The organism is Bifidobacteriaceae bacterium (assembly GCA_031281585.1).
Classification (GTDB): domain Bacteria; phylum Actinomycetota; class Actinomycetes; order Actinomycetales; family WQXJ01; genus JAIRTF01.
In genome coordinates, this window is record JAITFE010000091.1 from 1 (window position 1) to 56,451 (window position 56,451).

Genomic DNA, 56,451 nt, shown 5'->3' on the forward strand with positions numbered 1-56,451 from the left:
TCTCGGCCAGAGCCACCAGCGATATGGCGCCCGGGTTCGCCCTTGTCAAGGATTCAAACAGTGCGTGCGCCCTTGGCGACTGTTCCGGGTCGTCATCGGTCAAGTGCCGGACGATCACATTCGTGTCGAGCCCGATCACAGCGCGGCGCTCGCAATGGCGCCATCCGCTATGGCACGGTCCATCTCCTCAAGTGAAACCGGACGAGCGGGCTTGGGGAGCGCCCCGGCCAGGTCGGCTGCCCGGACCGTTCTGACGGAGATCAGGTAACCGCCATCCTGTTCGGTGAAATCGACCCTGCTTCCGGCCTCCAAACCCAGCTTCTCCCGCACTGCGGCTGGGACTGTTATCTGGCCTTTCGTGGTCATGGTCGCTGTTGGCACGGCAGCCACCTCCCTCCCTTTCCGATTGTAAGGAGCACGCGGGCGCCGCACAAGCCGGCGCCGGCCCTCGCGCCCGCATTCGACCAATGAACGCGCCCCGAATCAGGCCGGCAAGAGGTCGAAACCCAGCGAAGCGCGGTCGCCGCTGGCCGCTCCGGCCTCCCAACCGGCCTGGGACATGCGAGCGGCCCGGATTTGCTCGGTGGAAGTGTCCATGTTGCCCTCGACCCAGTTGGCCACCCGCTCCTGACGGCCGGTGAGAACCAACGCCTTCCCGGTCCCCGCCTGGGCCTGTTCCACCTCCGTCCGCGCCGCGTCCAGACGGGCGGCGATCCGCGCGATGAACCCCTTGTAGAAGCCCCGCCGGTAGGCGGCGTAGCCGCGACTGGACAACCGCACGTCGGCGTCCAACCCGCGCGCGGCGAGATCCGCCCTCACCTCGGCCTCCGCCTTGGCCAGAAGCCTGCGCCAGTCGCGGCGCAGGTCCGCCGCCATGACCGCTGCGAGCATGGCGAAGAGCTGCTGCACCGCGGCGACCTCCGCCGCGAACCCCGCCAAAGTCGCGCTCCTGGCGATCGCACGGGATCCCCGGCGGGCGTACCCGTCGCGGTGGAAGAAGGCCAGGCACCCGTGGGCCCGCGCCACCGCCTCCAGCAACAGGAACAACTCGAACAGGCCGGCCTTGTCCCCCGGGAGGGCGACCAGCACCGTGGTCGGCTCCTCCGCCTGACCGCCGCCGGCCAGCTCCGCCTCATCCACCACCCATTGGAGCATCAACTTCGTGGCGCGCTCGGCGGCGAGGGCCGCCTCCGCCTCATGCGGCGAGTCGGACAACGCCATGAGGCGGGTGATTCGTTCAATGACGGCGGCACGCGAGGCCTGTTGGCTCATGTCTTTCATGATGTCACCAGGCTCTGACAGCCTGCCTACCCCTGACGGCTGACGACCCGACTTCCCGGGTAGCCAGCGGCCGGACGCCGCCACCGGGGCTGGTGACCCGCCGGGGCCGCCCGAACGGCATCGGCCAACTGCCAAAGCCAACGCTCAGGCGACACGGAAGACCGGGCCGGCCGGAGCGAAAGGCAACGAGGCACCCGCCGGAATCAGGTACGCGTGTTGGCGGGCGACCCGGAGACGGTCGCACGCGCCGTCCGTGATGATCAAGATGGGCCCGTCGGCGGGGAAGTCGGGGGCCTTCTCGAGAAACCGGACCGCCGGCTGGAGGACGGTGCCGCCCCGGCCCCGGATCCGGACCCGGCCGGCGATCTGGTCGACCGGGAGATAACCCGCGTCGTACCAGGTGGCGTCGCAGAACACCACCCGCGCGGCCGGCACGTCCTTGGCGCCCGCGTAGGCCGCGATCGCTCCGAGGGCCTTGCCCAGCAGTTGGCGGGGCATGGATCCCGAGGTGTCCAGCACCACGCCGAAGGTGCATTCCAACTCGGCCGACTCCGGAAAGAACCGGCCGGGCCGGATGATCCCCGGCGACGCGGCCTGCCTGCGGGAAGGACGCGCGTAGCTCCGCCGTGGCTCCGGCGACCGCACGTGGGTCTCGAACCAGCGCGCCAGCGCCACGTCCCAGCTGATGGGCGGCTGGTCGAGCACCCTGATCTCCTCAACCAGGCCGCTCGGCAGCAGGCCCCGTCCGGACGCCTGGTGGTAGGCCAAACCGGTCGTCAGCGCCCGCCGGTAGAACTCGTCCAGGCCGATGCCGCCCAGTTGCTCGCCCGCGTGGGGCAGCGACTCACCCAGGATGTCGCCCACCGGCACGCCCCGCAGCGTGGCCAGCTTCCGGAACCGCCTGGCGTCGGTGGCGATCCGCTCGTAGACGGCCTCTGCCGACAGACCCCTCAACGCCGGGTCGTGCAGCGCCCCGTTCGGCATCTCGCCGATGCCGAGTTCCGCCAACCAGCCGTTGACCACGTAGTCCGCCGCAACGTTCCACAGGTACGGGTCCCGTCCCAGCGCCCGCGCCCCGTGCCGCAGCCCCGCGTGCAGCATCTCATGCCCCAACACGAACACCCATTCGCTGCGCGTTAGCCCGGCCAGCGGGTTGACGTAGATTTCCGCCACAGCCGGGCCCACCGCCGCGATCGAGATCTTCTCGCGGCGGCACAAGTCCGCGTCGGCAACCACGGCGAAGCCGGCCGCCAGGCCGCCCATCAGCGGAAACGATGACGTAAACCATCCCATCGCCACGTCCCACGGCTGTTTGCCCGGTCGGCCGGCCGCGTCTTGCACGATGCCGCCCGCCGCCTCGACCGCGCCGGTGACGGCCCGCGCCAACCCGGCCGCCAGCAGCCCGGAGATGCGCTTGCCTTCATCGCCTTCCGCGGCGATCACCAAACCAGTCACGTCTGGCAGGGTGCCGGCGGTCCCGCCGCCGGTGCACTCGGCGGGCAGACCGTCCGCCCGCCAGCAGGCGGCCAGCCGCGCCTCGTCTCCTGACGGGTCATTCGGCAGGTCGAACGGCGCCCGGCCGATGCCGAGCGCGGCCAACAGGCGGTTGACGGCCAGGCAGGCGGCCGCGTGATGGGCCGGATCGCGGGCGGGGCTGGCGGTCGTGGCCGGATCGCTATGGTTCATGCCCGCGTGCAACAGGAGGTGGGAAAACACCCAGCACCATTCTTCGGGACTGGCCAGACGGGTCGGGTGGTGCCGAATGCAGAATCTCGCGTTGTTTCGGCTCCAACGGGATTCCGACACTTCCAGCTTGGCCCAGAACGGCTGGGGGCCGCCGCGCCTGCTTACCCCTTTGCCACCAGTTGGCGCGGATGGCCCGTCGGCTTCCCACCTTCCGCCGGTCGCCGCCGGATCAGCCGCCGGCTCGAGCAAAGCAGCCACACCGTGGATCACCGCCCCTATGACGGCGTTGCTTCTCGCCAGGTCCAGGCCTTCCATCCGCGCTACCTCGGCGGCGCGTGACCGAGACGTCCTAGCCGCCGCCAACTCGCCGCCCAACGCTCCCCGGCAAGCGCCCTCTGACCGTCACGACCGGGCCTGGGCCAGACGCGGAAGGTCCCGCACCACTTCGACCAGGTACCAGGCCGGCAAGACCGGCTTTCCGTCCGAGTCGTTCGCCACCACCAATTGGGCCATTTCCAACGAGATCTCGGCCAGCGAGGTCAACATCGCCTTAGACCGGTGGGCGAACTGCTTGGCGGCGGCGGAGCCGCCGGCTTTTGTCGCCGGAAGCTGGCGGATCAACCGCTCGCGGAAGTTGTCCGCCAGGAAATAGAGCACGTCGCGGTCTTCAAGGCCGACCGGCCATCCGACCTCGCCCTTGATGATCGGCTCAAGTGAATGGCGGTTGCGGATCACCTTGATCCAGGCTCGGAAGGCCGAACCGTGCTGGGCGGTCAGCAAACCGCCGGTCAGAACCTCCAGGGTGTGGTCGGACCAGTTGTCGTCCGGATAAGAGGCCAGACAGTCGGACAGGATATGCCAGGAGCGGGGAGTCGAAAACGGCTCTTGCGCCTTTGGCGCCGGCGACCACAGATGCCCTGGGCGCTCGGTCAAGTACTGGATGATCAGCGGGTGCAGCCCCTCGCGCGCCGCCCAGGCGAGCCAATCGGCCGGATCCGCCCGCAGGTGAACGTGGACCATCCGGTTGACCAGCGCGGACGCCATCGGGCGCGCTAACGCCGAATCCGTCGCGCGATTGCCCGCCCCGATCACCACAGAATCCTCCGGCAATTGGAGCTCCCCCAGCCGCCTGTCCAAAACCAGAGAGTACATCGCCTTCTGCACGTCCGGGGAGGAGGCGTTGAGTTCGTCGAGGAACAGGCAAAAGGGCTCGGTTTGGGCGATCGCCGTGGGCGGCGCGAAGCGCGAACGCGTCATTCCGTCATCGCCTTCGACCAGTTGCGGAACCCCGATCAAGTCCTCCGGCGCCAACTGGGTGCCGAGCAGAGTCTCACAGGGCAGGCCAAGGTCTGCGGCGAAGCGGCGCACCAGCGCCGACTTGCCAATCCCAGGAGCGCCCCAGATGAACACGGGCCGGACGGTCGCCACATGAAGCAGCAGGTCCGGGAGCTCGGCCGGCGTCACCGTGATCGTTGAATCCACGAGTCCGCAACCCTACCGCCTGTGCTCTGCGGCGTGTCAAGAGCCCAGCCGCCGCCCATCCCAAATCGCGTTCGTCGCGCCCTTTGTGGCCCATTGTTCACGACTCTCGCCCGCCCTGGCCGACGCGGCCGGGCTCCGTGCCCCAGCGCCTTCGCGCCGTCCTTCCCCGGGGCCGTTCACCAGGTCGCCTGCGCCATTGGCGTCTTGCCGCGCCCACATTGGGGCGCCGGGCGCTCGCCAGGTCGCCGAGGCCATCGACATCAAGGCGGTGAGCCAGTTCGCCAACGGGCCTTCGTCCTCGCCGATCCACGGCGGGCGGGTCGAGCCCACCGTGCCGGTCGCCTGCGCGTGAAGCGTGGCCTGCTCTCGCGCGGTCGTGGAATAGGCCGGCCTGGGTCCGCGAGGGCCCTGCGGCCCGGCGCTTCGCCCGGCGTCCGGCAGTTGCGTGGCCTCCACAGCCGGCTGCCGATTCCGTGACGCCAAGACAACCACCCCGGCCGGCCCCAGAGTTAGCGCGACGCTCAAGAGCACAGTCGCCAACTTGCCGCGCCTGGCTGGCGTCTCAGGTCCGCGACCAGCGCCTCCACCGCTCGCGTGCGACCGCCGGTCAGCCCGGAGCCCACGCCGTCGAATGTCGGCCGCCATGTTTGCTGGTGCCACAGCGCACCCCTTTCAGCCGCGCGCAGGCGAGGACGGCCCCTGCTGGGGACAGGTTTCCGCCGCTCCGGCTGCCTAGGCTGGGGCGACATTCCCACCCTACGGACCGGCGGCGCCCCGTTCCAAGGTGCGTTGGGCCCGGTGCCGGGGCGGTGTGACGCGCGAAGCCGGACCGCGCGGCGTGGCTCGGCGGACGGCATCGGGCAACGTTGGCGCTACTGGCGGCCGCAGGGGCTGGGCTCCGGGCGGGGCGCGGGGGCGTGGCGGCGGCTCAGCCGGGCGCCGCTGAACGTGGCAACGCCCATCGCGGCGATGGCGCCGGCGCAAACCACCCAGTACCCAGAGTGCGCCCCGTGGCCGTCCACCACCCGGCCCGCGACCGCTGCACCGGCGGCCATGCCGACCCCCACCGCGGTCCCGATCCAAGTCAGGCCCTCGGTCAGGTTCTCGCGCGGGACCAGCGACTCGATCAGCGCGTTGCCGCCCACGAACGTGGGCCCAATGGCCAGGCCGAAACAGAATGACACGACTGCTATCGACCAGTAGTCCCGCGCCGCCAGGAACAACACGGCCGCGCCGGTCAGGGCGAACAGGCCGATGACGAACCGCCGGTGCAGCGGCGCGCGCCAACGCCGCGAGCCGTACCAGAGGGCTCCGCACAGCGCCGCGAACGAACCCGCGGCACCCACCGGGCCGGCGAGCGCCTTGTTGCCCAGCGACTCGCACATCGCCACCAAGGTGATGTTGTTGGCCCCGAACAGGAGGCCGACCCCGACGAACACAACCGCGACCACCCACACGCCGCGCGACCGGATCGCGCTGCCGCTGTGCTCATGGCGCCGGGTGGGCGGCTCGGACCCCCGTGCGGACAGGAACAGCGGGCCGGCGAACGCCATCAACGCGATCAGCGCGACCACGCCCGCCTCCGGGCGGACACCCATGACCGGCCAAGCCATCGTGGCGCACACCGTGGTGAAAGTAGGAGCGAAAATCCAGGCGACCTCGTCCAACACCGATTCCAGCGCGAAGGCGGTCTGGAGCCGGTCGCGCCTGGCGGGCGTGGCCGCCTTCCCGCCCAAGAGCAGATGGCTCCACCGGGAGCGGGTCAGCGCCCCGACCGGGAAGCTCGTGAAGCCGGTCACGGTGGCGCACGCCACCAGGGCCGGCCAGGGTCCACTGAGGCGGGCCACAATTGTGAGCCCCGCCGCCGCGACCACAAACACCGCGATCAGCGGGTAGCCCACGCTGGCCTGCCCGAACCGGTCGATCAAGCGGCCGACTATAGGCGCGCCCACCGCGAACGCGATCGTGTGCGCGGCCGTGACCACGCCCGCCAGCGCGTACTCGCCATAGAGCCCGCTGATCATCATTGTGATGCCGATCCCGACCATCGCCGCCGGGAAACGCACCATCAACCCCGCGACGACGAACCTCTTGGCGCCTTTGGTTCGCAGCGCGTCCAGGTATGACCGCACGGCCGGCGCCTAGCCTTGGCGCCGCGGCCGCACAGCGCGTGCCGCCTCGTAAAGGGAGGACATGGGGGCTCCTGGTCGGGTTGTGGCGGTCCGGGACGATCGCGCCAGACAGCCTACCGCTTGGCCTGGGGGCGGCGGCCCGGGGTTCGGGCCCAAAGGGCTGCGTGCCGCCGCCGGAGCGGAATGTGCGAGATTTGTTTGCCCAAATCGGAATAGCAGCCCCGGCGGCGGTGTTGGAAAAGGTGTGCGCACACGTTCGCCGGACGGGAAGGGCGGCCCGGAAGGTGAACCAAAAAGGGGCGGTCCCAGTTAATTCTGGGGCCGCCCCGCTTTCATTCTTGCTCCCGCCCGCGGCCAGGGGAAACCTGGCCGCGGGCGGGATCCACCGGCGCCGGGGGTGGCGACTCCCCCGGCGCACCCAACTACCGGATTTCTTCAGGCTCCCGCCCACGCCGTCTTGCCGCGACGAGCAGGAAGAAGCCAGCCAGCAGCAGACCAAGTCCCGCGCCGGTCAAACCGACCAGCCCGTCTGCGCCGGTGAACGGTAGCTGGGGTGGGGTCGGCGGAGGCGGGGGCGCTTTACACGCGGAGGCGTCATAGCCCCCCGCCCAGTCTCCGGAAAGCGGACCCGTCAGGGTCACAACTTGCTCGCCCTCCCCGGTCGCGGTCGACGTCAGCCACTCGACGGTCAGAGCGCCGTCGGCGTTGGCGGTCACCGTGGTCACCGCCTCGCCGTTGACGGCAATGGCGACCTCTTCGTTTGGCTGGAAGTTGGTCGCCGCGAGGACCTGCCTGTCGCCCGCGCAGAGGGTGGCCTTCGCCATCCGCAGCTCGGGAACCCCGGCCCGCCACGGCCGCGACACCTGGTTGTGGGCGGCGTCTTCCTCCACGATGATCAACATGTCGCCCTCTGCTGCCGGCGGCTCCAACTCGCAGGACCAAGTCCGCCCTGGCTCCTCGCCGACGGTGGTGACGCAAAGCACAATCCCATCAGGGTTTTTCACGATGATCGTGTCGCCTTCGCTGTCGCCCCTGCCGGTCAGCTCTGTGCCGTCGGTGGGTTTCGGCACCGGGATTCCCGGAGGCGTGGTGTCCACCACCACCTCCGCCGGATCGGAGTCGTTGCCGGCCGGATCCTCGATCACGACATGCAGCTCTGTTCCGTCCGGCTGCCTTGGGCTGAGCGGACAATCGAAAGTCCCGTCGGCGGCGACCGGACACGTGGCGACCACGTTCCCGTCCTCGTCGGTGATGACCACAACCAGCTCCCCTTCGGCGGCGTCGCCCAGATCCTCCTCCGCGACCTTCCCGTCGACGTGCCCGCCATCCGACGGGTACACCTCCGGCTGGCCGGGACTTGTCGCATCCGTGAATCGGATGTGCGCGGGCGCGGCCACGCCTGGAGCCGATCGCACGCTGTCCGCCAACTCCACAGGCGCCCCGAACACCTTGGCCGTGACGTCGAAGTACCCTTCGACGCCCAAGAAGGTGACGGCCGCCTGGCCGGCGCCGGCGGGTTGGATGGCCGCCCCAAAGTCTGGCAGGCCGGTTTGGGCGGCCACCACGCCGGGACCCTCGGTGCGGGCGCCGCCGGACCCCACCCAGGTGCCCGCCGGGAAGGCGAACTCGATCTCGCACGGGATCTGCTCCCACGCGGGGCTCCAGCAGGACGCCAGGTTGCCGAACTGATCCCGCACGGTGGCGGTCACGGTTTGGCCGGCTGGGTCATCCGCGCGCGCAGGCCTGCTGGGGCTGGTCAGCTCGGTCATCGTGGCCGCGGGCGCCCCGCCCACGAAGACCGCCTGGCGGGTGTAGACCAAGCCGCCGGCTTCCGTCGGAATGCTGGAGGCGCCCAGTTTGGCGCCGACGCTCACCGTGCCGGCCGTTGTCGACACCAACTGGAACGCGACCCGGCCGTTCAGATCGGTCTCATACGACCCTGGGGTCGCGCAGGCGCCCACCGGCGGCCCTGGCGTCTTGACGTTCACCGAGTTTGGCAACTGCGGGACCACGCATTCGCCGGAAACCGGCCGTGACGCCGCTCCGGCCAGGCCGTTCATGACCGTGACCGTGAGCGTGTAAGAGTCCTCGCCATTGGCGCGCACAATGGGCGTCGACGAATCGGTCCTTTCGAGCGTGAACGAAGAGGCGGCGGCCACGCCGGCGCCCGCGTCGAACCTGACCGGCCGCTGGCCCAGCGCGATCGGTGAACCGGCGTCCGCCACCACCGCCGAAACCGGGAACACGCCCTCGTAAAGCGACGTGATCGCCACGTACGCCAAGCCTGGAGTGTAAACGCCGTCGCGCTTGCATTCCTCGGGGACCGTCCCCAGGTTGGCCGCGCAAGTGGTCACAGTCACGCGCTTCGCGCCGCCGGGGCCGCCCGTTTCCACGAACTCCGGCGTGCCGAGCGCCCCGGCCTGGCTGGCCGGAAGCTCAAACGCCACGTCGCGGCCCGGGATGCCGTTGCCGTATTGGTCGGCCACGAACACCCGCGCCCAGGACCGCTCCAGCCCGTCGTTCGCCACCGCGTCCTCAAACGTCTCGAACACGGTGTTCTCCAAGGAGACCGTTGGATGGGCCCGGAACTCCGCGCCCTTCAGCGCTTGCGGATGCGCCGGCGCCGGCTCGGCTTGGCCGACCGGCCTGAAGAGCCCGTCCACCTCGACAAACGCCTGCACCCAGATCCATTGGGCGACGTGCGCCCCGGCCAAAGTGACGTCGGCCGGGAAGGCGACCCGCGCTACCCCGTCCGCGTTGGAGACGGCCTGGGAGGCGGTCGCGTGCGTTGTCCACGCCAGGGAGTTGGGCGCGTAGTCGGCCGCGTGCGGCCCCGCGTTGCTGCCGGGGGTGTACTGGAACTTGACCTGGGCGCCCGGAACCACGTGACCTTGCGTGTCTTTGACCAGGACCTGCGCGGTGTGGGTCGGCCCGCCCACCAACACCTGGTCCCCGGCCGTTGGGATCGACAGCTCCGAGGCCTGGGCGGAGATCGCCGTGTTCGTGAACCTGACAGTCACCTGGCCGGAGGTGTTGACGGTCGCGTCCTCGGACGCGTTCTTGACCAACCAGATCGCCTGCTCGGGGCTCCCCTTCAGCCCCGCGGTGACGGTGAAGCTCCCCACGGCGTTTGCGGCGACCCGGATCGACGCCACTCCGCCGGCCACGTCGACCTCCACATCACACGGACCAGCCACCGAATTGGCCCCCCCGTTGGCCGTCACGCCGGCCGGAATGTGGAACACCACCGTTCCCGAGTCGGCCGGGTTGCCGTTGGCGTCATGGAGTTTCGCCGCCACGGTCAAAGTGGCGACTCCGTCCGCCGGCGCCGGCGTGCCCGGCTCGACCAGCCAGGAGCCATCCGGATCGATCGCGCCCGCCCGGAAGCGGAGTTCGAACGGCCCGCCGATGTCGTGCCACGCGCCTTGGGTGTACACCTGCAGTTTGCCGGTGTAGATCCCGGCTTTGGCGCTGTACAACTGCCAGGCGAACTTGCCGTAGGTCGCCGCGTCGGCCGGAGTCCCGGTCGCCACCAGCGGACCGGACAGGTCCTTGTCCGAGAGGACGTCGGACGGGAGCCCGATCACCCGCACCGCCGCTCCGGGCACCAGCAAGTCGGCACCGTCCCTGACAACGGCGGTGAGGACGTAGGCGTCCGCCGCCAGACCGCTGGCGGTCTGGGACACGTTCGCGTTGCCCGGCCCGGCGGTGTCCGGCGCCAGAGTGTAGGAGGAATGGAGCGCGTCCGGGGCGCCGGTCCCGAACTGGACGTCCTTCGGCGACCCGTTCACGGCCACGCCCGCGACCGCCCCGGACACTTGGAAGGTGCCCGGCTCGTTCGAGGTGATGGCGGCGGCGGCGCGGCCGTCCTTGTCGGTCCGCAGGGACTTGGCCGCCTCGCCCGAGTCCAGCACGGGACCGGCGATTTGCGGGTTCCCGATGCCGACCGTGAAGTCGACCCAAACGTCGGGGACCGGATTGCCGTGGACATCGCGGATGACCGCCCAGGCGCTGTGCGCCTGGATCCCGTCCGCCAGCGGCGTCCCGCCGCTGACGCCGAAGCTCGACGCCCCCGACACGTCCGGGTCGGAGTGGACGAAGAGCAGCCTGACCGAGGAGTCCGCGCCGGCGCCAACGGCGGCGCCGCCGTACTTCGCGGTGCCGAGCCACTCCCCCGCCGCGTTCGTGGCGAAAGCGAAGCTTGCCACCCCGTTTCCGGCGGTCTGCGCGTTCCGCTCCACGGTGGGCTGGCCGGCCAATTCAAACCGGAAGGCCACGTCGTTCCCCGACCGGAGGACCGTGTTGCCGAATTCGTCGCGCAACTCGACCTTGACCAGGTACGACTCGGCCCCGCCAACCCTCTTGGGGCCGACGTCGTCGGTCCAGATCCGCGAATGCGCGGCGGAGACTGGGCCGGCCACGAAGTTGACGGCGGCGGGCGAGTTCCCGGTGATGGGCTCGTAGTTCCCGCCGACGCCCTTCTTCGCCTGCGCGGTCACCTCGTAGGAGGCGGCAACGGTCGAAACCAAACGCAACCGCGCCTCGCCCCGTTCGTCCACTTCCAGTTCGTCCGATGTCCCGGCCGCCAGGGAAGTGCCCTCCGGAACCGCGAACTTGACCCAAGCGCCCAGCACGGGGTTGCCCTGGGCGTCTTGAACGGTCGCCACCACGACCTGTTCGTCGCTCCCATTGGCGATCGCCGAGGACCTGGGCGGAGTCAGGAAGGTCCGGTTCGGGTCGAAGGAGATGTCCCCGGCCACGAACTGGATCTCCTGGTCGATTCTGCGGATCTTGTCCGCGCCGATCAGGGCGTTGACCGTGTAGACGCCCGCCGTCAACGAGGTGAAGTGGACGGTCAACTCGCCGTTCGAGTCGCTCACCCAGTCCGCCGGCGGCTCCGTGATCCGGACGGCCGGGGGCACCTCAAATCCAACCCGCGTGCCGGGCTTGGCCAGGTCGCTTGGGCCCTTCGTCACAACGGTCGCCGTGAAGAACTCGACCCCGTCCGCCACCCGCGTGCCGTCCGGGGTGATGGTCCACCGCGAGTTCTCGGCCAGGGCCGGCTCCGCTGCGAAGACCACGTCGCCTTCGCCCACCAAAGTGGCGTCCAGCAGCCCGCGCACGCGCGTCGTGACTTCGGCCGTGGCGGTCAGATAGGCCCGCGCCTGCCCCGTGGCCGAGGACTTGAGCACGCAAGACTTCGGCTGGCATTCGGGGCCCGCCGCCACGAACTGCGCCGGATCGCCGGCGGGCAAGGTGAAGGTGACCGGCTCGTCCTCGATCAGATTGCCGTAGGCGTCCTTCACCACAACCTGCCCGTAGTGCGTCGCCTTGCCGTCCGGCAAGACCTCGCCCTGGGACGTGGTGAACGCCGACGCGCCCGCGTCGGCCGGACCGTGTTTGAACTCGGCCAGCCGCACGGCGTCCGGCTCGGGGACCTGCCCAGAGGGGGCGTTCGCCCGAACCTCGTAGACTCCCGCCTGCCGGACGGTGAAGCCGGTCCAGACGGCGGTCCCGCCCACCGTGTCAATGGTCGGGCCGGGCGTCCACACGCCGCTGCCCTGAAGGCGGTAGGAGAACGCGATCGGAACTTGCGGCGTGTAAAGATTGCCGGACACGTCGTAGAGCGTCACCGTCGGATGGTGGTATTCCCGCAAAACTTCCTTCTTGACGGTGTTGCCCTGCGCGTCGGTCGCGGTCGGAATGGTGAACAGCGAGCCAGCCAGCGACAGGTCCGCGTTGACGAACCGCGCCACAGCCGGCCGGCCGCCCTCCGGAATACTGAGCCCGTTCTGCGTCGCCGTCACCGGGTATTCGCCCACCTTGGTGGACACCAGAGTCAACGTGGCGACGCCCGCCGCGTCGCCGGCCGAGGCGGTGGTCAGTGTCACGGTGGGGCCGGACAGCAACAAGCCGCCCACCACCGCCTGCACGTCCGCCGGGATGGCGAACACGACCGGCTTGCCCAGCAAGGGGTTGCCGTTCGCGTCCCGCACGGTCGCAGTGATCACCTGGGTCTGCACGCCGTCCGCCTGCGCGGGCGCCAACGGCCCGGTCAGGAAGGACGTGCCCGCGAAGGCGGGACCGGCCTGGAAGGCCACCTGGACCCGGATGATCTGGCCGTCCGGCTCGGTCGCCAAAGACTCGTCGCCGACTTTGACCGCCACCCAATAGTCGCCCGCGGCCAGCGTCGAGACGTCGACCGAGGCGGTCCCCACGGGTGCCCCGTCGGCACCCGCGGTGAACGGGTAGATAGCGGGCGTCCCGCCCGCGACGGGAGTCAGATGCACCTCGCCGCCCAAGTTCACCGGCGTGTTGGACGGGTTCCGGACTTGGACCGACACCCGGTAGGCATCCGCCCCGTCAGCCAAAGCCGGATCGCCGGCGTTGCCCGGCTTGGGCGCGACCGAGAACCACGAATGCTTCGCGCTGACCGCGTCCCTGGTGAAGTGCGCCAGTTTGGGCGCGGTCTCGTCAGGCCCGATCAACGCGACGACCGGATAGTCGCCCGGCCAGCGGGAAACCACGCCGAGGGTGGCGATGCCCGCCTCGCCCGCGACGGTGGCGGAGAGCACGCCCAATTGAGTCTTCAAGTCATCGATGGGGGCGAGGTAGGCCTGGAGAGTCGCGTCCGCCAGGTCCGTTCCGACCCGGAACCCGATCTCATACCCGTCCACGCCGTTGCCGTTGGCGTCTTGGACCTTGACCCGGGCCTCAACCTGCGCAACGCCATCGGCCTGCGCCGGGGTCTGGTTGACCCAGAAGGAGGCCAGCGTCTTTGCGACGTCCACCTCGCCGGGGACGAACCGCGCATGCTTCGGCGAGCCGCCCACCTCCTCGGAACCGCGGACAAACGCCCGCACCCGGTACTCCACGGCGCGGGTGGACGTGAACTCCAGTTCCGCCACGCCGTTGTCATCCGTGAGTCGCGTCACCGTGTTGAAACTGGTCCCGTAACCGTATTCGAAGACGATCTCTTCCCTGCTCGCGGCGTTGCCGAACTCGTCGAACGCCTCGACGCGGGCCTTGTGGGCGTCCGAGCCATTGGCCACCTTGGTGCCGGGCGTGCCCTCGGCGGTCGGGATGGTCAACGTCGACCTGGCGGCGCTAACCGGCCCGTTGACGAAGCCCAACTCGACCTTGCCGTCTTGGTCCCCGTCCAGGGCGAGTTCGGTGACGTTCTTGACCGCCAGGATGGCCCCTCCGGGAGCCGAGGCCTGGACGGTGTATTCGCCGATCTCGGTGGTTGTGTAGAAGACCTTGGCGTAGCCGTCCACGATGGGCGCCGCGATGGTGACGTTCGCGCCGCCAGTTATGGGCGCCCCGCCGGACACCGCCTTCAGGCCAGGCGGAACGGTGAAGGTGACGCTCCCCTGCGTAACGTCGTTCCTGTTGGCGTCCCTGGCGTGGACTTTGACCTCGAAAGCGTCCTCGCCATCGGCTTTGCGGGAGCCGGCGGGTTGCACCAGCCAGGATTCGCCCACGTCGATTCCGTCTGCGGCGAACCGCAACGTGAACGGCGCCGGCGCTATGTCGGCCCAGTCGTTTGTCGCGAGGTCGACTTGCAGGGTCCCCGTGAACTCGTCCGCCACCGGTGAATACAGGTGCCAGGTGTACGTGCCGTAGTGGTCGGACTGCGGGACGCCGGTGTAGCCGTCAAAACTCCCCTCCACGGCGAACACCTTGGTCGGGTCCAAGCCAGTCAGCCGCACCCGCGCGCCCGGCACCAAGATCCTGGCCGCGGACCGGATGGTGGCCGTCAACGTGTACGTCTGGCTCCCGTCAGCGGTGGCCGTCACGGAAACGTTGGACGATGCCGTGTCGGGGCTCAGCGTGTACGTGGACTCGGCCGCGCTCGGCGGCCCTGACTCGAACGAGACCGGCAGCGGCGCCCGGCGCACGGTCAGGCCGTCGATGGTGGCCGTCACCCGGAAGGAATCCGGCTCTTTGGACGTGATCGCCACCTGCGCCTTGCCCGGCTCGGTGCACCATTCGGGCTTGTCCTGGGGCGCGGCCTCGAAGTCGCAGACCTCGGCCACGCCATCGGCCGGGATCAGGGTGGGCCCGGGGACGTTCGGGCTGCCCTCGTCAAGCAGCGCAAACCGCACCTCGGCGCCCGGCAGGACCGGGTTGCCGAAGACGTCCCGTGCGATCACCCAGGCCGCGTGGCGGGCTTCGCCGTCCGCGAGGACGTTGTTGCCGCTGACGTAGAAGTCGCTGGCGCCCGCCGCCGCCTGCCCGGCCACGAACGGCAGGGCAAGCGGCGAGCCGATCTCGACCGGCCCCTCGGCGATGGTCGCGGTGGCCTTCCAGAGCCCGGCCTTGGTGGTGGCGAACGGGACGGTCGCCACGCCATGGGCGTTCGTCGCGGTGTTTTCGACCAGCGACGCCACGCCCGGCTGGGGAGCCGAGCCGTCCTCCGTGTACAGGGTGAAGGTCACGGCCACCGCCTTGCCGGCGCCCTCGACCTCGTTGCCGTATTGGTCGAACAACTCCACCTTGACGGTGTAGCTTTCGGCGCCGTCCGCCTTCTTGGGGCCGGCGTCTGCCGTGGAGATGCGCGAGTGCCCAGGGGAGGCGGGCAGGTTGGTGAAGGTCACATGAGCCGGCGAGCCGCCGACGATCGCCTGGTAGGCGCCACCCGAGTCCTTCTTGGCCTGCGCCGTCACCTCGTAGGTGCCGGCCTTGTTGGAGACCAGCCGCAGCCGCGCCTCGCCGTTGCGGTCCACTTGCAGTTCGTCAAACGCGCCGGGCGCCAGGGAGGTGAACTCCGGCACCTCGAACTTGATCCAGGCTCCCCGCACGGGGTTGCCCTTGGCGTCCTGGACCGTGGCCACCACGACCTGCTCCTGGCCGCCGACCAACGCCGAGAATCCGGGCTCGGTCAGGAAGGTCTTGTCCGCGTCGAAGGAGATCTCGCCCGCGACGAATTCGATCTCCTTTTCTCCTGGCCGGATCCGGTCGTTGCCGATCAGGGCGCTGACCTTGTAGACGTCCGCGACTTCGGACACGAACCGAACGGTGACTTGGCCGTTCGCGTCGCTCACCCAGGAGCTTTCCGGTTCCAGCACCCGCACGGCGCCGGGCACGTCGAACAAGACGCGCGCGCCCTGTTTGGCCAGGCCGTTGGCGTCGTTGACTTGGACCTCGGCCGTGAAGTATTCGACGCCGTCCGCCACCCGCGTGCCGCTCGGCGTGATTCTCCAGGTCGACGATGCCGCGTCGGCCTGATCCGCCTCAAACACGAGATCGGCCTCGCCCACCAGGTCGGCGCCCAACAAGCCCCGCACCCGGGCCGTTGTGGCGCGAGCCGAGGTGATCAGGACCCGCGCCCTCCCGATGTCGGAGGAGAGGAGCTCGCAACTCCAGGTGTCGCAGCCGGGGGTGGCGAAGTGGGCGTCCCCGCCGGCCGGCAGGGTGAAGGTGACCAGGTCGCCCTCCCGCACGTTGCCGTGCGAATCCTTGACGACAACCTGCGCGTAGTGGGCCGAGGTGTCGTTGGGCAGGATCTTCGAGCCCGCCGAACTGGTGAATTCGGACGTCGCCGGATCGGCCGGGCCGGGTTTGAATTCGGCCAGGCGGACGGTGTTACCGTCCGGAATCTGGCCGGACGCGATGGTGGCCCGCACCTCGTAGACCCCCGCTTGGGTGACGGTGAAGTCGCCCCATGCGGCCGTGCCGTTCTCAGTCGTGAGCACGGGGCCCGGCGACCACGCCGCCGTGTTTTCCAGGCGGTAGGAGAAGGTCACGGCGGTCGGCGGCGTGTAGACGTTGCCGGAGGAATCCTTGAGGGTCACAGTCGGATTGTGGTGTTCGGCCACGACCGCCTTCTTCACCCAATTGCCCTGGCCGTCCGTGGTCGAAGGGATGGTGAAAACGGATTGGGCTGCGGAAAGGTCGGCGTTCGTGAACCGGGCCCGTGCGGGCGAGCCGTCCGTGATGCCCACACCGCCCACGCTGGCGGTGATCAAATACACGGTCACCGGGTGCTGGGACGGGTCGTAGACGGTGGACCGGAGCACCAGCAGCGCCGTGCCGGCGGTGCCGCCGGCCGCCGGGTCGCCGGTGGGGATGGACACGGTCCCCGGCCCGGCCGTCCAGGCGCCGTCCGCTTTGAGCGCGCTGACGCCGCCCGGAATCACGAAGTCAACCGTGCCGCCGGTGACGTTGCCGTTGGCGTCCTTCAGTTCGGCGGTGACGACCTGGGTGTCCATGCCGTTGGCCCTGGCCGGCGAGGCCGGGCTGATCAGCTTGGACTTGCCGGCGTCCGCCTCCAGCGGCAGGAACTCCACCAAGGCTTCCTTGACCGCCGGATTTAGTTCGGTGCCGATCGGGTCGTCGCCGATCTTCACCTCGACTTTCCAGAGGCCGGCTTTCAAGGTGGTGAACGGAACCACGACCACGCCCGTGCCCTGGGCGCCGCCCGTCGCCTGAACGTCGAAAGCTTCCGCGCCGGGAACGCCCTGCGGCGTGAAATAGACTCTGGAGCCCGCGTTGACGAGGTGGATCTCCGAGTCCCTCAGCGTCACCGTGACCTGGTAGGACTCAACCCCGTTGGCGAGGGCTTTGGGATGGACCGTGTTGGTCGGGGCCGCCTCGACCTTGAAACTAGAGGTGTTCGGATCCGCGACCGCGTCGGAGAAGTGAACCTGCTTGTACTCGCTCCGCGTCCCTGCGAGTTCGCCGTAGGCGTCAAAGTCGCCGGCCCAGTTGGAGTAAATCCGCGCCTCCGTCCAGCCGTCCGCGCCGGAGGTCCTGGTGGTTGTCTTGGAGCCGCCGGGCGCCGCGTTGTACAGGGGCCCGTTGCCGGTGTACTCGAGGCCGAAGTCGAGGGTCTCGCCTTCAAGCGGGTTGCCGTAGGCGTCCACCGCTCTCATCTTGGCCCAGGCGAACGCCACTCCGTTGGGCTTTTGCAGCGTGGAGTCCACGTCGAAGGTCGCCAGCGTCTTGCCCGCGTCGATGGTTCCCGCGCGGAAGGTGGCGTGTTTGGGCGAGCCGTTCGCGTCCGCCGAGGTGCCCTCAACGCGCGCGGTGATGGTCCAGGTGGTTGCCACATCCGAGCCGAATTCCCACTTGGCCACGCCGTTCGCGTCGGTCGGCGTGGGCCTCGCGGCGGTCGAGGCGGTGATCAGCCGCCCGGCGTTGTCGGTGTAGCTCCAGCTAAAGGCCACCTGGGCGGCGCCGTTCGCCACCAGGTTGTCGAAGGCGTCCTTGACGACGACTTCCGCGCGGTGTTTGTCGGCGCCGCCAACCAACTTGGTTGGCGGATTGTCCGCCGTGGTGGGGATTGTCAGCATCGAATTGCCCGGCGCGGGATCGCCGTGGCGGAACTCCAACAGCACAATGCCGTCCGGCCGAAGGGTCCGGTCTTCGGCCGCGTTCTTGACCGTCTCCACCGGCTCGCCGCCAATGGTGGCGGTGATCTCATGGATGGCGGCCACGGTCGCCCGGACGTTGATTAGCGCCACGCCGTCCACGATGTCCACAGTCACCGGCCCCGGTCCGGCCACGCCCTCCACCGCCGTTCCGGCGGGAATGGCGAACACGACCGTGCCGCTGTCCGCGGGGTTGCCGTTCTTGTCATAGGCCCGGACTTTGACGGGCAGCGTTTGCGAGTCGTTCGCCACGCCCGTCCCGTCCGGCTGGACCAGCCACGAATGCTCGGCGCCCGGCGCCAGGGCCTTGAAGCGCAGTTCGACCCGTGCGCCCACCTGGCGCCAGACGTTGCCCTCGGTGAGCACCTCGACCTTGCCGTAATAGACGCCGGCTTTCAGGCTGGTGGCGGTCCAGGCGTAGGTGCCGTAATGGTCCGACATCGCCACGCCGGTGGCCCTGGTGCTGCCATTGGCGTCCAGGCCCGCCAGGTCCTTGACGGCGACGTCAGGCGAGTCCACCGTGAGGCGCACGGCGGCCGCGTCAACCTTGATGCCGTTGACGGAAATCACGGTGACGTCGACGCTGTAGGCGTCGGTCCCAGACGCCGGGACCTTCGCGGCCGGGTCCTTGTCGGTGTCCGGGGTGACGGTGCGGAAAGACTTGTCCGGATCCGGTTCGCCGGCGCTGAACATGACGTCCAACGGCGAGTGTTTGACCGGGTTGGCGCCCAAAGCCGCGGCCACCGCGAATGTGCCCGGCTCGTTGGACACTATGTAAACCCGCGCCAGGCCCTTCTCCACGCACCAGTCGGGGGCGCCTTGAAGGCCCGGGTCGCATGATGCGGCCGTCGCCTGGGGCTGGCCCGTGCCGGTGAATTCCGGGCCGGCCACCCCTTGGGCGCCTTCGCTGACCGTGAAAGCGACCACCTGGCCCGCCACGGCGTTGCCATGGGCATCCACGACCTTGACGGTCGCACTGTGGGTCGCCTGCCCGTCCGCCAGCGGCTTGCCGGAACTCACCGACAACTCGGAGTTGGCCGCCACCGCAGGGCCCGCCACGAACGTGATCTCCTGGTCGGCTGGCCCGATCTTGGCGGCGCCGATCAACGCGTTGACCCGGTAGACGTCCGCTTTGACGGTGGTGAAGCGAACGGTCACCTGGCCGTTCTGGTCGGTGACGTATGGGCCGCCGGGAGTGGCGAGCAGGTCGCCGGGGACTTCCAGCGCCACGGGATAACCCGCGCCCACATTCAAGCCGTGCTCGTCGCACAGAGTGACAACGCCGGTGTAGTGGTCAACGCCGTCCGCGGTGCGGTAATTGGCCTCGACAGTCGGGTCGGGCGTGATCACGAAGCTCGACTCCAAGGCGTTTGGCGGATCGGTGGCGAACTGGAAATCCGCCTCGCCCACCTGGGGCCCGCTCGCCGACCCAAGCCGGACCACCAAGTGTGTGGTCTCGATCTCCGAGTCCACCAGCAAGACCCGCGCCAGACCCGTGTCGGAGGAGGCCACCGTCAGCGGATTGCTGAGCCGGTTGCCCTCCGAGTCCACGAAGTAGGCCGACTTGGCGGAGTCCAGCGTGAATGTCACGTCCGCTTCCGGCACCAAGTTGCCGAAGGCGTCCTTGACCGTCACCAGCGCCCAGTGCGCCTGGACCTCGTCGTTCAGCACCTTCCCCTTGGAGTAGTCGAATGTCGCCTTGGTCGCCTCCGAATCCGGGTCGCCCGGCGAGAAAACGGCCCGAGCCTCATAGGCGGTGGGACTTGAGCCCAACACGGGGATCTTGGCGTCCGCGTACTGAACCCACACCTCGTAAACGCCCGCGACGGTGGTCCTGATCAAGCCTTTGGCCTGTCCCACAGTGCCTCCGGTGCCGGTGCGCACAACCAGGGTGTACTCGGCCCCGCCGGCGGCCAGCCGCCAATGGACGGTGGCCTCCTCGTTGTTGGCGAGGGCGCCCGTGTCGGTCTTCAGGTTGACGGTGACCTCATAAGCGTCCTGGTCGTTCGCCACAACTTTGGCGGGCGAGGCGTTCTGCGCCCATGGCGCCACCGAGAAATCAGACAGCGACGCGTCGACCGTCACATTGGAGAAGGTGGCCACCGGCCTGGGCGGTTGCGATTCGGCGCCGGCGAAAATGCCCTTGACCGGATAAGAGCCCGCGAAGTACGAGCGGATTTGGACCAGGCACACGCCCGAACCGTCCGCCGCCACGCCGCCGGCGGTCTTCCCGCCCAGCGCGGCGTCCTCGAACTTGGCTCCTTCCTCGCCGGGATAAGCCAGTTCGAAGCCGCAACCGGTGGCGTCATTGGGCACGGGGTTGCCGAAGAGGTCCTGCACCGTCATCCAGGCCGGCACCGCCGCAGCGCCGTCCGCCCGCGCCGTGTTCTGGCCCACCTGCAGCGACGCGACAGTGTTACCAGGGTGGGGATCGCCCGGGTGGAAACCGGCCTTGACGCCGGTGGTCGGAGCTACAAAGCCGCTGGCGCCGTCAATCAGTTCGGCGGTGATGGTCCATTCCTTCGCCACCGTGGAGGCGAAGGTCCATTCCGCGACGGCTTGGCCCTGGGCGCTTATGACCGGGGTGATCGGGGCGCTGAAACCGGTCCGCAGAACGTTCTGGTTGTCTGAGAAGGACCAGTGGAACACCACTTTGGCCCCGAGCGACGGGTTGCCGTTCGAATCTTCCAACTCGACCCGCGCCGTGTGCGGGTGCTGGCCGTCCGCGAGCATGGTTTGGGTGCCGTCAGGGCCCGTGGTCGGGATTGTGAGGCGCGAACGGCCCGGATCCGGGGCCCCGGCCTCGAAGGTGACGTTGGCCTTGCCGTCCCCGGCCACCTCGGCGTCTTCGGCCTCATTCTTGACCACGTCGATGGCTTCGGCGGTCTGCGAGTCCACCACGAGGGCGCCGGTGACCTGGTGGGTGGCGGCCTTGGTGGAACTGACCACCAAGGTGGCGTAGCCGTTCGCGGCCGCGACGTCGATGTCCGCCGGACCGGTTATGAGCTGAGCGCCGTCCAGGGCGGAGAGGTCCCGTGGGATGTGGAACCGCACCGTGCCGCTCGCGTCGTTGCCGAAGCCGTCCTTCAGGTGCGCTTTGACCCGCAGAGTCGCGAGGCCGTCAGCGGCGGCGGCGGCGTCCGGTTGGACCAGCCACGAGGCTCCAGCGACGGCCGGACCGGCCACCATGTGGGCGTACGCGTTCCCGCCGCTGGCCAAGCCGAGGTCGACCCCCTCGATCGCTACATTGACCAACTGGTCGCCCGACTTGGTGCCCGTGAAGGTGGCGGTGTACGTGCCGGGGTTGGCGGCATCGTGCGTGAAAGCGCTGAACGAGAGGCCCGAGCCCTGCTGGCCGCGCGGCGTCAGACCGGCGGCGGCGTTGTCGATCGGGTCGCCGCCCAGGGCGTACAGGCGAACCGTGACGGAGCCGGTGTCGACTCCGTCCGCGCGCACGTCCGCCCTCGAAACGGTGTAGTCGGAAAGATTGTGGTCAACCTCGGAGAAAGCCCAGGTCAGCTTCTTGGGCGAACCCGGGATCCCCACCGCTTGCCCGCCAACTTCGATGGTCGCGGTGATGACGCATTCGGTCGCCGTCGAAGAGTTGACGGTGGCCGAGGCGCGCCCCATGTCGGAGGACTGAACGGTGACGGAGGCGGCATTGCCCGTGAACCTGGCCGCGCAGACTCCGCCCGGCGCCGCGGGCGTGAGGGCGAAGGTGACGTCCACCTCGCCCACGGGATTGTTGCGGCCGCCGTCCCAAACTCGCACGTTCGGATGGAACGGCAGGCTGGTGGCATGCTCGACCGAGTCGCCGCCGTCCGGTTGGTCCGCCGGGTCGTTCCAGTCGTCTTGGCCCCCGGCCGACTCGCCGGGGAAGTTCACCGGGTCGCCCAACACGAACACCGAGTCGGCCGCGCTGGCGGCGGGTGTGACGAACCGCGCCACGACGTGGTCGAGCCCCGTCGTTTGCGCCGGCACCAGCCACAGCGGCGTGCCGCCGGGAGCGTAGGCGACCTTGATCTGGTGGTCGCCGGGATGGCCGGCGTGAACCGTGATCTGGTACACGCCCTCGACGCATTTGCCTTGGACCAACTGCTCGGAACAGCCAAGATAGCCGGGCCCGAACGCGGTCGGCGCGCTGTAATGCACGCCGGTCGCCGGATCGCCGTTGGTCGGGGACTGCGCCACCAGCGCGCCCTCAGCGTCCTGGATCGGGTTGCCGACCGCGTTCCCAAGGGTCACCCAGATTGTCTGCCAGCCCCACGGGCCGCTCGGGAGCGAGGGGTCCAAGCGGTTCGCGGGCTGGTTCGGGTTGGCGCTCACGGTCATGAAGGAATCGGCGGCCGTTGGCGGGACTTCCGCGAAGGAGAACGTCTCCGCTTCGGTCAGGTAGAACAGGTCGGAGTCGGAGTTCTTGACCAAGACCCGCTTGCCGGAGTAATCCGCAGCGGTCTGGGACCAGATCTTGACGGTGTAGGTGCCCTCTTGGCCGGCGCCAGTCCGCTCCTGGATGACCACCCTGGCGGCCGGCGGCGCCGTCTCGGCCCAAGTGAGCTTTGGGTTAGGAGTCGCGGCGGCCCCGACGATGGGATTGCCGTTCGCGTCCCGCAGGGTGATCAGGCCGGTGTGGTAAAGGTTCGACTGGTCGTGGTTGGTGGCGGAGGTGTCCTTGTAGCCGGTCGAGGTGATGGCGAAGCTTGAGGTGCCGACGGCTGCTGGACCGGCCACGAAGGTGGCCTGCACATAGAGCTGGGCTGGCGCGCCGGCTTTGGGCAAGGCGCCGGCCACGCCGTCCACGCGGACTCCGATGTTCTTGACGCCGGCTTTGGTGGAGGAGACCGCAACCGTGTAGTGACCCGCGACCGCCTGGTCCTCGGTGATTTGGCCGAACACCAGGCCAACGTCGGCGGGACAGGTGGTCCCGGGCGCCGTGGACGGGCCATTCGCGCAGGTCAGGGTGAAATCGCTGGCGGGTACGCCGACGGCGTCGTTGCCGAAGGCGTCTTGCAGCCAGATGTCCAGCGTGTAGGCGTCCGCCTGGGCGGTCGTGGTGGCGTTGGCGACCTGGTCCTCGGTGTCGACAAGATCGATGGTGCCGCTCGCGCCGCGCGAGGCGGACTTGAACCAAACCTTGACCGGGTCCACGTCCGTCGCGCCGCCGCCGAGTTTCTTGACATAGGTCGTCCCGATTTGGGCTTTCAAGTCATAGCCGCCAACCCGTGTGGCGGTGATTCGGACCGGATACCGGCAGCCGCCGTCTTGGCCCAGGACGCAGGTGTAGTCCTGGCCGGCGTCCGTCCAGGCGCTGCCATCCGCGGAGTACTGCAGAACGGCGCCCGTGGCGATGCCCGATGCCGTCCCCGGCGCCAGCGTCAAGCGCACCGCTTGGCCTTCGAGGGCCGCGTCCACCCAAGCGCCGAAGGCGTTCATGACTCGGCCGTTGACCGCCAAGTGGACGCTCGACGCGCCGCTTCCAACCACCAGGGGATCCGCTTGGTTGTCGGAGGGCGTGGCGGTCACCGACGAGGCGCTGACGCTCATGGCCGGGACGTAGGTGAGCCGGCAGGTGATGTCCCGCGCGGCCTGGTTGCCGGGGATGGCGACCACGCCGGCGGCGGCGTTGACGGAGGCGCCCACGACCGCCTGGGTGTCCGAGGCGAAGCAGTACGTGTCGACCGGTTGGCCGGCCTCATTCCGGGTGCCCAACTGCCAGCCGTTCAGGCCGACCGCGCCGGGCGCGCCAATCCCGTTCGTGGAGATGGTGATCTCCCCGGCCGGGTCGACGACGGCGTGCCCAATGCTTGAGACCGCGAACGCCTCCGAACCGTCCGTGGCGATGGCATCCGCGCTGGAAGAGGGGGTCGACCCCGAAACGTTGCCCAGGCCAAGGCTCACATTGGCGGCCACGCCGCCCAGGGTGCGGGCCTCCAAACGGACCACGGCGCCGGCCACGCCCAGGCGGTAGTCCTCGACTTCGCCAGCCGATGTCGGGGTGCTCGAAGTCGGGTTGGACGAAGGCCGGGAGGTGGCCGTGACGGCCGAATCCGATGAGACCCGGGCCCGCGCGTAGACGGCCGCGAGCCCGCCCGCGGGCAGACCCGTCCCGGGGGTGTAGCTGCAGTACACGTATCCCCACGCGTCCGGCCTGGAGGCGCAGCCGCCCGCCGCGCCGCCCAACAATTCGGAGTCGAACGAACCCGAAACGGCCCCGGAACCGCTCACGCTGGAGATCCAGGCGCGGACGGTGCTGGCCGCCACCGCGGCGGAATCGCCAGTTGCCTGGGCCCGGAAGCGGTAGGTCTTGCCGGCCACCATGATCTGGTCCTGCGCCGGAACCCACGCGAGTTGGGCGTCGTCTCGGCCCGCCACATAGGGGGCCAATTCCAGACCGTCATCGGTCGGGTGGGAATCTGCGGCCTGGCTGGGCGAGCCGTCCGCGTAAAGGCCGGGCGCCGACCCGAGCAACAGGTACGGCTGGCCGCCGCGCAGCGGGTGGGCGTACGGGCCGTTCTCCGCGTTGGCGGTTTGGTACGAAGAGGGCGCATCGCCCCAGGACGCCGCCGTGGTGACGCCGAAGTCGGCCTGCACCGGAGCCAAGTCGGTGGTCATGGTGACCTTGGCGACAATGGCCGCGCCGCCCGTGGCGGCCAGCGGATTGCCGGTCTGGCCCGCCTGCTGGCCGTCCAGGGCGTCAACGCCGTCAACGCGCGCGCCGCGGCAAAGGCCGCTGACCGTCTGCGGGACGTAATCCGCTCCGCCCTGGGCGCACAACGCGGTCAGGGTGTTGGAGGATGTGTCGCCGGCCTCGGTGAAAACCCCGGCGCTCGCGTAACTCTGGGTGGCGTTGACTCCCGCCAGGGTTGGACGCTTCAGGCGCACCAAGAACTCGGTGCTGACCGAGGGCAAGAGCGCCGTGTAGTTGCCCAGCAGGTTGGTTTGCATTTCGCCGCGCTTGGTCCAAGTGGTCGAACCGCTGGCGGCGTCGCCCTGCCACAATTCGATTGTGGCACCGGCCAGAGGAGGGTCGCCGGCGACAGAGCCGTCACCGTCCACGTCGTTGTAGACCGTGCCCTTCACCACGGGAGCGACCTGGGGACTGGCGAAGTCGGACGGATTGAAGCCGGACGACCCAAGTTCCGCGCTCGCGCCGGACAGCGTGTTCCACCGGTACATCATGCCGCCCGAGGTGATGGCGTAAAGGGCACCGTCCATGAAACCCATTCCCATTAAATCCGCCGCCCAGGCCACGCTGCCGTCCAGGACTCTGACGAGCTCGTAGGTCCAGGCCTCGTTGGTGAACGCGCCGGCCGAATCCCTCGGCACGTTGATTCGCATCAAACCGTAGCGACCGCCGCCGGAGTACACGATCACGTAGAAGTCGCCAAACGCGTCGATGGCCAAGTCCCCGCTGCTGCTCCAAACGTTCCCCGTGTAGGTGTTCGCCGGGCTCATGGCGTTCCACTGCTCCGAGAGGGTCCGGCCACCCAATCCTTTGACGGTGTCGGTGGCCGCCAGGCAGGTGTAGGTCCCGTTTTCCTCGACCCGCAGGATCCTGGGCATGAAACCGATGTTGGTGGCGGTGATGCCACTCAGTTCCGGGGGCCTAGACCCGTACTTGGTTTCAACATAGTTTGCGAGGAACTGGGGGCCCGAACGGCCGCCCAGGGCGTACAGGTAGCCGCTTCGAGCGCTGATTTCCGCGCTGTATTGTTCGCCCAGTTTGTCAAGGCCGCAGTTTGGAAGGGTTCCCCGGGCCGAACCGTCGACCTTCCCGTCGCCCTCCGCCTTGAACAGGCTCGTGGCGCCGCCGTCGGCCGATATGGAGATCATATGGACGCGGTTGTCCTGGGCGTGCTTGAACACCGGCCCCACGGCGATCGTGTCGCGGGCGCTGGCCCCGCTGCCCTGCGACGTGCCCTCGGCGTCGAACATGGCGGGCAAGTCGGCCGCGCCGTTGAGGCCGGTGATGGCGGAGGGGTTGGTGAAAGCGCGCAGCCGAGAGGTCACCGCGTAACGGGGGTCGTTCGCGTTGGTGCCAGCCCCCTTGCCGGAGTTGATCTTGACCCAAAGCTGGTTCTTCGCGAACACGCCGTTCCAGGGCGGGCTTGGCGCCCAGTTGCCGGTGCGGGTGACCGCGTTGGCGGAGTTGGAGCTCATCCAACTCTGGGCCAGCGTCACCCCGCCCAAGGCGATCGCCCCTGCCGTCAGCAGGGCGACGGGCTTCACGGCTAAGCGCGGCAAACGCTTCAGGAAACCCGGACGGAAAGCGGAATTGGGCGCGGAAGAACCCAGTGTGGTCATTTAGCAGACTCCCTTGCACGTGCGGACCCAGGCGGTCATCGCCAGGGTTTGCCAAGGGCTTCGGGCCTGCGCGGCAAAGGGGGTGCCGGAGACGAATCCTTGGTCGCGCGAACCACAACCGTCCGGCACGAGTCCCCAAGAAACTTCGGGACAACGGAACAGGAGTGCTGAGGCTCACTGTTTCCCGCGTGCAAGGCGGTAGCGCACAGGAAATCGCGTCTACTGTATTGGGGTTTTGTGTCAGCCGCCGGCGAAATCACGTAGTAATACCTAGTTGGGCCCTTCCGCTCAGGGCATGGGCCTTGTTCGGGCGAATGCCATCCTACCGCCCGCGTTTCCCCTGATCATCCGGTTTGGCGACGGGCCGGGACGGAAGGCGAGCCAAATGTGACCACGACTTTAGTCCCAACTATCCCGCCAAAGTCCCCAGGCGAAGCGGACCGGCCGACGGGGCGCGTCCGCCTGAGCCGCAGCCGCCACCTGCGGAACAGGACCGCGACCGGGGCGGCGCGCTCCCAGCCGTGCCCCGCGCCAGGGCCGAAAGGCCCGAATCGAGCGGCCCATCCGCCCTAGCGTCTAGTGGGCGGCTCGGACTGCGAACCCGGCGACGCCCCATCCAATGTTCATGTCACAGAAAGAACTGATCACCCCATGGCCGTTCTGCACGAGTCCCTGATCCAAGTGTTCGACGAGGTCACAGCACGCAACCCCGGCGAAACCGAATTCCACCAAGCCGTTCGCGAGGTACTGGAAAGCCTCGCTCCGGTGGTGGCCAAACACCCCGAATACGCGGACGGCGAGGTGATCCGGCGCCTCTGCGAGCCCGAGCGTCAGATCATCTTCCGCGTGCCCTGGACCGACGACGCGGGCCACGTGCGGCTCAACCGCGGCTTCCGGGTCGAATTCAACTCCGCGCTCGGCCCGTACAAAGGCGGCCTACGTTTCCACCCGTCCGTTTACCTCGGCATCATCAAGTTCCTCGGCTTCGAGCAGATCTTCAAGAACGCGCTCACCGGCATGCCGATCGGCGGGGGCAAAGGCGGCAGCGACTTCGACCCCAAGGGCAGGTCGGACGCCGAGGTGATGCGCTTCTGCCAGTCCTTCATGACGGAGTTGTACCGCTACCTGGGCGAGCACACCGACGTGCCCGCCGGGGACATCGGCGTGGGCCAACGCGAGATCGGCTACCTGTTTGGACAGTACAAGCGGATCACCAACCGCTACGAATCGGGCACGTTCACGGGCAAGGGCCTGGGCTGGGGCGGCTCGCAGGTGCGGACCGAGGCCACCGGGTACGGCACCGTGTTCTTTGTGGGCGAGATGCTGGCCGCGACCAATGACTCCTTCGAAGACAAGCGGGTGGTGGTGTCAGGCTCGGGCAACGTGGCGATCTACGCCATTGAGCAGGTCCACAACCTGGGCGGCCGCGTGGTGGCCTGCTCCGACTCGGACGGCTACGTGGTGGACGAGGCGGGCATCGACCTCGACCTCCTGAAGGAGATCAAGGAAGGCCACCGGGGACGCGTCCTGGAGTACGCCGAGCGCCGCGGCGGCGGCGTCCGGCACATCCGCAACGGCTCGATTTGGCAGGTGCCCTGTCAGATCGCGTTGCCCTGCGCCACCCAAAATGAGCTGAACGGGGCGGACGCGCGGGCTTTGGCCGCGAACGGCTGCCGGATCGTGGCCGAGGGCGCCAACATGCCCTCCACCCCCGAGGCGATCAGCTTCTTTGGCGAGGCCGGCATCCGGTTCGCGCCCGGCAAGGCGGCGAACGCCGGCGGCGTGGCGACCAGCGCCCTCGAGATGCAGCAGAACGCCTCCCGCGACTCGTGGTCGTTCGACCACACCGAGGCGCGTCTGAGCCAGATCATGCGCTCCATCCACGATCGCTGCCTGGAGGTGGCCGAGACCTACGGCGTGCCGGGCGACTACGTGGCCGGCGCGAACATCGCCGGATTCACCCAGGTCGCGGACGCCATGCTGGCGTTCGGCCTGATCTAGCAGGCTGCCAACCGACTTTTCGGGATAGCTGCCCGATGCCGTCTGGTCACCAGACGGCATCGGGCGTCGTTTTTTGGACCGCCGGTTGGCGACCGGGCCGTCGCGGTCCTGGGCGCCGGCCGCCGTCTCACCACCGCGTCCGGCCCCCGGGCGGGGCCGCGCGCCGGACGAGGCGGTGATAGAACGGCGCGGTGAGGCTCACCAAATATCAGCATTCCTGCATGACTCTGGAGAAGAACGGGCAACTGTTGGTGATAGACCCCGGGGTCTACACCGAGGACCTGCCGGCCGACCTGCGCGGGGTGGTGGCGACGGTGGTGACCCACGAGCACCCCGACCACTTCGACCCTCCCCACCTGACCCGGTTGGCCCGTGCCAACCCTGGTATGCCGGTGATCACCGTGGCGGCCGTGGCGGATCAGCTGCCGCCCGGCGTGACCGGACAGGCGGTTGAATCCGGCGCCCAGGTCCAGGCCGGGCCTTACGCGCTGACTTTCTACGGCTCGACGCACGCGCAGGTGGCGCCGGGAATGCCAGCGGTGCCCTGCCTGGGGGTCATGGTGGACCAAAAGCTCGCCTACGCGGGGGACGCTTTCCCGGCCCCGCCCCAGCCGCCGACGGCGGTGGCGGTCCCGGTCGCGGGCGCCTGGCTGAGCGGCGAGGACGTGATCGAATACGTCCAAACGCTGCGGGCTGGCGTGGCGTTCCCGGTGCATGAGGCGCTCGCGTCCGAACGCGGGCTGAACTTGCTCAACGCCGCCGTGGCGGGCGCCGCCGAGGCCGCCAGCCTGCGGTGGCAAGTCCTGGCGCCCGGCGAGTCGATCGAGCTTTGAGGCGCTAAGGCAGCGAGGTGTTCAGGAGCATTATGCCAAGCGCAATCATCACGACCGCGCCGATCAGCGCCAGAGCGCCGATCGCGCGGACCAAGTCCGTGCTGCGGGTCCGCCGCAACGAGAATCCGGATGCGATGATGCTGATCGCGGAGATCGCGATGATGGCCCAGCCGTGGAACTGGGCGGTGCTGGCGACCGCGTCGATGTTGGGGCAGCCATCGCTGCAGGCCAGCACCTGGGCGTGGATCCGACCCCAGACCACCGCCGACACGGCCACCATGATCGCGGCGCACGCCGCCAGGCAGGCCTCCACAATCCACGAATGCGGGACGGCCGGAGCCTGAGGCCGCACGGTGGACGCCTGGGCCAGGCTGCGGTAGCCGGCCCTGGACGGCGACGCGAAGTCGACTGGCGCGCTGGTCGGCCACTGCGGCTGCGCGAACGCCGGCGCAGTGGCGCCGTAAGCCGGGAACGGCCCGAAAGCCTGGGGCATTGACGGCGCCGCCATCGGCTGGGCCATCGCCTGCATCATGGGTTGGGACATCGGCTGGGCCATTGGCTGCACCATGGGCGAGGGCATGGGCTGGGCCATCGCCTGGGGCATGGCCTGGATCATCGGCTGGCTCACCATCTGGCCCATCATTGGAACCGCCTGGACGCCGAAGGCGCCACCAGCCGCCATCGGCATGGCGGCAAGGCCCGATGGCTGCCACACCATAGCCATCTGACCGGTGGCGGGCGGCAAGACCATCGGCACGGGCGCCTGCACGAGCGGCGAATCCGGGGACGGCGCCGGACGGGGCAGCCGGTCTTGGGTTGGGCGGGCCTCAAGGCGGTTGCGAACCGCCCCGTATTCGCGGCCGCCCCCCTGGGGGGGCTGCGCGGCGCGCGGTTGCGTGGCGCGCGGCTGCACCACGGCCGCCACGGCCGCCTGAACCGCCGCTTGGGCGTCCGGCGACCCAGGACCGGTGGCGGGATGCGAAGCCTCGGGTTCGGCCGAGTCCGCCTCGGCCGAACCCACGTCGTAGACCAAGGCGCCGCAGTCGTTGCAGCTCACGTCGCCGCCCCAGGCTCGGTGGCACAGGCCACAGCGCAACGCGCCGTCCGGCACGTGCGCCGCGGTGGCCGTCTCCGGCGCGGCTGTGTATGAGGTGGCGCCGCCAGTCGGCGGATGGGTCTGGGCGACCGAGGTGAAGCTTGGCGCGGTCGACTGCAACAGCGTCTGCTCTAGAGCCAAATACTGCGGATTGCTTGTCATAATGACCACCCTGGGAACGGATCACTAATGGGGAAGTGCCAGTCACCCCCATTGTGCCACTAATTCTAAATGCCGCTGGACGCGCTTTCTTTCCCGACTGCGCAGAAACGCTGATTTCATTTCCGGCAATGTGGGGGCGGACCAAATTGAAGCGGCCGCCGCCAGCCCACGCGCGCGGGCTGCGGACGCGGCCCGCGTCCGGGCGGGGGCGCCTCAAGGGGTCAGCGCGCCCGTCCTGGGACCAGAATAAATGGCCTGGTCAGGCGCTATTGGGCTATTGAACAAGCCGGCCACGGTGACCAATTGAAAGCCCTTCGCCCGCAGTCCGGCGACAATTCCCGGCAGGGCGTCGATGGTCTCCGCCACCGTGTCATGCATCAGAATGATCGAACCGGGTTTCGGATCGTTAACGGCGTGCTCCAGGATCTTCGCCCCGTCGTGGCTGGACCAGTCCATGGTGTCCACGTCCCACAGGACGAAGATCTTGCCCGTGCAGCCGCGCAGGATGGCGTCACTCCAACTGCCGTAGGGCGGCCGCACAAAGGGCGACTCGAACCCGGACGCGTCGCGGATCGCCCGGGCGGTCCGGTCCGCGTCCGCGCAGGCTTGCTCAATCGAGACCTTCTTCATGTCGGTGTGATTCCACGAATGGCCGCCGACCAAATGGCCGTCCTCCACTTGGCGTTTGACGGAGTCGGGGCGGTTCGCGGAATTTTGGCCGGTGTTGAAGAAAGTCGCCTTGACGCCCAGTTCCGCGAGCTTGTCCAGCAAAGCCGTCGAATAGGCGGACGGACCGTCGTCGAACGTCAACGCGACGCAGGCGACCACCGCGCAGTCGACGCCCCCCGCCGGTGGCGGAGGGGGCGGAGGCGGCTCCGGGCTCGGCGTGGGCGGCTCCGCCTTGGCGACTTGCGGAGGGGGCGTGAAGCTGACGGTCTCACGCGGCGTCGCCTGCGCCACCGTGCCTTTGGCGGGCAGCATCGCCAAGAAAGAGACGAAACCCAGGCAGAGCACTCCAATGGCAAGGGCGATTGACGCCCGCCACGCTCTCCAGCTTTCCCCGCTGCCGCCAGAGCCCCGTTTCAAAATCGCGCTACTCCCTGCCTGCCACCGCTCAACCGCTACTGCCCGTGTCAAACCAATTGTCGCCGCTTAAAGCCATCGTTCCGTCATCCCTGACGGCATTTCTCGTATTTTGGTCCCCTTGCGGGGCGGCGGGACGGCCGCAGGCCGTCTCGGGGCCCCCGGACCCGCGTCCGCGAAGCCCGGCCGCGACCTTTACAGTGTTGGTGACGCGTGCGTCGCTCACCTAAGCTGACGCCCGGTGCCGCCACACGGCATCGTCCACCACAGGGGACCTATAAGGAGACCGCCAATGTCAAGAATCTACTCCGACGCTTCCGAAATCACGGGCAACACCCCGCTAGTCAAGATCAACCGTTTGGGCAAGAACTTGGCGCCCGGAGCGCAGGTGTTGGGCAAGCTGGAGTTCTACAACCCGGCTGGCAGCGTGAAAGACCGGATCGGCGTGGCCATAGTCGACGCCGCAGAGGCTGCCGGGGCGCTCAAACCCGGCGGGACTATCGTGGAGGGCACCAGCGGCAACACCGGAATCGCGCTGGCCTTCGTGGGCGCCGCCCGCGGCTACCATGTTGTGCTGACAATGCCGGAATCCATGTCCAAGGAGCGCCGAGCGCTGCTGCGGGCCTTCGGCGCCGAATTGGTCCTGACCCCCGCCTCGGAGGGCATGAAGGGCGCCGTCGCCGCCGCCGAGAAGATCGCCTCCGAGCGGCCCGGCGCGATCCTGGCCCGCCAGTTCGAGAACGAGGCCAACCCGGAAATCCACCGGCGCACCACGGCCGAGGAGATTTGGGCCGACACCGACGGCGCGGTCGACGTGGTTGTGGGCGGAGTGGGCACCGGCGGCACCATCACCGGTGTGGGCCAAGTCATCAAGGGCCGCAAGCCGTCCCTCAAGGTCATTGCCGTGGAACCCGCCGAGTCGCCGCTGCTGTCGGAAGGCACCGCCGGCCCGCACAAGATTCAGGGCATTGGCGCCAACTTTGTCCCCGACGTCTTGGACACCAACATCTACGACGAGGTCATTCGCATCGCCTCCGATGACGCCATCGCCACCGCGCGCGCCGCCGCCACCGAGGAAGGCCTCCTGGTGGGCATCTCCTCCGGCGCGGCCCTGGCCGCCGCGATCGAGTACGCCCAACGGCCTGAGGCCGCAGGCCAACTGATCGTCGCGATTGTGCCGGACTTCGGCGAGCGCTACCTCTCGACCGTCCTTTATTCCGACCTGCTCGATTCCTGACGTCTTCGGGCGGGCTGATAATAGGAGGCATGACCGCTTCCCAGTCCACCGTTTCGATCACAGGTTTGCGGCGGTTCGCGCGGGTGCTGCGCGACGATTTGGCGACCGCGCAGCGCCTCGACCCGGCCGCGCGCAACAAAATCGAGGTGGCGCTCGCCTATCCGGGCGTCCACGCCTTGTGGATTCACCGCCTGACCCACCGCATGTGGCGCGAGCCGTTGCTGCGGCTGCCCGCCCGCCTGATTTCGCAGTTGGCGCGTTTTGGGACCGGCGTTGAGATCCACCCCGGCGCGGTCTTGGGCGAACGTCTCTTCATTGACCACGGCATGGGCGTGGTCATCGGGGAAACCGCCGAGGTGGGCGATGACGTGCTGTTGTTCCACGGGGTCACGCTCGGCGGCCGCTCAATGGTCAAAGGCAAACGGCACCCGACGATCGGCGACCGGGTGACGATCGGCGCCGGCGCCAAAGTCTTGGGCCCCATCACCGTGGGCGACGACGCCCGGATCGGCGCCAACTCCGTGGTGGTCCACGACGTGCCCCCCGCCGGGGTCGTGGTGGGCGTGCCCGGCAAGGTCCGCCGGGTCAAGGCCCGCGAACAAGGCCTCTTGGAGGACGCGGCTCTTTGGATCTGACTCCGGCGCCCGGCGTCACCAAATGGTAACGCGCTGGTCCGGCGGCAGGTAGAGGGAGTCGCCCGGGGCCACGCCGAAAACGTCGTAGAAGGCGTCTAGGTTGCGGACCACGCCGTTGCACCGGAACTCCGGCGGCGAGTGCGGGTCGACCGCCAAGAGCATCGCCTCCTGCTGCGGCCGCGACTTCTGGCGCCATGACTGGGACCAGCCGTAGAAGAAGCGCTCCCCGGCGGTGAGGCCGTCGATCGCCGGCCCCTCGCTGAGGCCCGCGCGGTCCAACGCTATCCGGTAGGCGCGCCAGGCGATCGCCAGCCCGCCCAGGTCGCCGATGTTCTCGCCGATCGTCAGCGCCCCGTTGACGTGCGCCGGGCCATCCGGCAAGTCGAGGCTGAAAGCGTCGTATTGGGCGATCAACGCCTTGGTTCGCTCTTCGAAGGCTTGGCGGTCGGCGTCCGTCCACCAGTCGGTCAAGCGGCCCGCGCCGTCATACTTCGAGCCCTGGTCGTCAAACCCGTGCCCGATCTCATGTCCGATCACCGCGCCGATCCCGCCGTAGTTGGCGGCGTCCTCGGCCTGGGCGTCAAAGAAGGGCGGCTGCAGGATCGCGGCCGGGAACACGATCTCATTCAGGCCGGGGTTGTAGTAGGCGTTGACGGTCTGCGGGTTCATCAGCCACTCCGTCCGGTCCACCGGGCCGCCCAGTTTGCGCAGCTCCCGGTTGGTCTCATGGGCGGCCGCCGCCCTGACGTTGTTGAGGAGGTCGCCGGGTTCCAGGCGCAGGCCCGAATAGTCCCGCCATTTGTCGGGGTAGCCAATCTTGGGCGTGAAGGCCGCCAGTTTGGCCAGCGCCTTGGCTTTGGTCTCCTCCCCCAGCCAATCGAGTTCCTGGATGGACCGCCGGTAGGCCTCGATCAAGTCCGCCACCAGTTGGACCATGCGGGCCTTGTGGTCGGCCGGGAAATGCCGTTCGACGTAGAACCGCCCCACCAATTCGCCCAGGTAGCCGTCCACCAGCGACACTCCGCGCTTCCAGCGGTCCCGCAGTTGCTCCATGCCCTGCAAGGTCCGGCCGTTGAAGTCGAAGGCCGCCTCCACCAACTCCTCGTTCAGAAGCGACGCGCGGGCGGCGATCACCCTCCACACCGCCCAGGCCTTCCAGTCCGCGAGCGGCGTGTCCCGCCATGTCACCGCCATTTCGGTGACGTAGGAAGGCTCCATCAGGACGAGGGCGTCCCAGTTGGCGGAGCCGCCCACGGGGCCGTCGATCGCGCGGGCCCACTCCTCCCACGGGAAGCTCGGGGCCAGGGCGCGCAGGCCGTCGAAGCTGGTCGGGTTGTAGGTGGCGGTGGCGTCGCGGTCCTTGACCACGTCCCAGTGCGCCGACGCCAGGCATTCCTCCAACCTGTAAACGCGCTCCGCGAGCTCCGCCGGTTCGCGGTATGGGTGGGTCACCTCAAACAACTCGGGCAGATCCTTGCCGACCAGCGCGAACATCCGCGCTATGTGCTCGCGGTACGCCTCGCGGATGCGGGCGTGCTGGTCCTCGCGGTAGTAGGCCTCGTCTGGCAGACCAATCCCGCTTTGATGAAGGTTCAGCACGTAACGGTCCGGCGCGCCCGGATCGGTGTCGACGTACAGTCCGACCACATCGCCGATGCCGCTCCGAGACAGCCCGCCCAGCACCCGCGCCAACGCCTCGGGGCTTTGGGCGGACCCGAGCTGCCGCAGCTCGGGGAGCAGCGGACGGGCGCCGAGAGCCTCGACCCGGTCGGTGTCCATGAAGCTGCCGTACAAGGCTCCAACCAAGCTGTCGGGCGCTTGGTCTTCGATAATTTGCCTGGTCAGGAGCTCGGAGAGGTCGCGCAGCTCGCGGAACGCCCCGTCCGAGCCCCGGTCGGGCGGGATCACGAACGTCTCCAGCCAACGCCCGTTGACGTGACGGTACAGGTCGTCCTGCGGGCGGATGGAACGGTCGAAGTTGGCGGTGACGATGCCTGATTGAGCCATTCAGCCAGCCTAAGGCCCCTTGGGCGACCTCGCGGCGGCGGCGGGCCCGGCCCGCCCCGATTTGAACCTCATATCATGTTGGGATGCGCATCCACCTGGCCTCCGACCACGCCGGCTTCGAGTTGAAACGGGCCCTGCACGACCATTTGACGGACGCGGGCCACGCGGTTGTGGACCACGGCGCCTTCGACTACGACCCCGCAGACGACTATCCCTCGTTCTGCTTCGACGCCGGCCAGGCGGTGGCGGCCGACCCGGGTTCGCTCGGCGTGGTGATTGGCGGCTCCGGCAACGGCGAGCAGATCGCGGCCAACAAGGTCTTGGGGGTGCGCGCCGCCCTGACCTGGTCCGTCCGCACCGCGCGCCTGGCCCGCCAGCACAACGACGCCAACGTGGCGGGACTGGGCGCCCGCGAGCACACCATGGCGGAGGCGATCGCTATTGTCGAGGCTTTCATCGCGGAGCCCTTCTCCGGCGACGAGCGCCACCGGCGCCGCGTCATGAAAGTCGCCGAATACGAGACGTTGGCCCACCAGTAGGCTTCCCTGTAGCGGACCAGAGCCTGGGTGTTTTCGCACTTAGGCCCGCGAAGTGGGACAATCAGGCCCGTGAATCTGACTAGGACCGAAGCCGCCGCCCGCGCCAAGATCATCGCCAACCCGCACTACCGGATCGAACTGGACCTGAGGGGCGCCGGGCCGGTCTTCGACTCCCGGACCACCGTCAGTTTCGACGCCGCCAAAGCCGGCTCGACCAGCTTTATCGACCTGATCGCCCCCGAGGTGCGGACCGTGACCCTGAACGGGCGGCCCTTGGACCCGGCCGAGGTCTTCGCCGAAGACCGCGTGCGACTGGACGACCTGGCCGACCACAACGAGTTGGTGATCGAGGCCCGGTGCGCCTATTCGCACACCGGCGAGGGCCTCCACCGTTTCACCGACCCGGTTGACGGGCAAACATACCTGTACACGCAGTTTGAGCCCGCCGACGCCCGGCGGGTCTTCGCGGTCTTCGAGCAGCCCGACCTGAAAGGGATCTTCGAGCTGACCGTGTCCGCGCCCGAGAACTGGAAGGTGGTCTCCAACCAACCGGAGGCCGCCGCCGAGCCGGCTGCAGGCCAAGCCGAGGGCGGCGCTGGGGCCGAGGGCGAAAAGCCGCCACACGGGACCCTGCACCGGTTCGAGCCGACGCCCAAGCTGTCCTCCTACCTGATCGCGCTGATCGCCGGACCGTACGCGGAATGGCGGAGCGAGGTCGTCTCGACCGACGGGCGAGCCGTGCCGATGGCCCTTTACGCGCGGGCCTCCATGGGCGAACACGTCGACGCTGAAAACATCTTCGAAATCACGCGCCAAGGGTTCGGCTTCTACGAGCCGGCGTTCGGGCGGCCCTACCCGTTCGCCAAGTATGACCAGGTGTTCTGTCCCGAATACAACTTCGGGGCGATGGAGAACGCCGGGTTGGTGACCATCACCGAGTCCTACGTCTTTCGGTCCAAGCCGATCCGCTCGCGGGTGGAGCGCCGGGCGATCACGATCCTGCACGAACTGGCCCACATGTGGTTCGGGGACCTGGTGACGATGCGCTGGTGGAACGATCTGTGGCTGAACGAGTCGTTCGCCGAATTCGTCTCCCATCTGGCCGCCGTCGAGGCGACCGAATGGAAGGACGCCTGGACCACCTTCGCGTACTCGGAAAAGACCTGGGCTTACGCGCAAGACCAGCTGCCGACCACGCACCCCATCCTCGCGCCGATCGAAGACCTCGACGACGTGCACAACAACTTCGACGGCATCACCTATGCCAAGGGCGCCTCGGTCCTGCGCCAACTGGTCGCCTGGGTGGGCCAAGACGCCTTCCTGGCGGGGGTGCGCGCCTACTTCGCCAAGCACGCCTGGTCGAACACCACGCTGAACGACCTCCTGGTCGAACTGGAGGCCGCCTCCGGGCGCGACCTCGCCACCTGGGCGGACAGCTGGCTGAAAACTGCGGGCGTGAACACGATCTCGATCGACCCGGCCGGCGAACGGCTCCTTCAGACGGGCCAGGCCCCCTATCCGTCCTGGCGTCCGCAGCGAATCGCCTTGGGCGGGTATTCGCTGGTCGAGGCCGTGCCGGTCCGCTTCTGGGACACCGAGGTCGACCTGACGGGGCCCGCCACGGCGCTGCCGAAGCTGCGCCCCGCAGACCTGCTGCTGGTCAACGACCGCGACTTGGCCTACGCGAAGGTGCGCCTCGACGCCAATTCCCTCGACGTGGCGACCCAGGCCGTCGCCGAGCTGCCCGATCCGCTGGCCCGCTCCGTCATCTGGGGGCTCCTGTGGGACATGACCCGCGACGGCGAGTTCGGACCCCGTGCTTTCTTGGACCGCGTGCTTGGGGGCGTGGGCCGGGAGGCCAGTTCGACCGCGATGCGCCAACTGCTCGACGAACTCGGCATTGCGCTCACGTCCTTCGTGGCGCCCGAGTTCCGACGGGCCGCCACGGCCGATGCCGCCGACCGCCTTTGGACGTTAGCCCAGACCGCCGAGGGCGGCTCGGACGCCCAATTGCAGCTGGTCAAGGCTTTCGCGCGGCAGGCCGGCACGCCGTCGCAACTCGACCTGGTCGACGAGTTGGTGACCGGGTCGCGGTCGCTGACGGGTCTGGCGATCGACGTGGATTTGACCTGGGACTTGCTGGCGTCGCTGGTGGCGGGCGGACGGGCCGGCGAGGAGCGGATCGACCGGCAGCTTGAGGCGGACCGCACCTTGTCCGGGCTGGAGCAGGCCGCGCGGCTGCGCGCCACCTTGCCAACTCCCGAGGCGAAGGCCGCCGCCTGGCTGCGGGCGGTCGAGGACCCGGCCACGCCGAACGGCACCCAGCGGGCCATCATCGCCGGCTGGGGGCGCGTCTGGGACGCGGCCTTGCTGGAGCCCTTTGTCGAACCGTACTTCGCGGGATTGCCGCGCATCTGGCGCGATCGCTCGCCGGAGACCGCCACATCCATCGCCGCCGGGCTCTATCCAAGCCGGGCGGCGGACCTGGCCGGCGTGGACGTGATTGGCGCCACCGACCGGTTCCTGGCCGGGCCGGGCGGATCGGTGCCGCCGCTGCGGCGACTGGTCGAGGAGGGACGGGCCGGTGTGCTGCGGGCGCTCAACGCTCAAGCCAAGGACGCCGGCGAAACGCGCTGACCTAAGGAAACGCGGAAGGCAAGCACAGCCCCGCGGCTTGGTCGGTGGCCTTTTGGCACCCGCCAAGGATCGGGCCTCGTAAGCGCACACACCTCGGAACGGGGACGGCGCCTGGTGCTGGCGCGCCGGGCATGGCCGCCATCCCCGTTAATGGGTACCGTCCCCGTTTCTGTAGCCTGGACGAATGACTGCGTTGGCCGCTCCCGAATTCACCGATTCTTGGCCCGGATGGGCCCGCTTCCTGATGGGCACGCCGCTGCGGATCGTCATCATCCTGGTCGCGGCGTGGGTCGCCGCGGCGGTCCTGCACGCGGTCATTCGCCACATCGCCAAACGGGCGGCCCGGCTGCCGAGCCGGGGAGCGGCGGCCCGGGCGACGGCATCGGGCGCAGACGCCGCCTACCTGGCCTCCCGACGCGAGGCCCGGTTCATGACGTTGGCTTCGGTGTTCCGCTCCGCCTCGACCGTCGCCGTCTGGGTCTTGGCCATCTGCCTGGTCCTCGAATCCATCGGGGTCAATCCCGGGCTGATCGCCACCTCGGTCGGCGTGCTCGGCGTGGGTCTTGGCCTGGGCGCCCAAACCCTGGTCAAGGACATGCTGTCCGGCCTGTGGATGCTGATCGAGGACCAATACGGCCTGGGCGACCTGATCGACACGGGGGACGCCAAGGGCGTGGTCGAGTCGATGAGCCTTCGGATCACCACGCTCCGCGACGAATCAGGCGTGGTCTGGTATGTGCCAAACGGATCGATCACGCGGATCGGCAACCGGTCGCAGGCGACCCAGGCGGACGCTCAGGCCGGCGCGAGCTGACCAGGCACGCCTGCAGGCGGGGCGGGCTGTTTTAGCTCCGCCTCGATTCGTTGCGCCAGCTCAGGCGCTTCGGCGCCCACCACCACCTGGACCACATGCCCCGAAATGACCACGCCGAACGCGCCGCGCGCGTACAGACCCGCGACGTCCACCAGGGCCGGGTTGGCCACCTCGATCCGCAAACGGGTTGGGTGGACCGCCAAGTGGGTCACGTTTCGCGGCCCACCCAAGCATTCGAGCGTTCTAACCGCCAAAACGACCTGTTTTCCTCCACACCAGGGCGGCGTGGCTAACCAGATGGATAGGAGCAATGTGATGAGGGTAACACGCGAGGGGCTGCCCGTGGTTGGCGGAGGGTCTTAGTCGCGCCGCAAACGGCGATAGGTCACGCGGTGGGGGCGGGCCGCTTCAGGCCCCAGGCGGTCCACCTTGTTCGACTCGTATGCGGCAAAGTTGCCCTCGAACCAGAACCACCGGCTCGGGTCCTCGTCATTGCCCTCATAAGCGAGGATGTGGGTGGCCACGCGGTCGAGGAACCAGCGGTCGTGGGCGACCACCACCGCACAGCCGGGGAAGTCCAGCAGCGCGTTTTCGAGCGACGACAGGGTCTCCACGTCAAGGTCGTTGGTCGGTTCGTCCAGCAGCAGCAGGTTGCCGCCCTGTTTGAGCGTCATCGCCAGGTTGAGACGGTTGCGCTCGCCCCCCGACAGAACACCGGACGGCTTTTGCTGATCCGGCCCTTTGAACCCGAAAGCCGAGACGTAGGCGCGGGACGGCATTTCAACCTGCCCCACATGGATGTAGTCAAGGCCGTCCGAGACGACCTGCCAGACGGTCTTGTCCGGGTCTATCCCGCTCCGCCCTTGGTCGACGTAGGAGATTTTGACGGTCTCGCCGATCTTGAGTTCGCCCGCGTCAAGCGGTTCCAGCCCCACGATCGTCTTGAACAGGGTCGTCTTGCCGACGCCGTTTGGCCCGATCACGCCGACGATGCCGTTCTTCGGCAAAGAGAACGACAGCCCGTCGATCAGGACGCGGTCGCCGAAGCCTTTCCGCAGGTTGTTCGCCTCGAGGACGATCGAGCCGAGCCGGGGCCCCGGCGGGATTTGGATCTCGTCCAAGTCCAGTTTGCGGGTCCGCTCCGCTTCCGCCGCCATCTCCTCATAGCGCTGAAGCCGCGCCTTCGACTTCGCCTGGCGGCCCTTCGCGTTCTGGCGCACCCAGGCCAGCTCGTCAGCCAGGCGTTTGGCCAGCTTGGCGTCCTTTTGGCCCTGGATCTGCAGGCGCTCCTGCTTCTTTTCCAGGTAGACCGAGTAGTTGCCCTCATAGGCGTACGCCCGGCCGCGGTCGAGTTCGAGAATCCATTCGGCCACGTTGTCCAGGAAGTAGCGGTCGTGCGTCACCGCCAGCACCGCGCCGGGGTAGGCGGACAGGTGCTGTTCCAGCCATTGGACAGATTCGGCGTCCAGGTGGTTGGTCGGCTCGTCCAACAGCAGCAGGTCGGGCTGTTCGAGCAGCAGCTTGCACAGGGCGACCCGGCGCCGCTCGCCGCCGGACAATACCGAAGCCGGGGTGTCCGCCGGCGGGCAGCGCAAGGCGTCCATGGCCTGCTCAAGGCGCGCGTCCAAGTCCCAGGCGTTCGCGTGGTCAAGCGCTTCCTGAAGCTCCCCCAACTCCGGCAGCAGGCGGTCGTAGTCGGCTTCCGGGTCGGCGAGTTCTTCGCTGATCTGGTTGAACCGGTCCATCTTGGCCTTGATGGACGCCACCCCTTCTTCGACGTTGCCGAGCACGGTCTTCGTGTCGTCCAACGGCGGCTCCTGTTGGAGCATGCCGACGGAGAAGCCAGCCGTCAGGGTGGCTTCTCCGTTGGACGGGTGGTCAAGCCCGGCCATGATCTTCAGGACCGAGGACTTGCCGGCCCCGTTGGGGCCGACCACCCCGATTTTGGCGCCCGGGTAGAAGGCCAAGGTGACGTCATCCAAGATGACCTTGTCGCCATGGGCCTTGCGGGCGCGTTTCATCACGTAAATGAACTCAGGCACCGCACTAGGGTACCCTCGCCGCCTTCCGGCTCCGCCACGCCAGCAGGGCGACGCCGCCAAGGATCAGGCCCAAGGCGATCAGCGCCGCGAACCCCGCGCTCTGCGTGCCGGTGACCGGCAGCGCGGGCGGCGGCTGAGGCAACGGGTGGATCGGGGTGACCGTGCAGATCATCCCCTCGGCCGGGTCGCACGCTGGCGCTGCGCCCGCCTGTCGCGGATCGAACGGCGCCGAATCGTACGGCTCGGCGGCGGCGACCACGTAATTGTGAAACCACCAGTCGCCGGCCCGCGTCGCCTTGGCGCCGTAGGACACGGTGGCGGTCTCGCCCGGCCCCAGGGCGCCGGTGATCTCGAGCCGTTGCGCCTGGGGTGCCCAGGCCGCCGCGACCGCCTGGTTGTCCGCTGTTGGAAGGCCCTGCAACTCGCCGTCGTCCAGCACCCAGCCCAGCAGGTCGTGGTGATTGAGCTCAACGCTGGTTTGGCCCCGGTTCGCGAATGTGACGTTGAAGTTGGCGACTTCCCCCGGGCGGAGGCTGGCCACGTCCACGCTCTTGCCGACGGTCAACTCTTCGACCGGGGTGACGGTGCACAAGGGGTCGCCGTCCGCGCATTCGTCCGGGACGGTCTGGCCGGGGTCCGCGATCACGAAGTTGGCGAGAAGACTGTCGCCGCGGTCCGCGAACGGTTTGACGATCACCTGGTACGTGATGACGGCGGCTGTGCCGACCGGCGACGGGATGGTCCCGGCGACCGCGATGGTCTGGCCCGCCGGGTCGAACTGGGCCGTCAGGCCTTCGGCGTCAGACGCCGGTTCGCCCGCCAAGTCCGCGTCATCCAACACGCCAGCCAGATGGTCCATTACGTTCACGGTGGCGGGCGCGGCGCCCCGGTTGGTGAAGGTGAGGGCATAGGTGACGGCCTCACCTGGTTTGGCCATGTCCCGGTCGGCCGTCTTGACCACCTGGAAGTCCTCCACCAGGGTGACGGCGCAGGCTGGGTCCCCGTCCGTGCACCTCGGTTTGGCGGACGGGCCCGGCCCTGCGGGGGTGACGAAGTTCTCCAGCCGGTGGTCGGCTCGGTCCGCTGACTGGTTGACCAGCACCTGGTAGACGATTCTCGCCGCTGTCCCGACCGGGGCGGGTATTGTCCCGGCCACCTTGATGGATTGGGCGGTCCGGTCGAATACGGCGGTCAGGCCGGGGGTGTCTGAGACCGGCGGCCCTGCCAAGGTCGCGTCGTCAAGCACCCATCTGAGGGAGTCGAGGACGTCAACGGTGGCGGGAGCGGCGCCTCGGTTGGTGAACGCAAGCGTGTAGGTGACGACCTCGCCGGGTTTGGCGACTTGTTTGTCAGCGGTCTTCACCACCCCGTATTCGCCGACCGGGGTGTCGGTGCAGGTCCCGGCCGCCAGCCGGGCGCAGTTCGGGATGTCGTCTTCGGGGATGTCCGGCCGGCCCGGCGCGGCCGGGTCGCGGGGCGCGATGACGTTGACCAGCCGGTGGTCGCCGCGTCCCTGGAACGGTTTCACCTTGACCTGATAGGAGACGTTCGCCTCCTCCCCGGCCGCGAGCTGCCCCGTGATGGCCGCGGTCAACGCCAGGCGGTCGTAGGCGGCCGTCACGTGGGCGTTGTCCGAGGCGGGGGCCTTGACCATGGTCGCGTCGTCCGCCAGCCACCGTGTCAGGTCCACAAGATCCACCGCCACTGGGGCGCTGCCGACCGACGCCAGTTTGACGTTGTAGTCCACCGTTTGGAACGGTTTCGCGAGCGGCGGGTCCGCTGTCTTCGCAACGGCCAGGTCGCGGACCAGATTCGTGGTGCACGGGCGTCCCAACTCCGCGCCGCAGGTCGGCCGGGCGGTCGGGATCACGGTCCTGGGGCAGGGGCTGTTCGGGTCGGCGCCGCAGACCTGGTCCGGGTAGACGACGTTCGTCAAGACCTGGTCCCCGCGGTGCTCGCGGTCGCGGACCGTGGCCTGGTAGGTGACGCGGGCGGCCGCCCCGACTTCCAGCACGCCCGAGATCGCCACGGCCTGCCCCTCCATCACGGCTTTGACCGGCGCGTAGTCCGAGGCCAGGCCGGTCACGTCCGCGTCATCCAACACCCATTCCAGGTGGTCGTGTTCCGCGATCCGGGCCGGAACCGCGCCGGTGTTCGTGAACGTGACCGTGTAGCGGATGGGCTCGCCCGCATGGGGCGGCAAGCCGGAATCCGTGTTCGAGGTTTTCGCGACCGTGTAGGACGTCACCGGGGTGGACGTGCACAGCGGGTCGTCCGCCCGGCACTCCCCCGACCCCGGCCCAATCCTGTTCACCAGGACGCTGTCGGCCCGGCCCTGCGCCTTCACCTTCACCTGGTATGTGACTTTCGCCGACGCGCCGGCCTTCAGAGTCCCGGCGATCGACAGCACCCGCGCCGCCGGGTCGAAGCCGACGGCGATCGCGGGGTCGGTGGATTTGACCGACCCGGACACCAAGTCCGCGTCGTCGAGCACCCCGGCCAAATGGTCGACCAGGTTCACGGGGGCGCCCGCCCGCCCGCGGGTGTTCCACAGGTCGACGGTGAATGTCGCAACCTGGCCCGGCCGCGCCACCTCCGCGTCCACCGACTTGGCGACGTGGAGGTCCGAGCCGGGCGTTTGGGTGGACACTCTTTCGCCGGGGGTCTGGTCAATCACGTCGACCGGGCGGATCCAGGCTGTGTTCTCAAGCAGCAAGTCCGAGGCCTCCCCCGAGACGTGCGGGTCGTAGGCGACCGTGTAGGTGATCTTCGCCGACGCGCCGACCCCCAATGGACCGGACCACGCGATCCGCTTGGCGGCCGGTTCCCAGGCGGCGGTCCCGGCGGTGGCTTTCAAGGTGGCCGGGTCGAACGCCGCGTCGTCCAGCACGCCGGACAGATCGTCATAGGCGACGGCCGGGTCGGAGGCGGTGAACCCAGCCTTGCCGACGTTGGCCACCGTGACCGTGTAGGAGGCGGTGTGGCCCTTGGCGTGCAGCCCAGTGGTTTCAACGGTCTTTTCGATCGACAGCCCCGGCAGCGGGACGGTGTTCGACACGGGGGTTTTGCCGCAGTAGGTGTTCACGTCCGCCGCCCCGGCCGGGCAACCGGTGATGGACGCCTGGTTCGTGCGGGACGCCTCGAATCCGGGCTCCACCGTCAGTTTGTACGTGATCGTGGCGGTCTCGCCCGCCTTCAACGGCCCCCGCCAAGTCATCTTCCCGCCCGCCGCGCTTGCCGACGCCTGCGACGGGGAAGAGCCCTTGTCATATGCCGTGGACGCGTACGCCCATCCCGAAGTGTGCGCGGGCAGCACGTCGGTCACCGTCAACGGGTCGGACACGCCGAACCCCAGCCGCTCCTGGCGTTCCGCCGCCAAACCCGCCGCGTTCGACGTGTTTTTCACCTTCACCGTGTACGCGATGGTCCGCGCCAGCGGGTTCCCGGCGGGCGGGTTCAGCGCACCCGTTTTCGACACCATCTGGGCGGCGCGCCGGTACAGGCCCACCGGGTCGGACCGCAGCGCGACGTCTTTCGACAAGTCGTTCCACACCCCGAACTGGACGGTCGCGTTGTTCCCCCAGCACGAGTCCTGTAGCCACGTCCAATCCGGCCACGGCGGGTCGGAGTTCGGATAGGACGGGTCGTAGCACACCCACGCGTGTTTGAAACCCTGCGTGGACACCCCCGCCGCCGGAGTTTTCACATCCGCCGAACCCGCCCGCAATGACGCCACCGGGTTTGTCCCCAGCCTGAGCCCGGTCGACAACACCTCCGAGTCGTCCCAATGCACCAAAGGCCACACCGGGGCGCCGCCGTTCCTGGCCACCGCGTAGCCCGCCAACTGCCTCACCTGCACCCCGCCGGCCAGCCTCTCGGCGTCGGAGAACGTCTGGTAATACTCATCGCCCTTGAGCAACTGCACCGCCACGCCCACATAGTCCGCGACGACGGCGTTCCCGCCCGCGTCTTTGCCGTCCCACGACCACGACACGTCCCCCGCCGCCAAGGGCTTCTGACCGGTCTCCACCACGTCGCCGGGATCCGCGTACGACCCGTTCCCGTTCACGTCGACCATGACTTGGTACTCGCCTCTGAACCCGGCTATCCCCAACGTTCCCGACGCGCCCTGATACGGCGCGCCGGCGGGCGCGGCGTGGTCGACCGCCAGCTTCGGCTGCGGCTTGTCCGGCACCCGGTAAACCGGTTTGACGAACCCCTCCTGTCCGGAATGCCCCCAATAGTCCGCCCGCTCCGGCAAGTCCGCCGCCGGCGGGTCGAAGAACAAGTTAAACTGCCGGTCGCATTCGGGCACCGGGGTGAACACTCCCCCGCCCGTCAGCCCCAGCTGGGCGGCGGGCGGGTCCAACAGCCTGGAACGGCGCAACGGCACGCAGCCGTCCTTCAGGTACAGGCCCAACCCGTCCGCGACGAACCCCGAGTTGATCCCGTCATACCCCCGCACAGCGGTCTCGAACACGGCGCCGTCATCCGCGACCACGTAAACCTCGAAATCCACCGACAACGCCGCAGGCCGCGTTTGGGCGCCCCCGAAACCCTTCGCCCACACGCGGCCCGGCACATGCGCCCCGCCCGCCAACACCCGCAACTGTTGGCGGTAAACCCAGGACTGCGAGGGCGGGGTGTTCAGTCCCACCACCTGGGCTTTCCACACCCCGGCCTCCCCCGAGGCGGAGACCGATCCGGACACGCCGTGCCCGGACACCACCGTCGACCCAGCCAAGCCCCCGGACGGCCGGTAAAGCTCCAAACGCACCTCCGGGGTGCCGCCCCACGTGGCATATGACCACTCCAACTCCGAGACCGCCAACTGCACCACCTCGCTGGAGTTTCTCACATACACGTAGAACACGTCATGGGCGTCGCCGCCGCCCGAAGAGCCCCAACCGGCCATGCCCACATAACCGTCCGACGCCGCCTCCGCCGGCTCCCCGCCGGCCACCCCGGACACCAACCCCGCCAACGCCAAAGCCACCGCCGCCAAGGCCGCCATCAGGCGACTGAGTTTGCGAAACGCCGGGCTCAGGGCGTGTTTGGCCGGACCCGGCCACCGGCGGAGCGTCTGGGCTCCAGGTTGTTGAGATTCTCGCGCCGCCGGCGAGCCGGCGCGCATGCTGGTTGCGATTTGCATGGTTGGTCTTCCTGTGATTCGGAGGATTCAAAGAGAACACGGAGCGCTTGCCGCCAGGCTCGGCGCCAACGCGGGGCCATGGCGGATGGCGCCACTGCGTTCAAACCCGCGAACGGCGGTCCTTTCGCGTCGCGGCTCGGCGCGGGCGTCGGGGATCACGCCCGCCCAGCCGGGGGACGTGAGCCCTTTTGGGAGCTAGACCGCGCTGGGCTCGGCCGGGGCCTCGGCGCCAGCGGCCGCGTCGGCCAGTCCGAACGCCCGCTCAACATCCCCGGGATCCTCAAAGCTGGCGAGTTCGTCGCCGTCAGGCGGGAGGTCCGGCAAGTCCTGATCGGATGGCGCCTGGGCGTTTGGGACGGCCGCGTTGCCCGGCGCCGGATCCTGAGCCCCAAGCGCGGCGCCCGCCGGGGCACCGGCCGGCGCCTCGGCCGAACGGCGGCTCCAACCGGCCTTTCCCCAGCGCAGATTGTGCCCAATCGACCTGGCGGTTATCTGCATCGATGTGCGTTCCCGGCCGTCGCGGTCCGTCCAGAAATGCTGAGACAGACGGCCGGTGACAATCACCGCGTCGCCGTGTTTGACGGACAGCAAGACGTTCTCAGCCAGGTCTTTCTGGCTGACTTTGACGTCAAACCAGGTGGTCGGCGCGTCACGCCGTTCACCCTGCGAGTCCCACCACCAAGCGGTCGAACCCACTCTGAAGGTCACCCAAGTCGAGTCTTCGCGGCCGTAGTGCTGCGGGGGGCGGGCCACCCATCCCTCAACCGTCAGCGTGATCTCATTGTTCATTTGCAGTGCTCCTTAGGTCGATCAGGGAGCGGCCCACCCCGCGCCGGCATAGAGCCTCCGGCGAACTCGCGTTCGTCCTCCCGAAGGCCTCGCCAAAATGGTGTCCCCGATCCGCGCCGCGGATCGGCCAGAAACACAACGCCTGTGGATAACCCTCTAACTCGCGGGCGGACGGGCCGCCGCTTCGGCCAGAACCGAGATCTCCGCCAACTGATCGGCCAGAGCGCGGCGGTCGTCCAACACCTGCTTGGTCGGCCGCGCCATGGTGCGGTCGACCACTGACCGCACGGCCGCGCGAACTGAATCCTCCAAAGCGGCGCGCCGCTGGCGTTCGACCTTCGCCGGGCGCAGCAGCCGGGACCAGAAGCCGCCCGGCGGGGGCGCCTTGACCGGCTCCAACGCCTGCGCCAGGCGCGCCGTCACGTTCTGCGCGGACGCCAGCGAATAGCTCACCGCCATGGCCCATTGGTCCGGCAGGGCATAAGTGGCCTCAGCCGCCCAGGCGCTGGCCGCCTGGCGCACCTCGTCAACTCCGGGCGCCGCCGGATCGGCGATCCCCTCCCGCCCAATCACCTGCTCCACCAGGGACTGGACGACCTGCGCCTCGGCCTTGCCGAGCCAGTCCGAATCGCCAGCCGGATCAACCCTGATGCGTCCCTCTGGATCCGCCAGTTGGGTCGCGGCGGCGAACTGGGAGGCCGCAGCCGCCAAGTCGGCCGCCGTGCGCAGCATCGCCATGGTCCGGTGGGCCGTGCGCTCCATCAACTGGGAGCGCAGCGCGTCGATCCCCGCGCCCGTGACAGCCGAGGTGAGCGCCACCACCGGGTCGGTCAAGCCGTCCTCGACCAGCAGCTTCGTCAGCCCCTGGGCGATCGCTTCGGCGTCGGCTGGGCTGACCGTGTCGATTTGGTTCGCCACCACGATCGCCTCCCGCCCCTGATGGGCTTTGGCCGTGGCGACGAAACGCTGGTGAAGCACCGGATCGGCGTACTTTTGCGGATCGGTCACCCAGATCAGCACGTCCGCCAGCGGCAGGGCGCGCTCCGCGATCAGGTGGTTGGCCTCCGAGGCAGAGTCGTAATCCGGCAGGTCCAGCAGGATCATGCCCCGCAGTTCGCCGATATGCGACTCAAGGACCGAGTCGCGTTTGATCCACGCCCCGCGTTCCACGCCCAGCCATTCCAGCAGCTCCTCCGCGCCGGTCCCCCAAACGCAGGCCGTCGCCTTCGAAGTGGTCGGCCGAACCACGCCCACCTCGGAGAACGCCATTTCCGCGATCGCGTTGAACAGAGAAGACTTGCCCGAACCGGTCCCTCCGCTGATCGCCACGATGGTGTGGTCAACCCCGCGGTCGAGGCGTTCGGTGAGCAACTCGGCCACCGCCAGAGCCTCCAAGGACGGGCCCTCCTCCAGCCGCCGCGCGCTCAGCGCGGCCGCCTCACGCAGTTGGCCTATCCCGCCGCGCAGCCCTTCGATCTGATCATCCGTCATTGGTCCACCTGCTTCGCTGCAAAGGCCAGCCGGTCCGCCGCCCAGGCCACAGTTTCCGATGCCGTCCGATCAACTTTCGCCACCGCATCGGCGAAGACGGCCAAAGCGAGCCGCACCGCGCTTTCCCGCGCCTCGCGCAAGTCCTCGCGCGCCCCTTCGGCCAACCCCGGGGCCTTGTCCCGGGCCAGCCTGCCGAGCAGATCGGCGGGCCCCTCCGCCCCCAACGCGGCGGCCTGGACCAAGGAGACCAGGCCCGAGCGGCCCAGCGCGTCGGCCGCCCGTCCCACCGCCACGTCCTCCGACTTGCGCACACGGGCGCCCACCGCCTGGGTCCACAGGCCATAACCGGCGCTGCCGGCCAGATCGCCCGTCAACTCGGTTTGGTCCAGCCCCTCCCGAGTCAACAACGTGCGCGTGCCCTCGGGCACGTCCTCCCCCTGCCAAGCCGACACCATGGCCGCCCGAGCGTCGGTCATCGTCTGACGGAAACCGGGCCCAACGGCATCGGACACCGCCCGGCCCAACGCGGCCAACCCGGCCGCCCACCGTTTCCGCTGGGCGGGGGTGGTTTCCTGGCCAATTTCGACATGGCTGAGCGCGCCGTCGGGGCCCAACTGGTCGAGCCACGCCTCCGTCAGGCGGGCGTCCGGCGATCCGGGCGAGAAATCGGCCGCCGCCTCCATCGCCTGGGCCAACCGCGCTTCGGTGGCCGAACGCAACAAGTCGACCGAGGCCTCGTGGACGCGCTGCGCATTAGCCAACTCCGCCGTTTGCGCGGCCAGACCGGCCAAGGCGACGCGCAAGTCCGGGCTGTCGGCCTGACGCTCGGGGATGGGGAACCGCTCCTCAAGCCACGCCCGCAGGTCGGCCACGCGGTCCGGCGGGAGCGTCTCCGGCGCGCCGGGCAGCTCCGGGATTCCGAACAGGGCGATCCGCTCCAGACGCGCCTTCGCCAACCGCTCCCTCACATCCGCCTCGATGACCGGCCAAACGCCCTCCGGCAGGCGGTTCACCACCAACGCGACCGGCTCCGACTGGTCGGCCAGGCTCGCCAGCAGGTCCCAAACGAGCGAATCCCCGTAGCGCAACGCGGACGTCACCGCCAGCCAGGCCGACATGGGCACGTCGGGCTGGGCCTTGAGCGCGTCGTTGCCGACCGCGAACGGGTCCCCGCAATCGAGGACCGCCCAGGTCAGGGGCGCGTCCCAGACCGCGTGGGGGGTGGCCTCCGACCGGACGCGGTGGTCGCCCTGAAGCGCCATGGTGTCCGGGTGGGCCAGCAACTGTGGATAGGAGGTGGTCGGCCGAAGCGCGCTCACCGCGCTGAACGAACCGCCGATCAAAGTGTTGGCCAAGACTGACTTGCCCACCCCGGTGGGCCCCGCCACGGCGATCAAGGCCGGTTCGCCCACGGCGTCCAAAGCCGGAATGACCGTCTTGTCGAGTTCGGCCGCCAAAGCGGCGCGCTTGGCTTCGGCGCGGGCGGAGGCGGGCGCGGGGAAGGGGAACTCGACTCCGTCCAGCGCTTCCCGCAAAATGCCCACCAACTCGCGGGAAGTGTGGGCCACGGACCGACTTTGCATGCTACATACCTTCTTACGTCCGAGCCTTTTACACAAACCGCTGGGCGCGCCTTGTCTCGGATTTCAGACGGGCCGTACCACATTCTGGGCAGTTCTGGGCCTTCGGGCCCCTCTGGCCGGGTTCCCCCCGGGGTGCCCCAAGGGGAGCCTATTCAAACCTTGCCCCGTGCGCTGAGGCGTTGTATCCGTGCCGGTCCGGCGTGCGGCATGGTGTTCGACCGACTCATTGAGCGCGCCGTCGCCGCCGACCCACTCACTTACCGCGACCTCGTCCGGGTCGCGGCGCCGAAGGCCACCCGCCGCGCCGGGCACCGTCCTCGGCGTCGGCCACGTCTTCGGCCGAACCTGGCCTGGGCGGGGTCGTCAAAGTCAGGACGGGACCGTCGCCCGCTTTTCACCGCCGAGGGTCCGCTTTGTCGACGATCACGAAATCGGGACAGGCCGCGTCACGCAATCGGAACAGGGCAGCGTTCATCCAGCCGGGGCCGGGATCTTGCCGTCAGACCGGAGGTTGCGCCCCTTCCTGGCTGGTCCTGTCGTGCGCTGGTGGATCTGCGCTGACCAGATCAAGGACGGCCGTCGGGGCAGTTTCCGTGGGCAATTTGCGGATGCGTCGCCAAGTGGCGATAAGGCCTCCCGACTGCGCTGGATCTGGTGTCCCGATTACATGACGCAGGGTGTCCCGATTCCTTGACGTTCGACAGCCGCGCCTCCGCCGCCGACGCTGTCGCTGTCTCGGTCCACGAGGTCGAGGGCCTTCAAGCCGGGTATTCGCTGGATTGGGCGCCGAACAGGCCCGGGAAGCTGACGGTCGCGTTCGATGTGGTCAATACCGGCAACGCCCGCCTGGAGGTGTCCGGGTCGCCGCGGCGGAGAAGGAGGTGGCGTGGCCCGACGGCGCGGAGCAAACCGTCAAACTGCTGCCGGGCTCGGTCCGCCGCGTCGAGGTCGTCGTGCCGCGCGTTTGGCCCACGGTCAGGGTCAAGGCCGCAGTCGAGGCGAAACCCGAGGTGGTGTCCACCGCCTCGGGCGGCGGGGCGCCTCAGATGGCGCCGGTGGCGGCGGAGGTTTCGGTGTGGGCTTGGCCGTGGCCTCAACTGGTCGCGCTGGCGGGCGCGACCTTGCTGGTCGGCGCGGCGTTGGGGGCCGGGTCAGGTCGCGGCGGAGGGCGAGGGCCGAGCCGTGTCGGCGCGGCTGGTGCTCACGGCGTTGCTGCGGCACGCGGTTCGGGTGGCGATGCCTTGAGCTAGCTGATTCTTGTTCGCGCTGGTCAGCTTTGGTGGTTGTGCGTGCGCCGGCGTGCGGCACCTAGGCCGACCATCGCCAATCCGGCCGCGATCAGGCCGAGGGCGAGTCGGCCTTCGGGTCCAACCCGCGTGAAGTCGGCCCCCGTCGGGGCCAAGGTCGGGCCGCTGCTGGTTGGGGGCAGCGTGGTCGGGGTCGGGCCGCTGCTGGTCGGGGGAGGGGTGGTCGACTCGGTGGTCGGCACTTCATAGATTGCCCAGACTGTGACGGATTGGCCGAACGTCACGACAGTGAAAGGATTGCCGCCATGCATCATCGCTGGCCAGGCACCCTCTCCGCCAACTCCCCAGCCGAGGTATTCGTAGACCGCCCCGCTCTCGTACTCGGAGCAGGTCGCCGCGACGGCCACTGTCAACTCGAAGCCACTGTAAACGAATACGGTTGCAATGTCCTCGTCAATGACTTGGTAATTCGCCCATTCGCCCAATTCGTCCCGGTTTGTCAATTCAGGCAGGCAATTCTCCAAGCCAAGAAACTCGACGAGCGGGGTGCGATCGCTGGTGGCGCGGACCGCCACTTGGAAGAGCGGCCCGTGCTCGGCCTCGCCGAGCCACTGACCGGAGCCATGGATGACCGACCAGCGCAAGTAGAAGTGGCCTTCGCGGTTGTCAACCAAGCCGTCGTTGACAAAGTCGTCATCGTTGACATGGGTGGAAGGGATTTCGGTGCCGTCGAAGCCGCCCGCGAGCGTGATCGTCCCCTGGTTGATGATCTCGCCGGAGCTGCGGATTCCGCCACGCAAGAGCGAGATGGCTCCGCCCACCCGGACCTCAATTAGGCCCGGGTTGTCCAGCGGATTCCCGTTCTTGACGAGGGTCGCGCCATCGTCGACCACGAGCACGCCGCGATTGACAATGTCAGGCACAAGCTCGGTTTCGGTTTGGACGACAATGGTGCCCTGGTTGTCGATCTGAGCGCCGCTGGCGATGGACGCGCCCGGGCCCAAGGTCAGCGTTACGCCCGCGTTGACCACGAGCTTGGTGTCACGGGGCAGGCTCCACTGTTCGGCCAGGACGAGGTCCCGGGTCACGGCATAGTCGGGGCCAAGGCACTCCAGACCGACGGGGCATGGCGTGTCGCTTGCGCCCTCGGCGCTGGCGGCCGATGCCGCAAGCGCCACCCCGGCACCGGCCGCTGCGAAGGCGACCGCGCCAGCAAGAGACCGGCGGAAAAACTCGGCATAGGACTTGGTTCTAGACATACCCACACTCCGAGGTTGGTGGCGAATAGCGGCCCGACTTTAGGTCGTTGCGGCAATGATACGCGCCCGCCGCCGATTCGGCCGCCATCACGCGGGCACCTGACTGATTTTGAGGCACATTGCGCCCAGGCGCAATTACTGGGCCGCCGGGCAAAACGGTTGTTATGCGGGTACTGGTGGCGCCCCCGAGAGCGGCGCCCCCGAGAGGATTCGAACCTCCGGCCAGCTGCTTAGAAGGCAGTTGCTCTATCCACTGAGCTACGGGGGCCAGGCGTCCCCAGCCTACGCCAAGCCGCGATGTAGGCTGGGCCGGTGAGTGTTCCGGAGAACGGCGTGGCCGACCCGATCGTTTGGGCCGACTGCGAGATGACAGGCCTTGACCTGGTGAAAGACGCCCTGATCGAAATCGCGGTGATCGTCACCGATTCCGACCTGCAGCCGTTGGGCGAGGGGATCGACATCATCATCAAGCCGCCCGCCCAGGCCCTCGACCAGATGAGCGACTTTGTGCGGCAGATGCACACCGCCTCCGGATTGCTGGAGCAGTTGGCGGACGGGGTCACGCTGGCCGAGGCCCAAGCCCAAGTGATGGACTACGTGCGGCTGCACGTCCCGCAAGAGGGCAAGGCGCCCCTCGCGGGGAACTCGGTCAGCACCGACCGGGGCTTCATCGACCGCGACCTGCCCGCACTGGGCGGCTACCTGCATTACCGGAACATCGACGTGTCGTCCGTCAAAGAGTTGGCCCGGCGGTGGTACCCGCGTCTGTACTTCGCCGCCCCCGAGAAGCTGGGCGGACACCGGGCGCTGGCGGACATCCACGAGTCGATCAACGAATTGCGGTACTACCGCGCGACCATGTTCGTCGAAGACCCGGGTCCCGACTCCGACACCGCGCGCGCCGCGGCCCTGGCCGTGCAAGAGGCCGCCGCAGGCGGCCCCCCGCCCGCTCTTTAGGCCGGTTGCCCCAACTCAGCCGTTCGCCGAGGGGGCCGACGGCGGAAACGGGGGCACGGCATCGGGCGACGGGGTTTGGCCGTAGGACCGCAACGCGCCCCGGGCGGGCTGGACGAACGGCGGCGGGACCTCCCAACCTGTGCCGGGCCAGGGATCCGGCGCGGCCGGGCGGGACGGGGTCTCCGGACCGCTCGCCCGTCCGCCCCCCGAACCGGGCGAAAAGTGGACCGGCTGCGGGGCGTTCCAGGCGACCGGGTAAGGCTGGGGCCACTCCGGGGCTGCGGTTTCGGGCGGGTCTGGTGCCTTTAGGGCGCGGCGCGACTGGATCAGACTGCGCGCGCCCGCCCCCATGAAAGCCAGGCCGAACAGGGCGAACAAGCACCCGCCGACCAAGTGCGCGATGCTGTTGGCGGCCGCCTTGATCTGCTCCTTTGAGCCCACCCTGATCTCCTCGGGGCGCTCGGGGTTGTAGACGATCACGGTCGGTTGGCCTTCGGGGAACTCCCGCTCAACCCCTTCGGCGATGACCAAGTCGCTTGTCCCGGAGCGCTGCACCTCCGCGTACCCGTCCACCTTGGCGTCCTCGATCCAAAACGTCAGCGACAGGCGAAAGGTGACGGTGAACGTGTCGTCGTCTTCCGAAGGCGACGTCCAGTTCACCGCCCGCAAGTCGGAGACGACCGCCTGCGTCTCCGCCCAGGTGTCGAGGGTCGTGGAGGCGAACTCGCGCTCGTCCGCCCACCGCACGGCAATGAACACGCCGACCGCCACGAACACGGCGGCCACCAGCATGAAAAGGACGGCGCCGGACGCCCCCGCGCCCCTGCGCCGAAGAGCCGCCATGGCCTGTCGCCTCCCTCGCCTGATTGGTCTATATGGGGATACCCCGTTGGGCTTGTGGTTGGTCGCAACACTACTCCCCGGCCTCGCCCCCCAGTAGGATAGGATGCTCTGCGTCCCGGGCGGCCGAATTCGCGCCCGGCCGGGGCATGGTGGCTATAGCTCAGTTGGTAGAGCACCAGATTGTGGTTCTGGGGGTCGCCGGTTCAAGCCCGGTTAGCCACCCCACACGGGGCAAGTTCACACGGCTGCCCGTCTGAACCGCCCTCTTGTTTGCCCGTTCTGGCTGGTTCGCCATCCGTCCGGTGTCCCCGTTCGACCGGTCGCAAAGGGCCCGTGATGATGAGCCTGGAGCGGCGCAGACCGCGGCGGACGGTTCCTTTCGAAGGCTCCTCAACGTTCTCCGACGCGGAGGCGGGCATCACGCCGGCCCACTGGAGCGCCAGGTGGAACTGCACGTCATCGGCCCGGTTGACAGCAAACCGGCCCAACCCCCGGCTCTGCGCTGGAACCAGCCCTAGACCGCCGGCAAGTCTCGCTGAACAGTCTGGATGGGAGGTCCCAGCGGGGCGACGCTGACGGTGCGCAACCTGCCTGAAGAGACGCGCCAGGAGTTGGCGGCCCGAGCGCGCGCCGCCCGGCTCTAGGAGCCGGTGAGCTTCGGGTGATCCCGCTTTGCACCAACGAGGTGTCCGAGCCGCTCAAGGCCGGCGGCGCGATGGTCTCCATCGACGCGTCACGGAGGAGGTCTTCCCGCAGTTCGCCGGCCGCGTCTTGGCCTTCGACGGGGAGGCCGCGCGCGCCAACGCCACCCTGCGAGACGCCGCCCGCGCAGTTGGCCGCCCAGTCCCAAAGACCGACAGCTTCATCGCGGCCGTTGCCGTGTCCCGCGGGCTCGCCCTGGCCACCCGGAACACGAAGCAACTCGCGGCGACCGACCTCCAACCCGTCAACCCCTGACGCTGAGCACCGGAAGAGACACGGCCCTTGCCGTCCGAACGCGTGGCCGGACGGCATCGGACAACCCTGCGCAGGTCGGGAGCAGCACGGGCCGCTGTCGGACCGCCTGGCGTCGGCGCGGGCTACGGCGTGGAAGCCTGCGAAACCCGCTCAACGGGGGCGTGCTGTCTGGCCCGGCAAGTCCGTGTTTTCGCGGCGTCTCGGCCAAGCTCTCCGCCTTCCCGTGATCGAACTGGACAAGCTTTTCTGGGGACCTGACCTTCAGCCCACGCCACCAGGCGAATGGCAAGCCATCCAGCGAGACGCTGCCGCCGGGCCTTGCTGGGTCATCGACGGCGACCTCGGCCCCCGCGACAGCCACCTTGTGGAACGCTTGGCCGCGGCCGACGCCATTGTCATCCTGGAGCACTCGCTGCTGGTGTGCGTTTGGAGGGCCGTGCGCCGGTCCCGCGAGAACCGGGAGTTTTGGCGCCGGGTGCTCGGGTATCGCAGCTACAGCCTGCCCGCCATCCGGGCCGCGATCACATCGGCGGGCCGGGGAGACGCGGCCCGTTGGCTGAGGAACCCGGCAGACGCCGAGCGCTTCCTGGCTACGACCGGCGCCGAGGGCTGAGGTCCGCGCGGCCGGCGCCGGTTGCCCGATGCCGCCCCAAGACGCCGGCGAAGCAGTCACCCAGGGAATCGCCTCCCAGGCGGGCGAACCGCCTGATCGCGAAGGCGGCCACCAGAGCCAATCGGTAATCTGGCCTGGTGGACCTTGCCGACCAAGGACAAAACACACAGGCGCGGCTCGAGGAGCACCTGGCCTCCGTGCCGTGGGACCGGCT

General features: G+C 68.8%; 28 protein-coding genes and 2 tRNA genes. 12 read left to right on the forward strand and 18 right to left on the reverse strand.

The window, feature by feature from the left end; genetic code table 11:
• Positions 1–135 precede the first annotated feature (135 nt).
• The 4 genes from LBC97_10625 to LBC97_10640 all read right to left on the reverse strand — a co-directional run bounded on the left by LBC97_10625 (position 136) and on the right by LBC97_10640 (position 4,449).
• Entirely contained in the window at positions 136–381 is a 246-nt protein-coding gene (locus tag LBC97_10625) for an AbrB/MazE/SpoVT family DNA-binding domain-containing protein (protein MDR2566483.1), read from the reverse strand.
• Positions 382–483: 102 nt separating this feature from the next.
• Positions 484–1,272, reverse strand: coding sequence for a DUF2786 domain-containing protein (locus LBC97_10630; GenBank protein MDR2566484.1), 789 nt, complete (start codon positions 1,270–1,272; stop codon positions 484–486).
• Between the two features lie 153 nt (positions 1,273–1,425).
• Positions 1,426–2,997, reverse strand: coding sequence for a hypothetical protein (locus LBC97_10635; protein MDR2566485.1), 1,572 nt, complete (start codon positions 2,995–2,997; stop codon positions 1,426–1,428).
• A gap of 372 nt (positions 2,998–3,369) precedes the next feature.
• Positions 3,370–4,449, reverse strand: coding sequence for a MoxR family ATPase (locus tag LBC97_10640; GenBank protein MDR2566486.1), 1,080 nt, complete (start codon positions 4,447–4,449; stop codon positions 3,370–3,372).
• A 196-nt stretch (positions 4,450–4,645) separates the two neighbouring features.
• On the opposite strand from LBC97_10640, the gene LBC97_10645 reads away from it, so the two are divergent.
• Positions 4,646–4,801: a hypothetical protein gene (locus LBC97_10645; protein ID MDR2566487.1), complete on the forward strand. Its 156-nt coding sequence runs from the start codon at positions 4,646–4,648 to the stop codon at positions 4,799–4,801.
• 520 nt (positions 4,802–5,321) lie between these two features.
• Here the strand turns inward: LBC97_10645 and LBC97_10650 are convergent.
• Both LBC97_10650 and LBC97_10655 read right to left on the reverse strand, forming a co-directional pair.
• Complete coding sequence (locus LBC97_10650) at positions 5,322–6,581, reverse strand: hypothetical protein (protein MDR2566488.1); 1,260 nt, start codon at positions 6,579–6,581, stop codon at positions 5,322–5,324.
• 422 nt (positions 6,582–7,003) lie between these two features.
• On the reverse strand, positions 7,004–26,260 hold the full coding sequence (locus LBC97_10655) for an Ig-like domain-containing protein (GenBank protein ID MDR2566489.1): 19,257 nt from the start codon (positions 26,258–26,260) through the stop codon (positions 7,004–7,006).
• A 651-nt stretch (positions 26,261–26,911) separates the two neighbouring features.
• Here LBC97_10655 and gdhA point away from each other — a divergent pair.
• Together gdhA and LBC97_10665 are read left to right on the forward strand one after the other, a co-directional pair.
• The gene (gene gdhA / locus LBC97_10660) at positions 26,912–28,261 is read left to right on the forward strand and encodes an NADP-specific glutamate dehydrogenase (GenBank protein ID MDR2566490.1); all 1,350 of its coding nucleotides are present in this window, start codon (positions 26,912–26,914) and stop codon (positions 28,259–28,261) included.
• A 191-nt stretch (positions 28,262–28,452) separates the two neighbouring features.
• Positions 28,453–29,094, forward strand: a complete 642-nt coding sequence (locus tag LBC97_10665) for an MBL fold metallo-hydrolase (protein MDR2566491.1) — start codon at positions 28,453–28,455, stop codon at positions 29,092–29,094.
• Between the two features lie 4 nt (positions 29,095–29,098).
• On the opposite strand, the gene LBC97_10670 is transcribed toward LBC97_10665, so the two are convergent.
• On the reverse strand, positions 29,099–30,352 hold the full coding sequence (locus LBC97_10670) for a hypothetical protein (GenBank protein ID MDR2566492.1): 1,254 nt from the start codon (positions 30,350–30,352) through the stop codon (positions 29,099–29,101).
• 213 nt (positions 30,353–30,565) lie between these two features.
• Positions 30,566–31,333: a polysaccharide deacetylase family protein gene (locus tag LBC97_10675; protein ID MDR2566493.1), complete on the reverse strand. Its 768-nt coding sequence runs from the start codon at positions 31,331–31,333 to the stop codon at positions 30,566–30,568.
• Positions 31,334–31,727: 394 nt separating this feature from the next.
• Between LBC97_10675 and cysK the strand changes: the two genes are divergently transcribed.
• Together cysK and cysE are read left to right on the forward strand one after the other, a co-directional pair.
• Positions 31,728–32,672 (forward strand): cysteine synthase A, encoded by a 945-nt coding sequence (gene cysK / locus LBC97_10680; protein ID MDR2566494.1) that lies wholly within the window; start codon positions 31,728–31,730, stop codon positions 32,670–32,672.
• 29 nt (positions 32,673–32,701) lie between these two features.
• Positions 32,702–33,307 (forward strand): serine O-acetyltransferase, encoded by a 606-nt coding sequence (gene cysE, locus LBC97_10685; GenBank protein MDR2566495.1) that lies wholly within the window; start codon positions 32,702–32,704, stop codon positions 33,305–33,307.
• Positions 33,308–33,322: 15 nt separating this feature from the next.
• Here cysE and LBC97_10690 read toward each other — a convergent pair whose 3' ends face one another.
• Positions 33,323–35,314 carry a peptidase M13 gene (locus LBC97_10690; protein MDR2566496.1) on the reverse strand — a complete coding sequence of 664 codons (1,992 nt, stop codon included), beginning with the start codon at positions 35,312–35,314 and terminating at the stop codon, positions 33,323–33,325.
• Between the two features lie 83 nt (positions 35,315–35,397).
• Here LBC97_10690 and LBC97_10695 point away from each other — a divergent pair, with 83 nt between their 5' ends.
• The 3 genes from LBC97_10695 (at position 35,398) to LBC97_10705 (ending at position 39,304) form a co-directional block, all read left to right on the forward strand.
• Positions 35,398–35,853, forward strand: a complete 456-nt coding sequence (locus LBC97_10695) for a ribose-5-phosphate isomerase (GenBank protein MDR2566497.1) — start codon at positions 35,398–35,400, stop codon at positions 35,851–35,853.
• Positions 35,854–35,922: 69 nt separating this feature from the next.
• Entirely contained in the window at positions 35,923–38,490 is a 2,568-nt protein-coding gene (gene pepN, locus LBC97_10700; protein MDR2566498.1) for an aminopeptidase N, read from the forward strand.
• A gap of 184 nt (positions 38,491–38,674) precedes the next feature.
• The gene (locus LBC97_10705) at positions 38,675–39,304 is read left to right on the forward strand and encodes a mechanosensitive ion channel family protein (GenBank protein MDR2566499.1); all 630 of its coding nucleotides are present in this window, start codon (positions 38,675–38,677) and stop codon (positions 39,302–39,304) included.
• Here LBC97_10705 and LBC97_10710 read toward each other — a convergent pair.
• The 6 genes from LBC97_10710 to LBC97_10735 all read right to left on the reverse strand — a co-directional run bounded on the left by LBC97_10710 (position 39,286) and on the right by LBC97_10735 (position 50,361).
• A complete protein-coding gene (locus tag LBC97_10710; GenBank protein MDR2566500.1) occupies positions 39,286–39,534 on the reverse strand; it encodes a PTS transporter subunit EIIB in 249 nt (82 codons plus the stop codon). The two genes, LBC97_10705 and LBC97_10710, sit on opposite strands and share 19 nt — an antisense overlap.
• 129 nt (positions 39,535–39,663) lie before the next feature.
• Positions 39,664–41,346, reverse strand: coding sequence for an energy-dependent translational throttle protein EttA (ettA, locus tag LBC97_10715; protein ID MDR2566501.1), 1,683 nt, complete (start codon positions 41,344–41,346; stop codon positions 39,664–39,666).
• Positions 41,347–41,350: 4 nt separating this feature from the next.
• Positions 41,351–46,360, reverse strand: a complete 5,010-nt coding sequence (locus LBC97_10720) for a DUF11 domain-containing protein (protein ID MDR2566502.1) — start codon at positions 46,358–46,360, stop codon at positions 41,351–41,353.
• Between the two features lie 333 nt (positions 46,361–46,693).
• Entirely contained in the window at positions 46,694–47,287 is a 594-nt protein-coding gene (locus LBC97_10725) for a single-stranded DNA-binding protein (protein ID MDR2566503.1), read from the reverse strand.
• 156 nt (positions 47,288–47,443) lie between these two features.
• The gene (locus LBC97_10730; protein ID MDR2566504.1) at positions 47,444–48,778 is read right to left on the reverse strand and encodes a 50S ribosome-binding GTPase; all 1,335 of its coding nucleotides are present in this window, start codon (positions 48,776–48,778) and stop codon (positions 47,444–47,446) included.
• Positions 48,775–50,361: a GTPase domain-containing protein gene (locus tag LBC97_10735; GenBank protein ID MDR2566505.1), complete on the reverse strand. Its 1,587-nt coding sequence runs from the start codon at positions 50,359–50,361 to the stop codon at positions 48,775–48,777. Before LBC97_10735 ends, LBC97_10730 begins: the two co-directional genes overlap by 4 nt.
• An 881-nt stretch (positions 50,362–51,242) precedes the next feature.
• Between LBC97_10735 and LBC97_10740 the strand changes: the two genes are divergently transcribed.
• The gene (locus tag LBC97_10740) at positions 51,243–51,611 is read left to right on the forward strand and encodes a hypothetical protein (GenBank protein MDR2566506.1); all 369 of its coding nucleotides are present in this window, start codon (positions 51,243–51,245) and stop codon (positions 51,609–51,611) included.
• A 20-nt stretch (positions 51,612–51,631) separates the two neighbouring features.
• On the opposite strand, the gene LBC97_10745 is transcribed toward LBC97_10740, so the two are convergent.
• Positions 51,632–52,867 (reverse strand): hypothetical protein, encoded by a 1,236-nt coding sequence (locus LBC97_10745; GenBank protein MDR2566507.1) that lies wholly within the window; start codon positions 52,865–52,867, stop codon positions 51,632–51,634.
• Positions 52,868–53,062: 195 nt separating this feature from the next.
• A tRNA-Arg gene (locus LBC97_10750) sits at positions 53,063–53,135 on the reverse strand.
• A 44-nt stretch (positions 53,136–53,179) separates the two neighbouring features.
• Here LBC97_10750 and orn point away from each other — a divergent pair.
• The gene (gene orn, locus LBC97_10755; protein MDR2566508.1) at positions 53,180–53,824 is read left to right on the forward strand and encodes an oligoribonuclease; all 645 of its coding nucleotides are present in this window, start codon (positions 53,180–53,182) and stop codon (positions 53,822–53,824) included.
• A gap of 15 nt (positions 53,825–53,839) precedes the next feature.
• Here orn and LBC97_10760 read toward each other — a convergent pair whose 3' ends face one another.
• Positions 53,840–54,667 (reverse strand): DUF3592 domain-containing protein, encoded by an 828-nt coding sequence (locus LBC97_10760; GenBank protein MDR2566509.1) that lies wholly within the window; start codon positions 54,665–54,667, stop codon positions 53,840–53,842.
• 149 nt (positions 54,668–54,816) lie between these two features.
• Between LBC97_10760 and LBC97_10765 the strand changes: the two genes are divergently transcribed.
• A tRNA-His gene (locus LBC97_10765) sits at positions 54,817–54,892 on the forward strand.
• Positions 54,893–55,847: 955 nt separating this feature from the next.
• On the forward strand, positions 55,848–56,237 hold the full coding sequence (locus LBC97_10770) for a hypothetical protein (GenBank protein MDR2566510.1): 390 nt from the start codon (positions 55,848–55,850) through the stop codon (positions 56,235–56,237).
• The last annotated feature ends 214 nt before the right edge of the window (positions 56,238–56,451 follow it).

What these genes read in the sequence shown, in the direction of transcription:
- gdhA (MDR2566490.1), top strand. Translation starts at nt 26,912, where the DNA reads ATGGCCGTTCTGCACGAGTCCCTGATCCAAGTGTTCGACGAGGTCACA.
- LBC97_10745 (MDR2566507.1), bottom strand. Translation starts at nt 52,867, where the DNA reads ATGTCTAGAACCAAGTCCTATGCCGAGTTTTTCCGCCGGTCTCTTGCT.
- LBC97_10630 (MDR2566484.1), bottom strand. Translation starts at nt 1,272, where the DNA reads ATGAGCCAACAGGCCTCGCGTGCCGCCGTCATTGAACGAATCACCCGC.
- LBC97_10705 (MDR2566499.1), top strand. Translation starts at nt 38,675, where the DNA reads ATGACTGCGTTGGCCGCTCCCGAATTCACCGATTCTTGGCCCGGATGG.
- LBC97_10655 (MDR2566489.1), bottom strand. Translation starts at nt 26,260, where the DNA reads ATGACCACACTGGGTTCTTCCGCGCCCAATTCCGCTTTCCGTCCGGGT.
- LBC97_10670 (MDR2566492.1), bottom strand. Translation starts at nt 30,352, where the DNA reads ATGACAAGCAATCCGCAGTATTTGGCTCTAGAGCAGACGCTGTTGCAG.
- LBC97_10760 (MDR2566509.1), bottom strand. Translation starts at nt 54,667, where the DNA reads ATGGCGGCTCTTCGGCGCAGGGGCGCGGGGGCGTCCGGCGCCGTCCTT.
- cysE (MDR2566495.1), top strand. Translation starts at nt 32,702, where the DNA reads ATGACCGCTTCCCAGTCCACCGTTTCGATCACAGGTTTGCGGCGGTTC.
- LBC97_10725 (MDR2566503.1), bottom strand. Translation starts at nt 47,287, where the DNA reads ATGAACAATGAGATCACGCTGACGGTTGAGGGATGGGTGGCCCGCCCC.
- LBC97_10695 (MDR2566497.1), top strand. Translation starts at nt 35,398, where the DNA reads ATGCGCATCCACCTGGCCTCCGACCACGCCGGCTTCGAGTTGAAACGG.
- LBC97_10720 (MDR2566502.1), bottom strand. Translation starts at nt 46,360, where the DNA reads ATGGCGGCCTTGGCGGCGGTGGCTTTGGCGTTGGCGGGGTTGGTGTCC.
- LBC97_10730 (MDR2566504.1), bottom strand. Translation starts at nt 48,778, where the DNA reads ATGACGGATGATCAGATCGAAGGGCTGCGCGGCGGGATAGGCCAACTG.
- LBC97_10675 (MDR2566493.1), bottom strand. Translation starts at nt 31,333, where the DNA reads ATGCTGCCCGCCAAAGGCACGGTGGCGCAGGCGACGCCGCGTGAGACC.
- LBC97_10690 (MDR2566496.1), bottom strand. Translation starts at nt 35,314, where the DNA reads ATGGCTCAATCAGGCATCGTCACCGCCAACTTCGACCGTTCCATCCGC.
- LBC97_10735 (MDR2566505.1), bottom strand. Translation starts at nt 50,361, where the DNA reads ATGCAAAGTCGGTCCGTGGCCCACACTTCCCGCGAGTTGGTGGGCATT.
- cysK (MDR2566494.1), top strand. Translation starts at nt 31,728, where the DNA reads ATGTCAAGAATCTACTCCGACGCTTCCGAAATCACGGGCAACACCCCG.